The sequence below is a fragment of the Yersinia sp. 2553 StPb PI genome (assembly GCF_052217105.1).
Classification (GTDB): domain Bacteria; phylum Pseudomonadota; class Gammaproteobacteria; order Enterobacterales; family Enterobacteriaceae; genus Yersinia; species Yersinia enterocolitica_E.
In genome coordinates this window covers 4,088,228-4,145,898 of record NZ_JAZGPX010000002.1, presented here as the reverse complement: position 1 = coordinate 4,145,898, position 57,671 = coordinate 4,088,228, and the positions used below count along the sequence as shown (strand labels likewise).

The window sequence follows — 57,671 nt, the reverse complement described above, 5'->3', positions numbered from 1 at the left end:
CAGAAATTGCGGCACATTCTGTTTGGGTTCCCTCACCCCAATAACCAAAAAGGTCACATTTATGTTTTCGTTTACTGCCCAACAGCGGATGACCGCTTTGGTATGGCTGTCGCTATTCCATATTGTCATCATTACCTCCAGCAACTACCTGGTGCAATTACCGATCGCTATCTTCGGTTTTCATACCACTTGGGGCGCTTTTACTTTTCCGTTTATCTTCCTTGCCACTGACCTGACTGTACGGATTTTTGGTGCTCCTTTGGCGCGCCGGATCATTCTGTCGGTTATGGTGCCAGCGTTGCTGATTTCATATCTGATTTCAGCCCTGTTTTATCAGGGGAGTTGGCAGGGGTTACCGGCATTAACCAGCTTTAACTTGGTGGTAGCCCGTATCGCGATTGCCAGCTTTATGGCCTATGTACTCGGCCAGATTCTGGATGTTCAGGTATTTAACCGCCTGCGTCAGCGCAGTGCCTGGTGGGTTGCCCCTACTGCTGCCATGTTCTTTGGCAATATCAGTGACACCATGGCGTTCTTCTTTATTGCGTTCTATCGCAGTACTGACCCATTTATGGCCGCAAACTGGGTAGAAATCGCTTTGGTGGATTATAGCTTTAAGCTGCTGATCTGCATGTTGTTCTTCCTACCCGCCTATGGCGTGATGCTCAATGTATTGCTGAAATATTTTGCCCGACAGACCGAACAGCAAGCACTAAAGCAGGCTACTGCCACTGAACAATAGATTGCTTTTAGCGTCTGAATAAGGTGCGATAAGGCTATACCCAGATTAGTTGGCGTTGCAGGGGTGTCACTAACCCCCTGTAAGTTCAAGTAACAAGGGGATATTAATCATCAATAAAGGGATTCCCATGCATAAAATAACCAAATTTCTTGCTGTCGGTCTGTTGGTTGCAGGATTAAGTGCTTGTGATGGCAACAGCAATAGTAACGTGGGCCAACCGGTCAGCCTGCTGGAAGGCAAAGTGGCCTTCAGCTTGCCGGCAGACTTGTCTGATCAAAGCGGAAAGATGGGCAATCAAGCGAATAACATGCACGTTTACGCCAATAAAACCGGCGATAAAGCAGTTATCGTGATTTTAGGTGATAACACCAATGAAGAACTGGAAGTACTGACAACGCGTTTAGCAGACCAGCAACGCGCCCGTGATGCTAACCTGCAAGTCGTCACCAATAAAGCCATTAAAATTGACGGACAACCGTTCCAGCAGTTAGATAGCATTATTACCAGTGGCGGCCAGAAAGCCTATTCGTCTGTGTTGATGGGTAAAGTCGATAACCATTTGATGACAATACAAATTACGCTGCCCGCAGATAATCAGCAGCAAGCTCAGACTGAAGCCGAATCGATTATTAGCACGCTCAAGCTAAAATAGTATTCCTTAACAGAGCGCGGCTCATCAGCGCTCTGCCTGCATTATCCTTTTCCAAAATTAAGCTAAAGCCAGTGCCAATAAAGTGATGGGATGTTCGCATTTTTTGCTGGTCGACATTTCAATCTGCCACTTACAGGTTTCACAATCGGTAATCACCAAATCAACCCCACTCTCCTCGATTTGCTGGAACAGTGAGGCACCAATCCCTTGCGATGTTGCGTAGTTCTCTGATTTAAAACCGTAAGTTCCGGCAATCCCGCAACACTGCGAATCCAATACCACCAGCTCAATACCGGGGATACGCTGTAGCAAAGCTAGGGTATAGGCCGTCCAGCCCATTTTCTCCATATGGCAAGGTGTGTGATAGGCAATACGCAACGGCGTATTGTTTGCCGAGAACAGCGCTTTCAACGGTAAGTCGCGCCCCTGATCCAATAAGCGGTAGAGATAGCGTGTCGCCAACTCCACTTTGTCGCGCACGGGTGCAGTATCAACATCTAACAAGTGCGGATACTCATCACGCAAGGTAAAGGTGCAACTTGATGAAGTTGCTACTACCGGGATATCCCGCCCGATAACCGCATCAGTCAGGGATTCCAGATTCACCCGTGCCTGTTTTTCCGCCTGCTCAATAAATCCATTAGCAATCAGGGGTACGCCACAGCATTTTTCCCGTTTAAGTAATTGAACGCCAATGTTCATCGCATTGAATACACTGACTAAATCTTTACCTAACTGGGGATGATTGTAATTTACGAAGCAGCCATGGAAAAATGCCACCTGTTCGCTATATTGCTGCTGTTTTTCAGCTTGTTTACGATACCAGCGGCGAAAGGTACCAAACGAGTATTTTGGTAATTCACGCCGATGATCAATTTTCAGCGCTTTATCCAACAAGGCACGCACCGGTTTCAAACCGGTGACCGCATTCACTACCGGTGCAAACGGTGTTGAGAGGGTGCCCATGATATCGGTATGACTGAGGATCGCATCGCGCAGTTTGGGTTTATTGCTGCTGTAACTGGCTTTAGCACGTTGGATGATGTCGCCGATTTTAACATCGGACGGGCATGCCACTTCGCAACGTTTGCAGTTCGTGCAATATTTCAATGCATCGTCATACAGTGCCGGATCTTTCAAACGTAAGCGCTCACCATCAGGGCCAGCCTGCTTCGGCCCCGGATAAAGCGGGTTAACCTTGGCGACCGGGCAATAAGTGGTGCACACCGTACACTTAATACAACTTTCAAAACTGTTATCCCGTGCCAAGTGTTTATCCTGCGGCAAATGTTGATTCTGAGAAAAAGTGTTGCTGTCTCCGTTCTGCGGTAACCACGTCATAATGTCACCTCCATTGCGTTGACAATCTGCTCTGCAACAAACAGTGCGCTGGTTAGTGAAACCCCTGCGCCACAGCCTTGTTGCAACGGATCGTATCCCCCCAGTACCGCACCGATAACATGTAGATTATCCAGTGCAATACCCCCACGTAGCGCCCGTAACCGGTTATCAGTGTTAACCCCAAATTGCAGATAAGGCTGGGGCGCAAACATATTGCTGCGGCTCCAGTCGGCACGGTTCGGTAGCGATAAAATATCCAGATCCAGTATCGGTTCGTAAACATGCTCAAAAGTGGCCACTAACCCATTGCTAAAGAAGCTACCGCTGGCCAGCACCATCTGGGCGGCACGCAACGGAATATCGCCATGGTTACGGCTATAAAGCCCAGTAATCCGGTCCCCCACCAGCTCAGCACGTAATACCGCATCACCGGGCATGACAATGCCCCCCAATTGCTGGAAGCGATGGCGCAGAGCCTGATGTAATCGCATACCAAGTAACGACGGTGGTAGCGTCGGCAGCAGTTGAATGGGTTTCCCGACTGCGGCTCGCAATGCTTCCAGTGGCGCAGACACATCCAGCCCGATACAAGCTGGCAGCAAAATCATTTCTGCTGCTGATGACAGACGGGATAACTCATCCGCCAGCGGTTGCAGGTTTTCTGGTAAATCCAGCACACGAGCAATATTGACCGCACGAAATTCGCTAGGGTTATCCCGCAGACGATCAAGCGCCGGTAAATGCAGATAATCTGGCGTCGCATCAACACCTTGCTCTTGTAAGGCGCTGGCAACCATTTGTGGTTGGAAATCGAGGAAACCTTCAATACCAATTACCGCGACTTTTTGCCACGGCAGCGGGCCTTCCAATGGTGCAATCGGGATATCCGCCGGGCTGAGCCAGGTTGGCCGGCAACTGCCCAACGGCGTAAGCCGCAGGTGGTTCTTCGCCGCGCTGCCCACCAATTTCAGGCCGCACCGCTGTAAAAGAGATTCAGCTTCTTGTGCTAATTCACCCACTTGTGCCACTTGCCCCATCTTGCTATAGGGGTGTTCAGGCGCTAATTCAGCCAAGGTCGCGAGTGCGGATAACGGCTGGCTGACTGCCTGCCCATCCGGTAATTTTGCCAATAGATCCAAAGAGCCGGAGGAAAAGTGCAGCGCATTTTGCCCGGCGCTGACAATCGCACAATATTTGCCTTGCTCAGCCAGGCGGATACCGCACGCCAGACCAGCCAAGCCACCACCGATGATAATGACATCAAATTTCATCTGGTTTCTCCTGAACGTTGGCCGCAGACGGGGTGTCATCCAGACCACACAGCCCTTGATAGACCCAGTGCGTAAATTCACTCTCCCGCAAAGCATCGCCCCAAGCTATCGGGCGCACACCTTTCCAACGCTCATTAAGAAATTGCACCAGCTGTTCACGGGATTGCTGCGGCGTGGTCACTTTAAAGCGGCTGAGTAAACCCGCGGCCCGGCAGGCACAGAGTTCACCCTGACAGGTCCCCATGCCAACACGGGTACGACGACGTAAATCCAGTAGGTTATTGACCGATAGCGATTCAATCGCATAGCGCACTTCGCCGGCAGTCACTGCCTCGCATTCGCACACCAGGCTATTATCCAGCCGGTTTCCGGCCAATAGTTGTGTCGCGCGATCCCCATGGCGATAAACCGCTGAGCCACGAATACTGGCAGGCAGAGAAATGACTTTGCTGAGAGTTTGCTCCGCTGATTGCTGTGAACCGGGTAGTGGCGCTTGGGCGGTGGTACAGGCTGCGGTAATACCTAATTTTTCACACACTTTATCTGTTGCCCACTCCGCCATCAGACGGTAGGTCATCAGCTTGCCACCGGTAATGGTGATAAAACCTTCCAGACCATCGCGGTTAGCATGATCCAGTAACACAATGCCACGGCTGACATTGCGCCCCGACGGGTCATCATCACTGGCAACCAGCGGCCTGACACCGGCGTAAGCACGTAAGATGCGCGTTTGCGCCAACTGGGGTGAAAGTTTTGATCCTTCGCGGATTAAGGTATCCACCTCTTGTGCCGTTACTACCATATTATCGATTTGATCGTATTCAATATGGGTTGAGGTCGTCCCGATCAATGAGATGGTGTCGCCCGGAACCAAAATATCAGCATCAGCCGGTTTACGACAGCGGTTGATCACCATGTTGTTGATCCGATGACCCAAGATCAACAGAGCACCTTTTGCCGGAAACATGCGGATACGAAGATCAGCATATTCAGCAATATGTTGCCCCCAGATCCCCGCAGCGTTGACCACTATTTGTGCATGAATATCATACTGGCGCTGATTCTTATGATCGAAAACGCGCACGCCGCTCACCCTATCACCGTGGCGTAGCAAGCCAATAACTTCGTGATAAGTCAGTACATTCGCACCGTGCTCACGCGCATCCAGCATATTCGCGGCAGTTAAACGGAAGGGATCGACGGTACCATCTGGCACGCGGACGGCAGCAATCAATGTCGGATTAGCAGCAGGCTCCAGCCGTAAGGCCAGCTTTGGATCAATGGCTTCGGCCTCGATACCGGCGTCCTGGCAGCGCGCGATAAATTGCTGCTGATATTCCAGCGAGTCTTCCGGCAACGTGATAAACAGGCCATCCGTTTGCTCAATACAATGGCGTGCAATACGTTTCAGAATACGGTTTTCTTCAATACATTCGCGGGCAGATTCGCCATCAGTTACCGCATAGCGTGCGCCGCTGTGTAGCAAGCCATGGTTACGGCCAGTCGCACCAGTGGCAATGTCATGCCTCTCCAAGAGCGTACAGGCTAAACCACGGCGAGCGCAGTCACGGGCAATCCCGGCACCGGTCGCACCACCACCAATGATGATGACATCCGTTTCTGTGTAAGGAGAACTGTTCGTCATGAAGGACCCCACATTATCAGACAGCCGCCTGGCGGCTAATTATGCGTCTATTGAGCCACAATCTTTAAGGTTATTGTTTGATAAGGAACAAAAACGAACGAAAAACGAAAGCAATGTGGTGTTTAAAAACCATGATTGTGATCAAAGTCACAGGTAATTTGTCATTGTGGGTTTCAAAATGTTAACCAATCGCTCAAAATTGCCGCCGCTTTCATATAACTGTAACAAATGAGCCATCACTCACAGATAAGTTATGCGAATTTATCTAGCATGGCGCTCGTTATGGAACATAAACGACAGCAAGTTAGCCGTTTAACTACCGGGTAGATACCAGGCTATACCGGGGTCAAAAACTACAAAAAAGCCATCGGAGGCACTCATGTTGAGTATTTTTAAGCCCGCGCCGCATCAGGCCCGGCTTCCAGCAGAACAGATTGATCCCACCTACCGCCGCCTACGCTGGCAAATCTTTATGGGCATCTTTTTCGGTTACGCCGCCTACTATCTGGTGCGTAAAAACTTTACTCTCGCCATGCCGTATTTGATCGAACAAGGGTTCTCTCGCGGGGATCTGGGCTTCGCGTTATCGGGTATTTCTATTGCCTACGGTTTCTCAAAATTCATCATGGGTTCGGTTTCTGACCGGTCTAACCCACGGATATTCCTCTCTGCCGGTTTGATTCTCGCCGCCGCCGTGATGCTGTTTATGGGCTTTGTGCCTTGGGCAACATCTAGTATCGCCGTGATGTTCGTGCTGCTGTTCTTATGTGGCTGGTTCCAGGGTATGGGTTGGCCGCCATGTGGCCGTACTATGGTGCACTGGTGGTCGAAGAAGGAACGCGGCAGTATCGTGTCAGTCTGGAACTGCGCCCATAACGTCGGTGGTGGCTTACCACCATTACTGTTCCTGCTGGGGATGGCGTGGTTTAACGACTGGAAAGCCGCACTCTACATGCCTGCTTTTGGTGCCATTCTGGTGGCATTGATTGTCTTTGGTCTGATGCGTGATACCCCTCAATCCGTGGGCTTGCCGCCGATTGAAGAGTACAAAAACGACTATCCAGATGACTACAGTGAAGAAGCAGAAGAAGAACTGACAGCTAAACAGATCTTCATGCAATACATATTGCCCAACAAACTGTTGTGGTACATCGCGATTGCTAACGTTTTTGTTTATTTACTGCGTTACGGCATCCTCGACTGGTCACCGACCTACCTGAAAGAAGTGAAACACTTCGCACTGGATAAATCCTCATGGGCTTATTTCCTGTATGAATACGCTGGTATTCCAGGGACGCTGTTGTGCGGTTGGATGTCCGACAAAGTGTTTAGAGGTAACCGCGGGGCCACCGGTGTGTTCTTTATGACTCTGGTGACTATCGCTACCATCATTTACTGGCTGAACCCGGTCGGTAACCCAGGTATCGATATGGCCTGTATGATCACCATCGGCTTCCTGATCTATGGCCCGGTAATGTTGATTGGCTTACATGCGCTTGAATTAGCACCGAAAAAAGCAGCAGGGACCGCAGCGGGCTTCACCGGCTTGTTCGGTTATCTGGGCGGCTCGGTAGCAGCGAGTGCCATCGTCGGTTATACCGTGGACTACTTCGGTTGGGACGGCGGCTTTATGGTCATGATCGGCGGCAGTATCTTGGCTGTTCTGTTACTGATCGTTGTGATGTTTAGTGAGAAAAAGCATCACGCAGAGCTGGCTAGAAAACAGGGCTTATAAGTTCATCTAGTTACGTTTTTTCAGGCTGTGTCGTTATTGATGGATTTATAGCGACATAGCCTTTTTCATACCCTGAGATTGATAAATGGAGCACTATCAATGCAAACCCACATCAAAACCCTGTTGGCGAGTATTATTCTGGCATCCTCAGTTACCGGTATGGCTCAGGCCACCGAGCAGTCATCAGTAGTCACCAAACCGTCGGCAAGCAAAGTTGTCATCGCACATCGTGGTGCCAGTGGTTATCTGCCGGAGCATTCACTGCCCGCTAAAGCCATGGCCTACGCACAAGGTGCGGATTATCTTGAACAAGATTTGGTGATGACCAAAGATAATGAGTTGGTGGTTCTGCACGACCATTATCTGGATCGCGTGACCGATGTGGCTGAGCGCTTCCCCGATCGCGCACGCAAAGATGGCCGCTATTACGCCATTGATTTTACGCTACCAGAAATTAAATCACTGAAATTTACCGAAGGCTTTGATATTGATAAAGACGGTAAGAAAGTGCAGAGCTATCCGGGCCGTTTCCCGATGGGCAAATCTGACTTCCGTGTACATACCTTCCAGGAAGAGATTGAATTTGTTCAAGGTTTGAATCATTCGACCGGTAAAAACGTTGGGATTTACCCAGAAATAAAAGCACCGTGGTTCCATAAACAAGAAGGGAAAGACATCTCAACCAAGGTGTTGGAAGTACTGAAACAGTACGGTTACACCACCAAGGGCGATAAAGTTTATCTGCAATGCTTTGATGCCAATGAATTAAAACGCATCAAAAACGAGCTGGAACCGAAGATGGGTATGGACCTGAAACTGGTCCAACTGGTGGCTTATACCGACTGGAATGAAACCTACGAACAGAAACCTGATGGCAAATGGGTCAATTACAGTTACGACTGGATGTTCAAGCCAGGAGCGATGAAGCAAGTAGCACAGTATGCCGATGGCATCGGCCCTGACTACCATATGCTGGTGGTTGAAACCTCTACGCCGGATAACATCAAGCTGACCAATATGGTCAAAGATGCGCATGCCAACAATATGATGGTTCACCCGTACACCATCCGTGCGGATAAGCTGCCGAAATACGCGACTAACGTCAATCAGCTATTCGATATTATCTACAATCAAGCGCAGGTTGACGGGGTGTTTACTGACTTCCCGGATCAAGGTGTGCAGTTCCTGCAAAAACAGGGGCAACACCAGTAAGTTGATGCTCTGAGATAACGGAATAAACCAGTGGCGCAATTATGTTTAATGCGCCACTTTTTCGTTTACGAAAAGTTTAATTTACTTCGTTAAATCAGTTAGTTATCTGTTCCTAAAAACATCTTACGCAAATAGTGTGGTACTGCATCATCGGCGTTTGAACCTATCACTTCCAGATTCGGTAACATGTCTTTTAGCCGTTGATGCGCATCACGCATGATGCAGCCTTTGCCAGACATCGACAGCATTTCCAGGTCATTCATACCATCACCAAAAGCGATACATTCTTTCAGTGAATAACCGATAATTTTGGCAACTTGATCAAGCGCATGCCCCTTAGAGACACCGCCGCCCATCACTTCCAGACAGGTTGGGAAAGAAAAACTGACATTAACTCGATCGCCCCAACGTGCATTGATGGCTTCTTCTAAAATCAACAACTTGTCATGATCTTCACAGGTGAAGTAAACCTTACACACACCATCGGTTGGCAGTAATGCAGGTTCAAATACCTGATAATTAAATACCGACTCACGGAAAAATTCTTTCTGTGCCGGGCTTTCACGGTTCATAAACCATTCGTCGTTCAGGTAGACGTTGGTCAGGATATCCGGGTTATTGTGCTCAATATTGTACAAATCACGCGCAATATCTGCATCAAGGTTATGACTAAAAATCAGCTCTCCCGCCGTGTTGTGCACCCGTGCGCCGTTGGAGGTAATCATGAAGGCACTGATTTCCAAGCTATCGCGGATTTGTGCCACATCGATATGATGGCGACCAGTGGCAAACACAAAATGCACGTCGCGCTGCGTCAGCAACTTGAGTGTTTCTTTAGTATATGGCGTTAAAAGATGATCAGGTGATAGCAGGGTGCCATCTAAATCGGAAGCAACAACATGATACATAGCGGTATGTTCTAACCTCTGGTGGCGTCGGAGCCATAATGGCCGACTGATGATTGATGTTGCGCGAAAAAGCGCAATATGGCGCTCAGCGCCTCGGCACGAAGCTGGTCCCGCTCGAACAGGATCTCATGGCGTGCACCTTGAACTCTCTTAGGTTGTCCCCCTTCGCAAGGGTGTCCTGCCAAAGTCATTGCCTGAGAAAAAGCATCATGAGCCGGGTTATGTACTACCCGATCCTCACTGGCTTGTAATAATAGAACCGGCGTGGTTATCTTTTCTGCTTGCGCGATAATTTGCTCGCCCACCAGCAGACTTTCTCGGATCCAATGATAGGTTGGCCCACCAAGACGTATTTCCGGTGTATCCGCATATTGGCGTAAATAGCGGCGATATCGCTCACGGCTATGGGTTAACACATTGACCAGATAGGGCAGTGGCCGCCACTGGCCGGTACCAATAGCATAATAGTCGCGCAGCGTTTGATGCCTTTCGGCCCAGTCGACAATGCGGTGAGCCAGCCAGCCGGGCATCGGTAAGTGGATACCAAACATCGGAGCACATAATGCTACCGCATTAAACACATCCGGTTCTCTGGCCAGAAAACGCGTTAGAATTGCACCCCCCATTGAATGAGCCAGGGCAAATCGCTGCTGATAATGGCTATCAGTTATTTCGCGCTGCACTAACTGCGCAAAATCCTCAATATAATCATCAAACTTAATCACATGACCACGGTTACCATCCTCAAGCAAGCGACCCGACCGCCCTTGCCCACGATGATCCAGCACTATCACATCATAGCCTTGCTGAAACAGATCATAAGCCACTTCAGGATATTTAACGTAACTTTCAATGCGACCGGGCACCACCACCACCACTCGAGTGTGTTGTGGTGCACGAAAGCGGACATAGCGAATCGGAATATCATCGACGCCGATAAACTCATCCTCATCTCGCTGTTGCCAAAAATCTAACAGCGGCCCGTTAACAAAAGCAGCAAACTGCTCTTCACGCGTTAACCAGCTATTGTCTAACGGCATAGCGTGGCTCGATATAGCATGACCTTGTAAATCATGACTGATGACATCCTTTGACCGGAATTGCTCAATGTTCAATACACCTGATATTCTGGTAAACCCAGTCGTTCTGTGAGCCATAGCACAACTATTAGCAATAGAGTATTGTGGCATAAATTTATGCATTCAGGGAGCTTTGCCGATGACCTTAGACTGGTGGTTAACCTATCTACTGACCACATTGATCCTCAGCCTGTCCCCTGGTTCTGGGGCCATTAACACCATGAGCACCGCCATCAGCCACGGTACGCGCGGGGTTGTGGCCTCAATTTGCGGGCTGCAATTGGGATTAGCCGTGCACATTGTATTAGTTGGCGTGGGGTTGGGTGCACTGATTTCACAATCCTTGCTGGCATTTGAAATACTAAAATGGCTTGGTGCGGCTTACTTAATCTGGCTTGGGATTCAGCAATGGCGCGCTGCCGGTGCGCTGGATCTGCATGCGCTAGCCAACAGTATGCCGCGGCGAAAACTGTTTAAACGCGCGGTGTTTGTTAACCTTACCAACCCAAAAAGCATCGTTTTTCTAGCGGCATTATTCCCACAATTTGTGCTGCCACACCAACCGCAAGTGGCGCAATATCTGATTCTCGGCACCACCAGCGTGGTGGTTGATATTATTGTGATGATTGGTTACGCCACCCTCGCTACCCGAATTGCTGGCTGGATTAAATCACCACAACAAATGAAATTACTGAACCGGATATTTGGTGGCTTATTTATGCTGGTAGGCGCGTTATTGGCAACCGCCAGAAAAGTGTAATGCTAATTCAAACAAATGATTACCCAACCGGCATCATCTGCCAGTTGGGGCATTAATTAGCGCGATAAGATCAAATGGATACCAAAACCGGCAAACAGTACCCCCGCCAGTCCATCAATCCATTTTGATAAACGCTGATAGCCACGGCGCATCACCGGCAAGGCAAATACGCAGGCGACAATAGTGAACCAAACGAAGGTTTCACCAACAATCAGCACAAACAAGCCCCAGCGCGCACCCGCACTGACGTCATCGCCAACAAATAGTGAGAACACACTGCCGAAATAGATAACGGCTTTCGGGTTCGACAGATTAGTCAGGAAGCCGCGCAGGAAGGTCCGACCACGGGCGGGTAATGCAACTTGAACCACCCCCTCGCTACCATGACGTTTGGCTCGGGCAGATTTCAGCAGTTGCCACCCCATCCAGCACAGATATAGCCCACCACCGACCATAATAATCTGATGTAACCACGCCATTTTCTGCAAGATAAGGTTCAACCCCATCAGCGCCACACCAGCCCAGATAACAATTCCCAGCGAGATCCCGACCACCCCCATCATCGCCTCACGGCGCGAACGGCTGGCTGCAGTTTGCGAGACAAAAAAGAAATCCGGCCCTGGGCTCATTAATGCAACCAGATGGACCAGCGCAACGGTAAGGAATAGCATCAACATGATAGATTCTCATATACCCTGCGAACCGAAAATCGCAGCGGCGTTAGCGAAAGGCGACCGGTTAGTCGTCGTTGTTGTCTACATGGTCGCGGATCATCGCCATAAACGGCGCGCCAAAACGCTCCAGTTTGCGTTGCCCAACACCATTGACGCTCAACAGCTCGCTGGCAGTAATCGGCATCTGTTCCGCCATCTCCAGCAAGGTAGCATCGTTAAACACCACATAAGGCGGAATATTGCCTTCGTCAGCGATAGATTTACGCAACTTGCGCAATTTGGCGAACAACTTGCGATCATAATTGCCGCCATAAGATTTTTGATTAGCGCTACTGCGCACTTTCAGGCTCTGAATACGCGGCACTGCCAATTGTAACGGCAATTCAGCACGCAGAATCGGGCGAGCGGCCTCAGTCAGTTGTAACGCTGAAAACATTGCGATATTTTGGCTCAGCAACCCGAGATGGATAAGCTGGCGCAATATACTGACCCAGTGTTCGTGGCTTTGTTCGCGGCCAATCCCATACACTGATAACTTGTCATGACCCATTTCACGGATACGCTGGTTATTCGCCCCGCGCAGCACCTCGACAATATACCCCAGACCAAACCGCTGTCCGACACGATAAACACACGAGAGGGCTTTTTGTGCATCAGCCAGCCCATCGTAGCGCTTCGGCGGATCGAGGCAAATATCACAGTTACCACACGACTGCTGTTTACCCTCACCAAAATAGTTGAGCAGCACCAGACGACGACAAGTCTGCGCCTCCGCAAAAGCGCCCATAGCATTTAATTTATGCCGTTCAATATCTTGCTGTGCCCCTGCTGGTTTCTCTTCCAGACAGCGACGCAACCACGCCATATCCGCCGGATCGTACAGCAACATGGCTTCAGCAGGCAGGCCATCACGCCCGGCACGGCCGGTTTCCTGATAATAAGACTCGATAGTGCGCGGGATATCAAAATGCACCACAAAGCGGACGTTGGGTTTGTTAATCCCCATACCAAAGGCCACGGTCGCGACCACCACTTGCAGATCATCGCGCTGGAATGCTTCCTGCACCTGTCCCCGACGCTCGTTATCCAGCCCGGCATGGTAGGCCGCCACACTTAAGCCACGGCTCTGCAAACGGGCGGTGGTGTCTTCCACTTTTGCCCGGCTGTTACAATAGATAATGCCACTTTTGCCGCGTTGGTCTTGCACAAAACGCCATAATTGATCGAGCGGTTTGAACTTCTCTACCAAGGTGTAACGGATATTGGGGCGGTCAAAACTGCTGACTTGAATCAGTGGCTGATCCAGATTAAGCAGACGAACAATATCCCCCCGCGTCGCGTCATCCGCCGTGGCAGTGAGCGCAATAACCGGTAAATCAGGGAAACGTTGCTTTAACTGGCCTAGAGCACGATATTCCGGGCGGAAATCATGACCCCATTGAGAAATACAGTGCGCCTCATCCACCGCCAATAAAGCTGGCCGCCACTGATACAATTGATCGAGGAAACTCTCCATGACCAAGCGTTCTGGAGCAATATACAGCAGCTTAATCTGACCGCTACGGCAACCGTCCATCACGGCTAACTGTTGTTCACGCGTTTGCGACGAGTTTAAGCACCCCGCACCAACGCCGTAGGCCAGCAGTTGGTCGACCTGATCCTTCATGAGCGAGATCAACGGAGAGACTACCAGCGTCAACCCATCCGTCACCAGTGCCGGAATCTGATAACACAAGGACTTACCACCACCGGTAGGCATCACTACCAGACAGTCTTGCCCTGATAGGGTGGCGTTGATAATTTCCTGTTGTCCGGGCCGGAATTGCTGATAGCCGAAAGTATCTCGCAATACCTGCACTGCCAGTAATTCCCTATTTATCACTGCTGCGGTCGACACACTCTTCCCCAACTATAAGATCTGCACAGGCCGGTTAACCGGCCTGTGTCTGAAACTTTTCTAACGCCGGATGACGTTAAAGGACATCGTTTAACATGATACCCACACCCACCCGTGTTTGCCTAAAGTTATAGTCAATCATTGACTCACCATAGCCACTGAACACTTGGGTATAGAAACGAACATGCTTGGTGATAGGATAGCTCCAGCCCATTTCTGCGCCGCCGTAACCGGTATTCCAGTTATAATGGCCATCCACGCTGAATACACTGTCACCCAAGGCATAACCGACTTTCAGACGATAATAACCCATGTATTTATTGATATCCGGGTTGTCATCTTTCTCGTCGCTTTCTGGCAGACGATACCAAGGCTTCAAGTCAATTTCTAAATTGCCACGCTGTGCCATCACACGGGTGTATACACGATCCCAGCTACGTGAGGTTGGATCCGCTTTACCGTTAGACTGGTGGTTATAACCAAACTCTACTTCACGGAAAGTCCAGCCCGCCAACTCGTAATCAGTTGCCCATGCCAGGAACAGTTGCGGTTCATAGTTTGTTTCGCGGAATGGCGAGGACTCATCACTATTGGATGCCTGCCACCAAGAACGTTGCGTATAAGAAGCACCCAGTAATGAGTTATCACCGGCAATACCACGCCAAATAGGGAAACCTAAACTCAGTTGGAATTTAACTTCATCCCTCTTGGCATTTTCAGCCCAATCATAAGAGCTGATAGCATCTTTATTGATATTACTGGTATAGGTATATAACAGATAGTTTGTTTCATATGGATAAAGCAGAAACGGATTATCGTGATCCTGCAACATTGCCGCAATAATACTACCACGCACCTCAGGTGCATCATGAATCTTCTCAACCGTTGCAGCTTCTGCCTGTGCCAACGTTGGCACCAGTAACAGCGCTATCAGTATCCGCCAAAATCTTCCCATTATTCCCCCATCACCTTACGGATTATTTCTATTTGTAATGAAAACAGCTCATTCTACACACAAATGTTATCTGATATTAGTGTTGTTTATATTTATGGCTTAACGGCTGGAAAACAACAAAACAGAAGCATAAAATAAACAATTCGTTAACTTACACTATGATTGCTTATCGGCAACCAAGAAGAGAATAGGGAAAAATGCCAGTAACAACTTTAACGTTAGAGGATGCTCGCCGCATGATTGGCGAAGTATTTGTGTATCACATGCCATTTAACCGTGAGCTTGGTCTGCGATTAACCCGTTTCGAGCAAGATTACGCCGAGATTGCTTTCGATAATAATGACAAGTTAGTTGGCAATATTGCACAACGAATTTTGCATGGTGGCGTTATTGCCGCAGTGCTGGATGTTGCTGCCGGACTGGTGTGCGTTGGGAATAGCCTGGTACGCCATGAACCGCTCATTAAAGAACAATTGCAAATGAAGCTGGCTAAAATGGGCACTATCGATCTGCGTGTTGACTATCTACGCCCCGGCCGAGGCGAGCATTTTATTGCCAGCAGCAGTATTTTACGCAGTGGCAATAAAGTGTCGGTTGCCCGGGTTGAGCTGCATAATGAAAGCCAAATGCATATCGCTAGCGCAACGGCAACTTATCTGGTTGGCTGATTTGCCCGTCAGCGGTGATGATTCGTAACGCGAAGTTAAGTACACTCACCGCATCTCCTTTCTTGTCCCGAGCTACACCATGGATAAACAACGAACCCGTCAGGGCATTTTATTTGCTCTGGCAGCCTATTTTATTTGGGGTATTGCCCCAGCTTATTTCAAGCTCATCCAGCAGGTGCCGGCTGATGAAATTTTGACTCATCGGATTATCTGGTCATTTTTCTTTATGTTGATTCTGCTAACTGTTAGCCGCAATTGGCCACAGGTACGCAGTGCCTGTAGAAACGGCAAACGCCTGTTATTGCTAGCAGTTACTGCTGTGTTGATTGCCAGTAACTGGCTGTTGTTTATCTGGGCGGTAAACCACAATCATATGCTGGAAGCCAGTTTGGGCTATTTCATTAACCCGCTAGTAAATGTGTTATTCGGCATGTTGTTTCTGGGTGAGCGCTTTCGTCGCATGCAGTGGGTTGCGGTGGCATTAGCGTTCGGCGGGGTATTGATTCAATTATGGCAGTTTGGCTCGCTACCGATAATCGCCCTGGGACTCGCGATAAGCTTTGCTTTATACGGTCTGATTCGTAAAAAACTCGGGATAGATGCCCAAACCGGCATGCTGGTGGAAACTATGTGGCTATTGCCGATAGCAGCGGTGTATCTGTTCTTTATTGCCGATAGCCCAACCAGCCACATGAGCACCAATGCGTGGTCGCTTAACCTGTTATTGGCAGCAGCCGGGGTGATTACCACTATCCCGCTACTGTTCTTCACCGCCGCCGCCACTCGCTTAAAACTATCGACATTGGGCTTTTTCCAATACCTCGGGCCAACGTTGATGTTTATTCTGGCGGTAACCTTCTACGGCGAAACCATTGGCAACGATAAAATGGTGACTTTCGCCTTTATCTGGGCGGCACTGTTGCTGTTCACATTGGATGCGCTCTACACCCAACGTAAGCGCCGCGCCTAGATAGCAAGCCGACAAAAATGCCCGGTTACTCATCGAGTTATGATATTGGTAACCAAAGAACTTGAAGTTGCAGGTAGGCTGCCAGTGAACTCATCCCGATGAGCTTACACAGTCCAAGTGATTCGGGTGCGTGAACGCAGCTAACATCCCTGCAGCTTCAAGGGCGAAGGTTAGGTTAGAGCCAGTTCTTGCGTTTGAAATACAAGTACGGTGCTAAACCCGCGATAATCATCAAACTGATCGCGCCCGGATAGCCAAATGACCAGCGCAATTCCGGCATAAACTCAAAGTTCATCCCGTAGCTGGATGCCACCAGTGTTGGCGGCAGGAACACCACCGATACCACCGAGAAGATCTTTATAATCCGGTTCTGCTCGATATTGATAAAGCCCATTGCTGCCTGCATCAGGAAGTTAACCTTCTGGAACAGGGATTCATTGTGTGGCAATAGGGATTCAATATCGCGCAATACCTCACGGGCTTGCTCCAGTTGACCACTCGGCAAGCGGGCTTTACGTACTAAGAAATTCAGTGCTCGCTGGGTATCCATCAGACACAAGCGCACTTTCCAGCCGATATCTTCCTGTTCCGCTAAGGTAGACAACGCGGCGTCATATTCATCACCTTGCTGCCCTTCCATAATGACGCGACTTAAGGCTTCCAAATCGCTATAAATGTTTTCGATTTCATCGGCTAGCTGCTCAATTTTGGTTTCGAACAGATCCAACAACAGCTCATAGGCATTGCCATCAACCAGTGTTTGGTTACGCGCCCGCATCCGATATAAACGAAAAGCCGGTAACTCGCGCTCACGCAGGGTATACAGGCGACCATCACGGATGGTAAATGCCACGGTTGAGTTACCCGCATGGTCTTCAGCATCTTCATAATAGAAGAAGGAGTGGATATGTAGGCCATCCTCATCTTCAAAGAAGCGGGCGGAAGCCTCGATGTCGTCCAACTCTGGCCGGGTCGCCAGGCTTTGCCCTAACTCAGACTGGACGCGTTCGCGCTCCCCTTCTTCCGGTTCAACTAAGTCGACCCAAATTGATGAGGTCAGATCATCTGACTCATCTGATTCATCCAGCTCCAAACGGGATAAGCGATTGTTACTTAATTTAAATGCGCTCAGCATGTGCCAAAACTCCCTTGCGGTGATGGATAGGGATAACGCATTGAAGCACAGAAACAGCGAGGTATTGATAAATACTCTATGTTTCAGACCATAAGGAGATCTGACTCACAGCGACGGCTTAGCGGGGCCGCTGACAACCACGAAGGCTATCAGCAAATATGAGGATAGCCTTAGAAGTTGCACCATATGAACAGGTTATTGAGCCAGTATCTACTGGGTGTGTCCAAGGCGAATGTCCTCATCAAGAATAGTGCGCGCATGTTACGCCGAGAAGAAAAAGACTGTCAACCGGTTAAAAGTAGTTAATAGGTGAGCTTTATTTTTAGTTGTTACGGACACAACAGGCGATAACACATCTTGGCGGCAGCTATCTGGCATGAACTGGCTAAAAAGCAAAAAAAAACCGAAGCCAACATCGACTTCGGTTTTGTGTATCCTGCATCTTCATTTAGCCAAAAACCGGCAAAATTCACAAAACAGGCTTTCCCTTTGGTATTGGCAAAATATCAACGCTTTATATTTTTAAACTGTTTGGTGGTGTCCGTTAGTGCAATTTCAGTCGGCAGACGTTCCATCGAACTGGCACCATAAAAACCGTCACATTGCGGGCAGTTATCCATAATGTATTGGGCATCTTCTGGTGAGGAAATTGGCCCACCGTGACACAGCACAATGATACCTTCACGTACCGCTTTTGCCGCCGCAGCCCAGTCATTAATTAGAGGCACACAGTCCGCCAGTTTCAGTGCCGTGTCCGCACCGATGTTACCGCCAGTCGTCAGCCCCATATGTGGCACAATAATGTCAGCACCCGCTTGTGTCATGGCAACCGCATCGGCGGCACTGAAAACATATGGGGTGGTCAGTAAATCTTTTTCGTGAGCCAGGCGGATCATATCCACTTCCAAGCCATACCCCATGCCAGTCTCTTCCAGATTGGCACGGAAGTTACCGTCAATTAACCCAACGGTTGGGAAGTTCTGCACGCCAGAAAAACCCAATGCTTTCAATTGGTCCAAAAAGTGATCGAACTGACAGAATGGGTCAGTACCATTCACTCCCGCCAGCACTGGCGTATTTTTGACTACCGGCAGCACTTCTTTGGCCATATCGACCACGATTTCATTGGCATTCCCGTAGGCCAGCAAACCTGCCAGCGACCCACGCCCCGCCATACGATAGCGGCCTGAGTTATAGATAACGATAAGATCAATTCCACCAGCCTCTTCACATTTAGCTGACAGCCCTGTGCCCGCACCGCCACCGATAATCGGCTCACGGCGGGCAATCATTTCCCGAAATTTGGCTAAAATGGCCTGGCGTTGAAATTTTGGCATATATCTCTCCACGAATAAAATGGCCCTAATGGGATGGGCTCTTTGTTATTTCTTTAAAGTTTTCTACTGCGGCCTGGGCAAATTCTGGGTCATTGATGTTGAACGGATAGTGCACTAAGCGGCGTTTATCAGTTTGAATGACGGTCTCTTCCAGCGTATCAATAAAGGCTTTCAACGCTTTTTCATCCCAGAATGGCTGGCCCGGCGCATCCAATGCTGAGAATCCGCCGGCTGGAATTAAGAAGCGCACTTCACCCTGACAACGATTGAGCTTTTCACCAATCCAGCGTGCCATTTGAATATTCTCTTGCTCGGTGGTGCGCATCAGTGTCACTTGGGCGTTATGTTTATAGAACAAGCGATCGGCATATTTAGCCGGAATAGTTGCCGGGCTGCCGAAGTTGACCATATCCAATGCACCGCAAGAGCCGACATACGGGATGTTGCTGTGAGCAATAGCATCGAAGCGTTCCGGCCCACAGGCCAATACCCCGTCAAATAACAGGTCGCAGACCTCGGTGGTGGTCAGATCAAGTGCCCCCGCCAGCAAGCCACTTTCGGCCAGTTTTTCCATAGCTTTGCCGCCGCTACCTGTGGCGTGGAACACCAAACAGTCATATTCGTCTGATAATGCGGCACTGACGGCCTGAATACAGGGAGTTGTCACACCAAACATGGTCAAGCCCAGCGCCGGTTTATCATCAACCAGTAACTCTTCTTTGGCGAAATAGACTGCTCCGGCAATCTGGTGAGCGGCATTACTCAGTACACGACGAGAAATGCGGTTAAGCCCGGCAATATCGGTGACGGAATACATCATGGCGATATCACTGGCACCGATGTAACCTGAAACATCACCAGAAGCCATGGTAGATACCATCAGTTTAGGAATACCAATCGGTAAGCTTTGCATCGCCGGTGTAATCAGCGCGGTGCCGCCGGAACCTCCCAGACCTAATAACGCGGCCACATCATCACGGCTGGCAATAAAACGCTCAAAAGCGACGGCCATTGCACTTATCGCCCGCCCCCTATCACCACAGAACACCGCCTGACGCCCATCGGGGTGATGGCCCGCTACTGTCTCGGCAGAGATATCTGCGCCACTGGCTCGTTGGCCTTCTTTAGTCGATAAATCCACCGTGACCGTTGTTAGCCCGGTTGCTTTAATCAATTCACTGACATATGTCAGCTCTTCGCCTTTGGTATCTGTGGTAGTCGCGATAAAAATATGACGAGGCATCTGAACATCCTTCTATGAATGCGCGTGTAGCTCACTTCTTTTTATTGGAAGTTTATTTTCTACTTACAGCCGAACAACGAAGCGAGTTGGTTAAGATAGAATCATATTGAGACTAGAGTATCATTTTCGCAAAGGATACTACTGATTTTTGAGACTAGAGTCTCAAAATTAGTTTGCAGGTGAAATGCATTCATGGCGATTTGTGCGGTCGGTTTGTTATAGTGAGCGCAGATACTCGTTATTGACCATGGAGTGACCGTGCATAATCAGGATAAACAGGAGCGCGTCTCTCCATCACTGACCACCATCAAAGCCAGAACCCGACGGTTACTGATCGATACGGCGATGTCGATGTATGAACAAGGGACATTTCCGTCGATAACAGACGTAGCAAATGCGGCGCAACTCTCGCGCGCTACGGCTTATCGTTATTTCCCGACGCAAAGTGCGTTGGTTTCTGCCATGGTCGATGAAAGCCTTGGGCCGATATTGGCATGGCAGCCTACCCAACCAGATGCCCGGCAACGCATTGCAGAACTGCTCTCTTTTGCTTATCCACGCATGTTGCAACACGAAGGTGTACTTCGTGCCGCGCTGCATCTGTCATTGCAACAATGGGCGGCTGACCGCAGCAATCCTAACAGTGAAGAAAAGTTGGTGCGTGGTAACCGTAAGCGGTTATTGAAGCTGGCTGTCGAGCCGCTGGAAGGGAAGTTGTCACCGGAGGCCTTGCAACGGGTGATCTATGCTTTCTCGTTAATCTATGGCTCAGAAGTGTTTATGGTGCTGAAAGATATTTGGCATTTGGATGATGCGGGTATTCAGGATGTGACGCAGTGGATGGGGAAAGCGATTTTGTTGCAGGCTGAAACCGATGCCAAGCAAGCGCCTCAGGATGAGAGCCGCTAATGCCGCGGCTACATTAATTACCCAAAGTTATTGGCGTTGCAGCAAGACAGCAAATGAACGCATCCCGATGAGCTTACACAGTCAAGTGAGAGCCGCTAACACCCCTGCGGCGTCAAGACCGCAGGGTAAATTTATACGGCTTCTAATCGGGCGTAAGCCGCGACCAACCACTTAATCCCCTCTCCGGGGAAAGCAATTTGCAACCGGCTGTGTTCGCCGCTACCTTCCAGATTAACCACGGTACCTTCACCAAATTTAGGATGACGCACCCGCTGACCCAGTGAGAAACCACTGTCATTTTCATTCATCGGCGTCCCCATATTGCGGTGGTTAACCGGGCGAGAAACCGTTGCACGTAGCCGTACTTCTTCGACGCATTCCTGCGGCAGTTCGCCGATAAAGCGGGATGGCCGATGATTCACTTCTTTGCCGTACAGACGGCGGCTCTCAGCATAGCAAAGTGTCAGTTTCTGCATCGCGCGGGTGACCCCGACATAGGCCAGTCGGCGCTCTTCTTCCAAGCGGCCACCTTCATCCAGTGACATCTGGCTCGGGAACATCCCCTCTTCCATACCCACAATGAACACCTGTGGGAACTCTAAGCCTTTCGCGGAATGGAGAGTCATTAATTGCACTGCATCCTGATAAGCATCGGCCTGCCCCTCTCCCGCTTCCAGCGCTGCATGAGACAAAAATGCTTGTAGTGGCATCAGGTCCTGATCTTCATCCTGATAACTGTATTGGCGGGTCGCATTGACCAGCTCTTCAAGATTCTCAACGCGCGCCTGACCTTTTTCACCTTTTTCCTGTTCGTACATCGACCACAAACCGGAATCACGAATTACTCGGTCACTTTGGACATGCAACGGCATATCCGCCGTTTCATGAGCCAGGGAGTCGACCAGCTCAACAAACCGTTGCAGCGCAGAGGCTGCACGGCCTGCCAGCACTTTTTCCTGCAACATGGCACGGGTTGATTGCCACAGCGTTAGCTGACGGTCACGGGCGGTTTGGCGCACCACATCTAAGGTGCGATCGCCAATACCGCGAGTAGGTGTATTGACCACTCGCTCAAAAGCCGCATCATCATTGCGGTTGGAAATTAGCCGCAGATAAGCCAGTGCATCTTTAATCTCTTGACGTTCGAAGAAGCGCTGACCGCCATAAATACGGTACGGCATCGCGGTCTGCAATAGTGCTTCTTCCAAAACACGCGATTGGGCGTTGCTACGATACAAGATGGCACAATCATTCAGAGCACCACCGTTGTCCTGCCAGGCTTTGATGCGGTTAACCACAAAGCGCGCTTCATCCAGCTCGTTAAAGGCGCAATAGAGTGAGATCGGTTCGCCTTCGGCACCGTCCGTCCACAGGTTTTTCCCCATGCGGCCATCATTATTGGCAATCAGAGTATTTGCTGCCGTCAAAATATTGCTGGTAGAACGGTAATTCTGCTCCAACCGGATGGTTTCAGCGCCGGGGAAATCTTTCAAGAAGCGCTGGATATTTTCCACCTGCGCCCCACGCCAGCCATAGATTGATTGGTCATCGTCACCGACAATCATCACATTAGAACGGTCACCTGCCAGCAGACGGATCCAGGCGTATTGGATATTGTTGGTATCCTGAAACTCATCCACCAAAATGTTGGTGAAGCGTTCACGATAATGATTAAGAATATGGGGTTTGTTTAGCCACAATTCGTGTGCTCGCAGCAACAGCTCGGCAAAATCTACCAGACCGGCGCGGTCACAAGCTTCCTGATACGCCTGATAGATACGCAGCCAGGTGGCTTCAACCGGATTGCCATAGCTCTCAATATGCTGTGGCCGTAATCCTTCGTCTTTTTTGCCGTTGATGTACCACATCGCCTGACGCGGTGGCCATTGTTTATCATCTAAATTCAGTGTTTTAACCAAACGTTTTAATAACCGTAGCTGGTCGTCGCTGTCGAGAATCTGAAAATCCTGCGGCAAGTTAGCATCCATATGGTGAGCGCGCAGCAAGCGGTGCGCCAACCCATGGAAAGTCCCAATCCACATTCCGCCCTGACTGGTGCCAATCAAGTGTTCAATACGGTGGCGCATTTCGGCCGCCGCTTTATTGGTGAACGTCACTGCGATAATTGAGTACGGAGACGCATTTTCTACTGATAACAACCAGGCAATGCGATGAACCAGCACCCGGGTTTTGCCACTGCCTGCACCGGCCAGGACCAACAGGTTGCAGCGTGGCGCAGCCACGGCTTCGCGTTGTTTTTCATTCAGGCTGTCGAGCAGATCAGAAACGTCCATAGGCACCGTTTATCGGGTAAGGGAAAATAGCTAAATCGCCGAGTATGCGGGTATTTTGCCACCATTCCACTGTGAATTTATACAGATTTATTGCAGGGGATTATAGCAATGCTGTCAGGGAAGCCAACTGAGAAATCTCAATATGTGGCAATAAGCGGCTATCACTGGCCGTCATCAGGTTCTGTTGACGGTCATTAATCCAGCAAGCCTGCATACCGCAACGTAGCGCACCAGCGACATCGGTGGTCAAATCATCACCCACATGCAGAATCTGTTTGAGTGGGATATCCAGATGGTTTGCCGCTTTATGGTACATATCGCGGAAAGGCTTGGCACGGCCATGGGGGCCGGAGCGCAGCACAAACTGGAAGTATCGATCCAGACCACAGGCTTTAGGGTCGGCATTACCATTGGTGATAGCCACCAGCGGATAATGCTCCGCCAGCGCGCTCAAAGTGTCATGGGTGGCCGCTGGCACATAAATACGGCTACGCCATAGGGCAAAGTTCTCCATGGCTGCATCAGCGCCACATTGCGCCTCAGACTTACTTAAGCCATGACGTATCAAGCCCAGTTCAATCGCATGCCAACGCCACTGGGTAACATCGTGATAGATGCCCGGGTCCTGCGCCAGCAATTCAGCGCGAAAACGGTGAAAATCAGCAGCCTGTAACTGCGCCAGATTGGGATGATACTGCTGTAAGAATGCCACCGACTCTTGTTCAGTGCGGGTAATCACTGGCCGATTATCATACAGGGTGTCATCCAAATCGAAGCTAATGGCGGAAATACTCTCGAGTGGGCGATAAAAATGCATCAGGATTTGCCTCGTTTGGCGCGTGGATGAGCAGCATCATACACTGTCGCCAGATGTTGAAAGTCGAGATGAGTATAAATTTGTGTGGTCGTCAGATTGGCGTGGCCCAGTAGCTCCTGCACCGCACGCAAATCACCACTGGATTCCAACATGTGAGTGGCGAAAGAGTGGCGCAATTTGTGTGGGTGAATATGGCTGCTGACACCTTGCTTTACACCCCATTCGGCAAAGCGTTTTTGCACATTGCGCGCTGAAATTCGCTTACCGGTATTGGCTAAAAAGATAGCATCGTCACCAGGTTCAAATAACTCGCGCAGTTCCAGCCAATGCTCTAACCAGGTCACTGCGGTCCTGCCAATCGGCACTTTACGCTCTTTACTGCCTTTCCCCATCACCCAGACTTCACCGCTGGCTAAATCTACGTGTTTGCAGTTCATGCCAACCAGTTCGGATAGACGCAAACCCGCGCCATACATCACTTCCAGCATCGCCCGATCACGGACTGCCAAGGGATCATTGAGGTCGATATCCAACAGTTTATCGACCTCATCGACATCAATATTTTTTGGCAGATGGCGGCCTGAACGTGGTGTACTCACCCCTTTTGCGGGGTTGGCCTGCAATACGCCCTGACTCACCAGCCAATCAAGAAAGCTGCGCAAAGCTGAGAGGCGCAGCGCAAGGCTTGAGGAATGTAAACCGGCACGTTTACTGCGAGAAACCAGTGACCGCACCTGAGCCGCGTCAAGCTGCTGCCAGTGCACCAGGCCCATTTGCTCGCCCATTTCCATCAGTGCCTGTAGCTGGCGTCGATAACTGGTAATAGTCAATGGACTGAGCTGACGCTCAACTTTGAGATAACGCAAGAAAGCCTCTACCTGCTGGGCAAGTGAGGCACTGAATTCGGTCATACCGGCTCTATCCAACGCTCCAGCAGGCTCGGCAATAACGTTGATAACTGATTCAGCATCACGGTACCCATGCCCTGCTGATAATGTTGCGTATCACGGCTGCTGAAGATAATGACACCTAGATCGCCATCTTTGCCCAGTAACGAGAGTGCGACCGACCCTACCTGCTTGGCCTGAGGCAATAACAACAGCAGTTCCGGCCCGTTCAAACCGCCCAGATAATGGTTATCGCTCCCCAAACGCTGAATGCGTAGTGGCTCGAAGGCGTGACGGGCAAGTGCCAAATGGGTGAAATCAGACGGCGCACCAATATGCCAGCGGTCACTGAATAAGCGCACATTAGCACCTGCCAAGCCGAAGTCGCGTGCCCAGCGCTGCAAGCGATTAAGCATATCTTGCAAGCTGCTGGCCGCAGCCAAATTGCTTTGTAGTTGCAGCAAGCGATTAAACAACACTTCATTCAAGCCCGCCTGCTCCATTAGCAAGGTGATCTCTTCTTCCAACTGACCAATCTGATTACGTTGTCGCCCTAGCTGCCACTCCACCAGCGAGACACTGCCGCGAACAGGATGAGGAATATGCATCTGTTCGACCAGACGGGCATTGCGGATAAAAAAGTCAGGGTTTTGCAATAAGTACTGCATGACAGCATCGTCGTCCAACTCGATGCCAGCTAACGCCTGCTCCTCATAACTTTTCATTTAACACCCGTTCCTATAGCCAACGTAATTGGAATTGCAGGTAGGCAGCCAGCAAGCGAATCCCGATGAACTTACTTAAGTAAGTGATTCGGGTGAGTGCGCGCAGCGAACAACCCTGCAGTTTCAAGTACGCAGGATATTATAAATGAATGAAGCCATCATATACATGTGTTGCCGGCCCGGTCATATACAGTGGGTGGCCCGGCCCTTTCCAACTGATATGCAAACTGCCGCCTGGCAGTTCAACATGAACCTCTTCAGCCAACAACTCTTGCTGGATCCCCACCGCCACTGCTGCACAAGCACCGCTACCACAGGCTTGCGTTTCGCCAGCACTACGCTCATACACCCGTAAGCGAATATGCTCGCGGCTAACCACCTGCATAAAACCAATATTAGCCCGTTCGGGGAAGCGTTCATGGCTTTCCAATACTGGACCCAGCAAGGCAACATTAGCAACCGAAACATCATCAACCTGCATCACACAGTGAGGATTGCCCATTGATACCACGCCGCACAACACCGTATGTTCCGCCGCGCGTAAAATGTAGGTTTTCTCTGCTTTAGTTGCTCTGAAAGGCACCGTTTGCGGGTCAAAATTGGGCTCGCCCATATTGACACAAACCAGCTCGTCTTCAGTAACACTCAATATCATGCGGCCAGTTTGGGTACTCACACTGATATCACGTTTATTGGTCAACCCTTTCAACCGAACAAACCGAGCAAAACAACGTGCACCATTGCCACACTGAGAAACTTCGCTGCCATCGGCATTAAAAATACGGTAGTGAAAATCCAGCTCAGGATCATAAGGCGGTTCAACCACCAGCATCTGATCAAAGCCCACGCCAGTGTGCCGGTCTGCTAATCGACGAATTAACTCCGGCGAAAAGTAAACATTTTGGGTAACTGCATCGACAACCATAAAGTCGTTGCCAAGACCGTGCATTTTGGAGAACTGCATTTCATACTCCGCTGACTTTCATTTACCGGCTAAATTTGGCACGGGCAAATTAAATACTGACTCAATCTGGCTGCGATAAAAATAATTACTGCGGCCCGGCAATAGATTTTGTCTGGTTGGTACCTGACAGGTCCTGCTGGTTTCGCTCTACCTGACCACTATCCGGTTGCGCGGTTTCTACTTTTGGTTTGTCAGCGGGTGGAAAATATAACGGGCCTTTCAAGCCACAACCCGCCAGTGCGAATACCATCATCGCCGCCAGCGGCCAACATAATTCTTTTTTCATTTTTAACGCCTGTAAATTGTTTTAGCACCTATTATACCCAAAGAATCTGGCGTTGCAGGTTGGCCGCAAACGAATCCCAATGCACTTACATCGGTAATTGATTCGGGTGAGTGCACACTGCTAACCCCTGCGGCTTCAAGTATGAAGGGTATAATCGCATTAATACTTGTGATTCATGCGTCCATGCTCTCTATAATCGCAGGTGGATCATGAAAAGCAATAGGAATTGAATATGAACGATAGCGAGTTTCATCAGTTAGCCGATCAATTGATGCTTTACATTGAAGAGACACTGGATGGTTTTAGCGGCGATAGTGATGTCGATTATGAAACTAATGGCGGAGTGATGACCCTGACATTCGAAAATGGCAGTAAGATTGTTATCAACCGCCAAGAGCCACTGCATCAGGTATGGTTGGCGACTAAAGCGGGTGGTTACCATTTCAATTATCGTGAAGGCCACTGGTATTGCTCACGCAGCGGCGAAGAATTCTTCGCCAAATTATCGCAAGCGGCTAGTGCGCAGGCGGGTGAAGAGGTGAGTTTTATCTAGGCGCATGCGGCTTCAAGGACACAGGTCATTCCCCAAAGTCATTGGAGTTGCAGGTAGGCAGCCAGCAAACGCATCCCGATGAGCTGACTCAAGTCAGTGCTTCGGGGGACAAATCTGTCGGGAGCAGATTTGAACGCTGCTTGCAGCGGCCTCAACGAGGCGAGGACCACGGATGGGCCGAGTAACTAGCGCAGCTAACACCCCTGCGGCTTCAAGGACACAGGGGAAATTAATGTAACTGCAACTGCTGCGCAGGCTGGCTTGGCTCTTTGTCGACGATATATAGATGGGATAACGTGTTGCTGCGAAAAGGGATCACTTGGGTACGGCCATCTAATTGCACAATTTGGTAGAACTGCGGCAGGTTGAAGTTAATAAAGCTGGAGCCGTAGGTAAAACGGTCGTGAGACGATGAATAAAAACGGCTGACATCTCGCACCAACTCCTCTTTACTGCCCTCACAGTGGTGATAAACCTCAACGCGGTTTGATTCATCCAAAATATAAATGTTAAAGCCTTTTTCATCTGCGGTGCCTTCGAAGAAGAACTGAATGATCCCTTCGCTGGCAAAACCGTCCACCACTGGCGGCAGATGAATTTGATCGGTTTCTACCTGAATCGATAACCCATGCAGTTTGTTATTAGAAATCGCACCGTAAAATTCGACCGCATTTTCCAATTTTTGAACGGAAACACTCAGGCGTTCAAAGAACAAACCCCAGGTCTGGCCGGAAACTCGTACCGCTTTAAAACGGCCCGGTTCCTGACGGGTACTGGATAAGCGCAACTCAATACACTCGGAAACCAACTGCTGAATGCGGGTACGAATCAAACCACGCAAATGCTGGCTGTAACAGAACACATCCACTGACTCCGGCGGAGCCGCATCCTGATGCATTTTGCCTAAAATGGTTTTCAATGCTTCCAACACTGCCTGCTCACCACTGAAATGCAAGGTTCGAACTTCATTCCAGGAGTTGCGATACAGCAAATCGATACTGCCCACTAGACACTGCTGCTGCTCGCCAAAACTGAATACATCCAGTTTACGGAAATCAAAATGCACCACCTGATTGCGGAAAGCCGCTGTCGGGTCATGCTCTAAATTGACGATAATCGCCAAATGGCGAATCTCACACGGGCTATAGAGTGCTTTAGGTGTCGGTGCAGGCAAGCGCAACGGGAAGTGGTGAGAGATATCCGTCACCAATTCTTGCAATTTCACCGTATCGCACAGATTGGCGCTTTTAATATGTAGCCGTGTCTTGCTGGTCAACAGGCCGTTGAAATAGGCCCAGGACACCAGTTTGTTCAGGTAACGGTTATATTCCAGCGGCTGGTGACTCACAATCGCATCCATAGAGGGCGCTTGATTATATAAGTACCAACCCGCGCGGTTAGCACGACCTGCCGGAACATGAATGAAAGTCAGATGTTCTTCCGATAAATCCGGTGAAATTTGCGGGTTAACCAGCGTCACTTTGCCAGGTAAAGCTTCAAATGCCGCGTACAGTTTACGGGTCAAAACGCCGATATCCTGCGGACTGGCACTGACACTCAGATTGTTGCGCCGCGCGAAACGGATCAAATTGCGATAACTCTGCATCATCGCATCCAACAGCTCGTTATGCGCTTCACGTACCCGCTCAATCTTCCAGTTAGCACGGTTATCCAGCACCGCCAAACTCTCGTCACTCCAACCCCATTCACTGACCAGTTGGCTGAGGATTTCACGCCGCCAGCCGACACTCGCCGGGCTACGGGACAGTTTTTCGCACACTTTCAGATAGAAACAACGCCGCACCAAATTCAGACGGGTAGTGTCATTGATTTGGGTCAGATAGCGAGTGACGCGATCAAGCATCATGCAATAAGCATCAAGACCGAAGGCCACAATTTCACCGGCATGCAGGCGCTGTTTGATCTCCATCGCCAGCAATTGAGAATTGGGGTATTCCCACGAATACGCTTCCAGCAATAAGGTTTTTAGCACCGCCTTATAGGGCGAATCGATACTTTTATACAATTGCCACAAACTGGCACCGAAATACTCTTCGGCTGACAGGGTGCTCAAACCGCCCAAATCCAGCCACTCATTCGGTGTTAATACGCCCTGCGCATAGAGCGACAGTACGTAATCGTCATAATTATTTTCTTCTTCAACCGGAACCATATTCCACAGAATACGTTTCCCTGCCAGACGAACCGCGCTGCGGTAAAACTCATCCAGCAATAATATGTGTTGGGTTGAACCGCAATCTTCGCCCCCCAAGCTGCCACTGGCATTATGGCGGAAACGGTTTTCATCTATCAGGAAGAAGCTGACTTCAACACCCATTGATGCAGCCCATTTTTCCAGCAAACTGCATTTTTGTTGCAAGCGGTTACGCTCTTCAGAATCGAGCCAGGCCTGATGGCACACCCAAACATCAAGATCTGAAGTATGGCATTGCCCAATAGAGGAAGTGCTACCCATAGAATAGACGCCGGTAATCGGCAGTTCGCCGCCGACACTCTGTTGCAAAGGTTCGCCCCACTTGGCTTCAACCTCAGACAGATAATCCTGTTGCGTTTCATTGGACGTAAAAAGGCAGACGCCATGGGGAACGTTACCATCAAGGTAACCCGGCATCAGTGGATGATGATGATGTAGTAGGGTCGGTAGCAGACTGTAGACCTTTTGGAAGGCTGGCCCCATAGCCGCCAAGGCGCGATCGACTCGTAATTGGTTGATCGCATCCAGTCGCTGTTTCAGTGTCTCGATGTAGAGGTACAAGACGTCTCGCCTGGTTATTCCGGTGCTTAGAATTGTTCCGGTGCTTAGAAAAAAACCCGCGTCCCAGATTCGTTTATTACTTTTTTTGACTTTCAGCGAAAAATGTACTTTTTGTTGTACTGACCAAAAAACATTTTGTTTGAAGACATTTTGTTTGAATAACAATTAACGAATTATTGCTGGAAACGTGATCAATCTAACACCTTGCCGATTGACCGTAAAGCTATCCCTACAATTGTAATGTCTATCTATCCCTTTCTTAGCTGACATTCACAGGTAGCTTGGCTGATAACGACGCCGTGGTATTAAGGAAGAAGTTATCCCGCCATGTATTTGTTACAATAGCTGCTTTCTTGTGCTCTTATCCGTCGTCTTTATGTGGCTATCGCACTGACAGCATTCACTGGTCAATGATAGGATGGGCCGCAAAATATAAAACGGTAACAAGCAATGTTAGACAAAATTATTCGAATTGCCACGCGACAAAGCCCGCTCGCCTTATGGCAAGCACATTATGTTCAACATTTACTGCAAGCCAATCACCCCGGCTTGCAGGTTGAGTTGGTCCCAATGGTTACCCGTGGGGACATCATTCTGGATACCCCACTGGCAAAAGTCGGTGGTAAAGGCTTGTTCGTCAAAGAGTTAGAGCTGGCCCTACTGGAAGACCGTGCGGATATCGCCGTCCACTCCATGAAAGATGTGCCTATCGCCTTCCCTGAGGGCTTGGGTCTGGTCACCATTTGTGAACGCGATGATCCGCGTGATGCTTTTGTATCGCCACATTTTGCTCATCTCGATGATTTACCTGCGGGCAGCATCGTCGGCACCTCCAGCTTGCGTCGCCAGTGCCAATTGCGCGAGCGTCGCCCGGACCTGATTATCCGCGACCTGCGGGGTAATGTAGGCACTCGCCTTGCCAAGCTTGATAACGGCGATTACCACGCGATTATACTGGCGGTTGCGGGCCTCAATCGCCTGGGATTGGCATCGCGGATTCGCTACGCCATGCCCGCCGAGGAGTCGTTACCGGCTGTCGGTCAGGGTGCAGTCGGCATTGAATGCCGCCTGGATGACGATTTTACCCGCCAACTGCTGGCACCACTCAATCATCGTGCAACCGAGCTGCGAGTGTGTGCCGAGCGAGCCATGAACACCCGTCTCGAAGGAGGCTGTCAGGTGCCGATCGGCAGCTATGCTGAGTTAGAAGGCAACACGCTGTGGCTCCGTGGATTAGTCGGTGCGCCGGATGGTAGTGAGATCATTCGCGGTGAGCGCCGTGGCCCTGCTGAGAATGCAGAGCAAATGGGGATTGAGCTGGCCGATGAGTTACTATCACGTGGTGCGCGCGCAATATTGGCCGATGTTTATCAGGATAACCCCCCACTATGACCATTTTGGTAACCCGTCCATCTCCTGCTGGAGAGCAGTTAGTCAGTCGCCTGCGTGCGCTGGGCCGGGTTGCCTATCATGCGCCATTGATTGATTTCTCTCCGGGGATAGACCTGCCTAAACTACCGGCATTGCTCCAAGATATGCAAGCTGGCGATCTGGTATTTGCGTTATCACAGAATGCTATCCGCTACGCTAACCCACTGTTAAAAAGAAATAACCTGTTATGGCCAGCACAGTTATCTTATTATGCTATTGGCCGTACCACCGCATTGGCATTGCATACTGCCAGCCGTTTGCATGTCACCTTCCCCCCGATGGGGGAGACCAGCGAGATGCTGTTATCATTACCAGACCTGCAAACACTGTCCGGTAAAAAGGTGCTGTTACTGCGCGGTAACGGCGGGCGGGAACTGCTAGGCGAAAGCCTGGCACAGCGAGGAGCGGCAATTACCTACTGTGAATGTTATCAACGCAGCCCCATCTTTTATGATGGCAGTGAGCAAAGTGCGCATTGGCAACGTGCGGGGGTCAATATTCTGGTAGTGACTAGCGGCGAAATGTTACAACAGATCTATACTTTAGTTCCTGATTACTATCGTTCTTCGTGGCTGCTACGCTGCCGCCTGGTTGTAGTGAGTGAGCGTTTGGCTGCCCTGGCCGCCCAAATGGGCTGGCGTGATACCCGGGTGGCAGAAAATGCGGATAATGACGCGCTGATCCGCGCGCTACAAGACTTTCAATAAACCTGAAACCTGACTATGGGATGCCCAATATGACGGAACAAAATACCCCATCCGCACCAGTGGAAGAGACAACCACTGCGGTTGAGAGGCACCAACAGCCAGAACCTGAAGGCCGCCGGGAGAAACGAACCGGCCCAATTCTGGGTGCCATTGCTATTGCATTGGCTATCGCGCTGGGTGCCGGGCTTTATTATCACGGACAGCAGCAGGCTCAGTTACAAGATGTGGCGAATATCGCGCTACAAGAACAGTTGGCTGAACTAAAACAGAGCCAATTGCAGGAAAAACAGCAGCTTGAGTCATTACTACAACAGCAAGGCAAAGCGCTGGAAGCAGCAGATCGTCAGCAAACCTCGCTGATCCGCCAACTTAATGAATTACAGGAAAAAGTCGCTACTATTTCGGGTAGCGATGCCAAAACATGGCTACTGGCCCAGGCGGATTTTCTGGTGAAAATGGCGGGGCGCAAACTGTGGAGTGATCAGGATGTCGCCACCGCAGCGACTTTACTGAAAAGTGCCGATGCCAGTCTGGCTGACATGAATGACCCAAGTCTTATCGACGTACGCCGCGCACTCACCGAGGACATCAGTACCCTTTCGGCGGTAAGCCAGGTGGATTTTGACGGCATTATCCTCAAACTGAATCAGCTGTCGAATCAGGTGGATAATCTACGTTTGGCTGATAATAATACCGATGATTCGCCGATGGATGCCGATAGCGATGAGCTGTCCAGTTCATTAGCCGAATGGCGTCAGAATCTGACCAAAAGCTGGCACAGTTTTATGTCTGATTTTATTACTATCCGCCGCCGTGATAGTAGCGCAGAGCCACTGCTGGCACCGAATCAGGATGTTTATTTACGCGAGAATATTCGCTCCCGCTTGCTGGTCGCGGCTCAGGCAGTCCCTCGCCATCAAGACGAAGTGTACAAACAGTCACTGGAGACTATCTCCACTTGGGTTCGCGCTTATTTCGATGTGAATGACCCGAGCACCAAAGCTTTTCTGGATGAGTTAGAGAGCCTGAGTCAACAGTCAATCTCAATGGACGTACCTGATCAATTGAAGAGCCAGCCAATGCTGGAAAAATTGATGCAAACCCGGGTTCGTAACTTACTGGCACAACCGCCAGTTGCCGCTCAGGGGGAATAAGTATGCTGCGAGTTTTACTGTTATTCCTTATCCTGACCGCTGGCATCGTCCTCGGCCCCATGTTGGCTGGGCACCAAGGCTATGTATTGATTCAAACTGACAACTATAACGTTGAGACCAGCGTGACCGGTCTGGTGATTATATTGGTGCTGGTATTGGTCGCGTTCCTTATCATTGAATGGATACTGCGCCGTATTTTCCGCACCGGTGCCCGTACCCGTGGTTGGTTTATGGGCCGCAAACGCACCCGCGCTCGTAAGCAAACCAAAGCTGCATTGATCAAACTAGCCGAAGGGGATTTCAAGCAGGTTGAAAAGTTGCTCACTCGTAATGCCGATCATGCTGAACAACCGATGGTAAACTACCTGCTGGCTGCGGAAGCTGCCCAACAGCGTGGCGATGAATTCCGTACCAATCAATATCTGGAACGAGCAGCAGAAGTTGCTGATACAGATCAGTTGCCGGTAGATATCACCCGAGTGCGCATTCAACTGGCGCAAGGCCACGTTCATGCGGCCCGCCATGGGGTGGATCGTTTATTGGATCAAGCTCCACGTCACCCAGAAGTGCTGCGTCTGGCTGAACAGGCTTTCCTGCGTACCGGTGCTTACAGTTCATTGCTGGAAATTTTACCCGCGATGAGCAAAGTGCAGGTCCATACGCCAGAAGAAATCGCCGCATTGGAGCAGCAAGCTTATATTGGCATGATGAATCAATGTATGGCGGAAGAAGGCAGTGATGGTCTGAAACGCTGGTGGAAAGATCAAAGCCGTAAAGTCCGCAATGAGATCCCGCTGCAAGTCGCACTGGCAGAACATCTAATTGAGTGTGACGATCATGATGTCGCCCAGCAAATCATTCTGGATGGCCTGAAGCGTCAGTATGATGAGCGCTTAGTACTCCTGATCCCACGCTTAAAATCAGGTAACCCAGAGCCGCTGGAGAAAGCATTGCGCCAGCACATCAAGCAGCATGGCGCGACCCCGCTACTTAATAGCACCTTGGGCCAACTCATGCTAAAACACGGTGAATGGGAGAAGGCCCACGAAGCCTTTAAAGCAGCGCTTGAGCAGCGTCCAGACGGTTATGACTATGCATGGCTAGCTGATGCCCTGGATAAACTGCATCGCCCTGAAGATGCAGCGCAGGCGCGTCGTGAGGGGTTACTGTTGACCTTGCGGCAGAATGGTGAATCGCTCTGACCATTAGCAAAACAGCAATCTAAAGGCTCCTACGGGGCCTTTTTTCTGCTCCTGATTCGGGGGAAAAATCTGTCGGGAGTAGATTTGAACGCTGCTTGCAGCGGCCTCAACGAGGCGAGGCCCACGGATGGGCCGAGTAACTAGCGCAGCTAACAACCCCGCGGCTTCAAGTAGCAAAGAATACCCAAAGTAATTGGAGTTGCAGGTAGGCAGCCAGCAAACGCATCCCGATGAGCTTACTCAGGTAAGTGATTCGGGTAAGTATGCGCAGCTAACAACCCTGCAGCTTCAAGTACGAAGGGTATGCAAAAAAAAACGCTTGCCGGAAAGGCAAGCGTCTAAAATTTTCAGGTCTACAGACAACAATGTCGGCGCCTCACTCAACGTTATGCCCGGTATGTGATGAAGATATTCGACATCGTTTACATGGACAATAGGCACCCTAAAATCGGCTCTGCATCATCTCTGGGTTTATGAAGCTAATTTGGCTATAAACACCACGCTATCATAATAAGTGAGATGAGCATCTACAGGGTAGATATTGCACTTAGCGTGCCAACTCCATCTAACCGAGAGCAATTTCATCTAATTACCCGCAAGTAAGCGTTTAATTGACTGATAAATAATAAATTTATTTTCATCCTAATAGATGATGCGATACAACGCACCAGCCATCGCGCGACCAATACTGTCTAAGTGATCTGTCGCTACAAAACGACGTTATAACTCATCATTGTTTTTCTTTATGTTTATCATAATCTTATATGTCTCTGTTTGGAGACAAAGCCTCTGCCTTTTGTCGCAAAAAACCAACACCTATTCTTTTACCTGATAAATCACCAGTCTGGTCACCCTATAGGACTAATTTGATCAAAGGGTGCCAACAAAGGTTCTAATACAAGGAGGACAGACTGTGAGGTCGGATTAGCGACCGTCAATACAACAGGATGAAAAGAGAGGGCTATGATGGGGAATCGATATTATACCGACGAAAAAAAACCCCGCATTGCGGGGTTTCTTCTGAAATTGGTCGGCGAGAGAGGATTCGAACCTCCGACCCACTGGTCCCAAACCAGTTGCGCTACCAAGCTGCGCTACTCGCCGATTTCTTACTGTTGACTCTACATGGTCTTTCGACCTATGTCCATGTAAATATTAATGAATATCTACATGTTTGTGTGGTGCGAAGGGAGGGACTTGAACCCTCACGTCCGTAAGGACACTAACACCTGAAGCTAGCGCGTCTACCAATTCCGCCACCATCGCATGTTCCACAAAATTTGGGGTGGCTAATGGGGCTCGAACCCACGACAACTGGAATCACAATCCAGGGCTCTACCAACTGAGCTATAGCCACCATAACTTCTTTACAGCTTACTTCGTCGTACGCGGCAATCTTACCACCGCAGCTCTTGCACACAAAATTAATGGTGCGCCCGACAGGATTCGAACCTGAGACCTCTGCCTCCGGAGGGCAGCGCTCTATCCAGCTGAGCTACGGGCGCTTAGCGCCGTTGCGGGTGAGGATACTACGGTTTTAATACTTGGCTGTCTAGTGCTTTTTTAGAAGAAATGGTGTGTTTGCTTACGCTTTGCACACTCTGCCGCAAAAGTTAGCCATTAATAGCCCCCCCTTGCCTTGTTCGCTGGTTTTATAGACGTTTTATCCCCTTCATACTTGAAGCCGCAAGGATGTTCACTGCTCTCGGTACCCGACCCTTCCATGGACCGGGCCTCTACAAGACTACTTACTGCAAACAGCATTCAAATCGGTTCCCAGCAGATTCGTCATTCGCTTGCGGCCTACCTACAACGCCAATTACTTTGGAGATGTTTCAGCAACGTTGTGTTTATGCATTCTCAGTCCGAAATAACATGCCGACACCAATCCAAGGAAAATCACCCCGACTAACAAAGATAAACGGGTATCAGGGTTAATCCCCATCCCGACCAGTACACATATCAAGAAAGCGATAGTTAGATAGTTTACATACGGGAACATGATGGATTTAAACGGATGCTGCTTTAACGCTTCTTTATGTACCTGGCGGAAACGCAGCTGGCTAACGAGGACCACAAACCACGGCACCATGCCCGGTAATACACTGGCACTGTAAACATAGACAAACACCTGCTGTGGATTTGGAATAATGTAATTAAGGCTTGACCCCACCAGCAGACACAGAATCGTCACCGCAATACAGTAAACTGGCACACCGCTGGCCGACAGCTTAGTCAGGCAGGCCGGTAACTGGCGGTTTTTCGCCAGTGCATACAACATACGCCCGCCGCTATACATACCACTGTTACAGCCTGACAGTGCCGCAGTCAGCACCACGAAGTTAATAATACCCGCAGCTGAAACTATCCCAATCTTGGCAAATGTCAGGACAAACGGGCTGCCTTCCGTGCCGATACCATTCCACGGGAAGATAGTGACAATGACAAATATCGCGCCAACATAGAAAATCAGGATGCGCCATAAAATATTATTAATGGCTCGCTTTAATGTCACTTGCGGGTTTTTAGCCTCACCGGCGGTGATACCCACCAGCTCAACCCCCTGATAGGACGCCACCACAATACACAAAGCAAACATGAATCCTTTCCACCCGCCGGCAAAAAAGCCGCCATGGGCTGTCAGGTTATCAAAACCAATCGCTTGTCCGTGATTACCAAAACCGAAGAAGATAACCCCCAACCCCACCAGAATCATCACAATGATGGTGGTAACCTTGATCATCGCGAACCAGAACTCCAGCTCACCATATAATCTGACCGCCGCCAGATTAGCCAGCGCCACTATGGCCACCCCGGCAATCGCAGGTAGCCATTGTGGAATTTCTGGGAACCAAAACTGAACGTATACCCCAATCGCGGTAATTTCTGATATCCCTACCGCTATCCACATAAACCAATAACCCCAAGCCGTTAGATAGCCGAAATAGGGGCTAAGATACTTATGGGCATAGACGGCAAAGGAGCCGGCAACCGGCTCCAGATAAAGCATTTCGCCCATGGCCCGCATAATAAAGAATACAAATAAGCCAGCAATGATATAAGCCAGCAATACCGAAGGCCCGGCCCATTTTAGGGTGCTGGCGGACCCCATAAACAACCCGACGCCAATTGTCCCACCTAACGCTATCAGTTCGATATGCCGGGCTTCCAACCCACGGTGTAATCCTTTTTTCTCTTCGTTATCTGCCATATATCCTCTGTGAACTGATGATGTGTCTGCTCCGGCTTTCCCGGTTGTTTTTATTAATTAATCTATTGTTTTTATTAAAAATAGACGTTTTTCACACAAAAAAATCTAACGACTGCACCAACGTGTTCAGCCTAATGATGACTACTTTAATTTATGCAAGTTAACGAATAGGGAAACCACCCACAATAAAAGGCGATTATGAGCACATAACCCTAACCGGCCGGTATCCTTCCGTATCTGGGTCAGATTAGCAAACAGGAAACTAAAACTTTATGGAATAAAAATTAAAGAATCGATTCCAAAATGGAATTAAGGCGTGATGATATTGGTAGAAGGAATAAATGCGAGAGGTTTTATAACAGCAGGGTTGGTGAAACCCTGCCCAAAAGACAATATTACAGACGGCCGCTGTAATAATAACCAACAAACTTAAGCAACTTGAACTGACGCCGGATACGACTTGGTTGCGCCAGCAGGCGATAAAGCCACTCCAGCCCCATGTTCTGCCATATCTTAGGTGCACGTTTGACATGACCGGTAAAGACGTCATAGGTGCCACCAACGCCCATATACAGTGCATCGGGATAGAACTTACGGCAGTCACGCATAAACATTTCCTGTTTAGGCGATCCCATGGCGACAGTCACTATCGCCGCGCCACTAGCCGCTATTCTCGCAAACAGGGCTTCGCGCTGCTCTGGTGTAAAATAGCCATCCTGGCTACCCACCAGATTCACATTCCATTGCGCGCGTAATTTAGCTTCAGTTTCTGCCAACACGTCAGGTTTACCGCCCACCAAAAAGACCGGCGTCCCTTGCTGCCCGGCACGCTGCATGAGTGCTTCCCACAAATCTGCACCCGCTACCCGTGACAGCTTCGCCTGTGGGTATTTACGACGAATCGCACGCACCATACTGATACCGTCGGCATACAGATATTCAGCCTCGGTGATCAACTCACGCAACGCCGCATCATCCTCAGCTTTGAGCAGTTTCTCTGCGTTCATTGCCACCAGCGTTCCGGTCTTCACCGGGCCGCTGCTTAGCAAATGATCCAGCGTTTGAGCCATATCACGAAAGCCCCAAATCTCGAAACCACGGACATTATATTTTGGAATAACAGTATTCGGTTCCATTACGATCCTTACAGTTGGCGGCCCGTTTCAGGAGTGGATGAACGCTTCGGCTTGTTAACCCGACGCTGTAACTGTTGCGTTATCAAACCCGCGGTATCGAACAACCAATACAACAATTTTGCCAGTACCAGACAGGCACCAAAAATCACGCAGAAAAACACCACGCGTGACACAAACGAATCTAATCCTTCCCGTGCCAATACAATGATGTTAAATACCGCACCAAAACAGAAACTTTGCAGAATTGCCGCTTTATAACGGTTGTTTTCTGCTTTGCCTTGTTCGTAGAGCCAATCGAACCATTTAATGATTAATCCTACGACAATAGCACCCAGTGGAATAAACAGCACCCCGCCCATTACCACCAAAGAACCGATCAGGGTTGGAGAGATAGCCAGCCCGGAGTGATTATCCAGCACATCCCAAGTAAAGTAATTGGCGGTATTAAGTACCAAGTCTGGACGCTCCGGCCAAAGCGAACTGGGAATAAAGACATAAAAATCACGAATAATCGGTGCCAGCCCTTGGAAATCTATTTTGTCGTAGTTTTGTAGCAGCAGCCCTAGGTTTTCCCACGGCGAGAAGGTATCCCGTGTCAGGTAGAGGAAAGTGTAAAACGCCTCTGCGCCGTTCACATCCAAACCATAGCGTTTCAGGGCCAGCCAGAACATACCAACAATCCCAAAGACACCTGCCGCAGCCAACATCCACAAGGTTATCCAACCGCGAACGATACCGATAAACAGGAATAATGAGAACGCGATAATGATATTAGCGCGGGTACCGCCGACGATAACATAGGTCAGGATGCCAAACGCCACCGTGCTTGCCAGGAAGAAAAACCAGGCGCGCATATCTTGTTTCAAGAAATAGACCACCAACATCGCCGGGATAAAGAAGTAGAAAAAGCGCTTCAGTGCCACACCCGAAACATCACTGGAGAAGATTTTGCTGTAGGAATCGAGCTTAAACAACAGGAAACCATTTTGCATAAAGAAGATGCCGACAGTGCCAATAGCCACCAGTGCCAACAGTATCCAGGTCAGATTAGTTTCCACCCGATTCATGGTGAATACCGGCGCCCGTGGCTGGCTGCGCGGCTTAGTCAGGCGAGTTTTGTAACTCACATAATAAATGCCATAAAAGGCCGTGGCCGACAGCATTGCATACAATAAGTACTCAACCGGCACCACCGCGACCCCGAACTGAAACACCAGCATACAAGTCAATGGGAAGCCAAAATAGAAAGTCAGCAGGTAAAGCATTGAAAACAGCACATTGAAGTTAAAACGAACCCGCCGAAACTCCTGATAGGTTAATGTCAGGATAAAAATAACTGCCATCAGATAGACGCAGAAAAGACCACCAAATTGCCCCAGCGTCATGGGTGTTCTCCTGCGGCCAACGCCAGCGCCTGCTGCCAACCTTCGATATAATTTGGATTAAAGAAAGCGATAGATTGCTTATCCAGCCCGGCTAATTGGCGTTGTGCCTCACGGATCAACGGCTCATCCAATGAGTCACCATAGAAAAGTACCGGAATATGCTGCTCAGCCAAGTCTTGCCAGAAAGGGTTTTTGCGACTCAAGACAAAAGGCACACCAAATTGCGTTAATAAACATAAGGTGCCGATACCTTGCTGCCGATTAAAAATAAAATAGCCCAAATCGCATTCACGCAGGATATTCAGATAATCATCGAACGGGATCTGTTCTGTCAGGAGACGCAGATTTTCTGCGGCAAACAGCGCCAGCCCAGCTTGCCTGACCTGCTCGATATACAGCTCATTATTAGCCGGATACCCCATCGGCAGAATAACCCGGGCATCAGGGCCAAATTGCTGATGAATGGCCTGCAACGCCTCGATATGACGATTGGTGGTATCACCAGAGTTCCCCACCAGAATAGTCATCGGGCCAGCTAACGACTTTTCGATGTTAACCCCCGTCAATGCCGGATCCATACGGGTTGGGAAATAGAGCAACGATGCGGGCACCCGAGGATGACGCTGCTGAAAATGGATTAAGTCGCCACGGGTCGCAAAAACATGACCAACCCGCCCTTGAGCAATACGGCGCAACAGGTAAAACAGGCGAAACTTCCAGCTTTTGGCATCTTCATATAAATCAGCGCCCCAAATATGCCAGTAAACCTGGCGTGGCTTGATTTTGCCACTCAGTAGGGCCAGCCACAGGGTGGCATTAAACTGACCATGCCAGAAGAAGCGCGTGCTGCGATCAGCTTGTGCACGGGCGATAACCGCCTCAGCCAAAGCTTTCTTGCTGCTGTGCGTTTCGATATCCAACTGAGGGAATGACGAAAAAGGTGCTGTCTCTTTTGCCGCGACCATAAAATGCCGCACCTGTTCTATCGGCGCACGCGTTGCCAGCACGTCATTAAAGAAGCGCAGCACAGTCAGATTATGGTGCGGGATATCAGATCCCAGTACATGAATCAGGGTTGTCATTTTTTTCTACTGTAAAGAGTGTCTACGGTGATGAATGTCTACGATACATAATGAATACGCAGCTACAGAGCGCAAAATAGACGATATAAGTTGCCATATAGGCCTGTGCTGCACCTAAAGAGCCATTCATTGGAATTAACCAATGGGCAAACCCGGTCAACAGTAAGAACTGACTCACTTCCGTCAGAATGTAAAAGCGCAAAGAGGCTTTGGCAATCACCAGATAGCCAAACACATACGACCCGACTTTCAACACATCGCCCACCAACTGCCAGGCAAAAAGGTCACGCATGGCGGTAAACTGGTGCGAAAACAGCAGCCAGATAGCAAAATCACGTAACAGCCACACCATCAAACTGGCGGTCGCCACTGCCGGTAAGACAAACTTCAGTGAGCGCAGGATTTCACGAGAGATATCCGCTTTAGCTTTGAGCCTTGAGAGTGTGGGTAGCAAATAGACCGTAAATGACGCCGTAATAAATTGTAGATAAGCATCTGAAATACTGCTTACCCCCTGCCAGATCCCGACGGCATCCCAACCATACTGATCTGCCAGCAAGTTACGCATCATCACATAGGCGACTGGCAAGGTCACTGAGGTAATCAGTGCCATGATGGTAAACTTACCTAAATGGCTGGCTAATGCCTTGTCCCAGCTAAGTTTAAGATAACTTAGGGGGATAGTCTTGCGGCGAATCAGCATGGCTGCCGCAGGTATCACCACCAGCGCGGGGACTAATGCCAACCCCACTAATGCGCCGGGATAACCGCCGATACGAAAGCAAAGATAATACGCCACGACACCAATCAGACTGCCGCCTATCACCGCCAGCGCATTACCCATGGCGTCGCGATAGCCTTTGAGGATCGCCAGAAACAGGTTGGCGTAGGCAATACCCATCTGGATAAGCACCACTGCGCGCACCACATTCTGGTAATCCCCATGGCCGAATAACGCAAAACTAACAGGTTTAGCTGCCAGCAAAAAAATTAACGCCAGCAGAGTGGAGAACCCCAACACTATCGCTGAAGAGGTACCCAGCACCGCACGTAAACGTTCAGGTTGTTGATGATATTCAGCAACATACTTAGTAATACCGTTAAAGATACCCGCGCCGGAGAGCACGCCTAATACCGTAATTAGCTGGCGAAAATTACCTGCCTGCCCAACGCCGCTGGGACCAAAGGTCACCGCCAGCAGCTTAACCACTAACAACCCTACGCCGATTTTAATCAGCGTAGAGCCAGCAGTCCAAATCGATGCTTTTGCCAGAGACATATCAGGCGAAGAAACTCAGAACAGTATTAATGACCGTTTTCTGATTCACATCAGTCAGGTTAAAGAAGATAGGCAAGCGAACCAGACGCTCACTCTCCTTAGTGGTAAAGCGGTCTTCACCCGCCATACGGCCAAATGCCTCACCTGCCGGGCAACCATGCAACGGAATATAATGGAATACCGCCATAATCTCAGCTTCTTTTAAGTAGCTGATAAAATCAGAACGATCGTCAATATCGCGTAGTTTGATATAAAACATATGCGCATTTTGCGCCACATCACCGGGGATCACTGGCAAATCAATGCGCCCAGCATCAGCCAACGGTTTGAAAGCATCATAATAGGTTTGCCACAGCGCCAAACGGCGTTGGTTAATCTGTTCTGCGGCTTCCAACTGGCCCCACAGATACGCGGCCTGTAAGTCAGACATCAGATAGCTAGAGCCGATATCACGCCAGGTATATTTATCGACCTGCCCACGGAAGAACTGGCTACGGTTGGTACCTTTTTCGCGAATGATTTCAGCGCGATCTATCAGTAACGGGTCATTAATGAGCGTCGCGCCACCTTCACCGCCAGCCGTGTAATTCTTGGTTTCATGGAAACTAAAGCAGCCGATATGGCCAATAGTCCCCAACGCTTTGCCTTTGTAGGTGGACATCACGCCCTGAGCGGCATCTTCTACCACAAACAAATTATACTTTTTCGCCAACGCCATAATGGTATCCATCTCACAGGCAACACCGGCATAATGGACTGGCACGATAACCTTGGTTTTATCGGTAATCGCTGCTTCAATCTTGGTTTCATCGATATTCATGGTATCTGGGCGGATATCGACAAACACCATTTTTGCCCCACGCAGCACAAAGGCATTCGCGGTGGAAACAAAGGTGAAACTCGGCATGATCACTTCGTCGCCGGGTTTGATATCCAGTAACAACGCAGCCATTTCCAGTGAGGCGGTGCAAGAAGGTGTCAGTAAAACTTTCGGACAACCGAAACGCTGCTCCATCCACTGCTGACAGCGACGGGTAAACCCACCATCACCGCATAATTTACCGCTAGCCATCGCGGCCTGCATATAACCAAGTTCGGTGCCTACTACCGGTGGAGCGTTAAATGGAATCATCTCATCCCCTGCATAACCAATACGCGGTGCTCTCAATAGCAGCACCACTGCGAATATAAAGACGTAAAGCAGCAATATTGCTCATCTGTGTGGCTACCCGTAATCGCTGTAACCCATGACTCTGGCACCACTGCTTTGCCGCCGACATTAACGATGAACCAACACCTTTACCCTGTGCCTCGGGGAATACCGCCAACAAGCCAATACGCGCACTGCCATCTTGCAAGTCTCGTAGCGTCACAAACCCCGCTGGCTGGCCCAACGTATCAGTCACCAATAAACATTGATGGTCGAACGTGCCCAATACGGCTTTTTCTGCCCACAATGCATAAAATCGGCCACTGTCCTGCGGGTCATACCACGGCGCACGGAAACGACTTAATGCAAAGGCATTGGTGGCGACGCTGCGCAATTGCGGGATATCCGCCGCCGTTGCAACTCGGTGTCTGGATACAGTGACATCTGCCTCAGATAAAGCATTTTCCGTGCCAATTACATTTTTTACATCAATGGCTAACGAGAGATCGACTTCTCCTTCAACCAGATGGAAATCAAGTTGACCAAGAGAGTCAATGAGATCAAGGCGATGGGTAGGTACTTTAGCTTGGGTAAGCGTAAAAGTGTCCAACTCAGCCGGATTAAGCTGCGGGGCTGAGTCGGAGAAAATCAGTTTTGCACTGTGGCGCTGGAAAAATTCACTTTCCCAGTCCAAGGGCTCAATACTGGCGTGGACGGGCATGTAACAGATCCAATAGATATTTGCCGTAACCGGTTTTGGCTAGTGCAGTCGCCGCACGCCTGACACCGTCATCATCCAACCAGCCATTACGCCAGGAGATCTCTTCCAGACAGGCAATTTTGAAACCTTGACGTTTTTCAACGGTTTGTACAAAGGTACTGGCCTCAATCAGGCTGTCATGCGTTCCTGTGTCCAGCCAGGCAAAACCACGGCCTAAGAGCTCAACGGTTAATTCATCACGTTCCAGATACATCTGGTTGATACTGGTAATTTCCAGTTCACCACGCGACGATGGTTTAACTTTTTTGGCAAAATCAACAACTTGGTTATCATAAAAATAAAGCCCGGTCACCGCCCATTTGGATTTAGGCTGACTTGGTTTCTCTTCGATAGACAACGCGCGGAAATTGTCATCAAACTCCACCACACCAAAACGCTCGGGATCCATCACCTGATAACCGAAAACGGTTGCCCCTTTGGTCCTTTCCGCCACATGTTTCAGTTTCGGGCTAAAACCTTGACCAAAGAAGATATTATCGCCAAGAACCAAGCAGCAAGGTTCATTGCCGATAAATTCTTCCCCGATAATAAATGCCTGTGCCAATCCGTCGGGACTCGGTTGTGCGGCATAACTCAGATGAATACCAAACTCATCACCATTACCCAGCAAGCGCTGAAACGACGGCAAATCTTCTGGGGTGGAAATAATCAAGACGTCACGGATCCCTGCCAGCATCAGCACTGACAGCGGATAGTAAATCATCGGTTTATCATAGACGGGAAGCAGTTGCTTAGAAACGCCACGGGTGATGGGGTGCAAACGGGTACCAGAACCACCAGCCAGAATTATGCCTTTCATACGATCTCCTGAAACATACAATCTCCTGAAACCATCAGGCAGACGTTATACACAGGCAAAACATCATGCAAACTACTGGATGACGTCATCCCAGTGATTAATAGACTACGAACCTATCGTCAGTCACTTAAGCCCAAACGCTCACCCGCGTAAGAACCATCCTGAACCCGCCGCCACCACGATTCATTATTCAAATACCACAATACGGTTTTGCGGATGCCACTTTCGAAGGTTTCCTGTGGCCGCCAGCCTAATTCCCGCTCAATTTTGCCGGCATCGATGGCATAGCGCATATCATGGCCTGGACGGTCTTTGACATAAGTAATCAGGTCACGGTAATGCACAATTCCGGCCGGTTTGGCGGGGATAAGTTCATCCAGAAGTGTACAAATGGTCTCAACCACCTCAATATTTTTGCGCTCATTATGGCCGCCAATATTGTATGTTTCGCCCACCACACCTTCGGTAACCACCTGATACAAGGCCCGCGCGTGGTCTTCGACATACAACCAGTCGCGTACCTGTGCGCCATTGCCATACACCGGCAACGGTTTACCCGCCAGTGCATTCAGAATAACCAGTGGTATCAACTTCTCAGGGAAATGATATGGACCATAGTTATTTGAGCAATTAGTTACCAGCGTCGGTAGGCCATAAGTCCGCAACCAGGCACGAACTAAATGGTCACTGGACGCCTTAGACGCTGAATAAGGGCTGCTTGGCGCATAAGGTGTGGTTTCAGTAAACAGATCATCAGTACCGTGCAGATCGCCATATACCTCATCGGTCGAGATATGGTGGAAGCGAAACGCCTGCTTCGCCTCAGCACTCAGTTGCTGCCAGTAATGACGCGCCGCCTCTAACAGGGTGTAAGTGCCCACCACGTTAGTTTCGATAAAGGCCGCAGGGCCATCAATCGAGCGGTCCACATGGCTTTCTGCCGCCAGATGCATCACCACATCCGGCTGATAGTGCGCAAAAACCCGATCCAATTCGGCGCGATCGCAGATATCTACCTGCTCAAAAGCATAACGTTCGTTCTGGGCGACAACAGCTAGTGACTCCAGATTACCGGCGTAAGTGAGCTTATCCACCACCACTACGCTGTCTGAAGTGCCATCGATAATATGTCTTACCACCGCAGAGCCGATAAAACCGGCCCCGCCTGTGACTAGAATACGTCTCAACGCCATACTCCTTTGGTGTCAACAATCCACGATTGCTTCACATCTTCAGGTTTAATTGCTTTGAATTGGCGGTGATCGACCAACATCACCAGCACATCCGCTTGCTGCAACGCAGTCGCGGTGTCTTTCAGTGTCACGTGACCTGCCAGTGATTTTGGCAGTTGCTCAACATTAGGTTCAACTACCAATGTTTCGCCGATATGCCATTCGGCGATCAAATGGGCAATTTCGACTGCCGGGCTTTCACGCAGGTCATCAATATTGGGTTTAAATGCCAAGCCAAAGCAGGCAATTTTTACTTCAGAGGCGCGCTTATTGGTGGCAGCCAAACAATCAGCAACGGCGGCTTTAACCCGATCCACCACCCACAATGGTTTGCCGTCATTCACCAAACGTGCCGTGTGGATCAAGCGTGCCAATTGTGGATTCTGTGAAACGATAAACCATGGATCAACCGCGATACAGTGACCGCCCACACCTGGACCTGGCTGCAAAATATTTACGCGTGGGTGACGGTTCGCCAGGCGAATCAGTTCCCACACATTGATGCCCTGCTCATCACAAATCAGTGACAACTCATTGGCAAAAGCAATGTTAACGTCGCGGAAGCTGTTTTCCGTCAGCTTACACATCTCAGCGGTGCGGGAGTTAGTCACCACACATTCGCCTTCGAGGAAGATTTTATACAACTCACTGGCACGGGCGGAGCATTTCGGCGTCATACCACCGATAACGCGGTCATTCTGAATCAGTTCAACCATGACCTGACCGGGTAACACACGTTCAGGGCAGTAGGCGATGTTGATATCAGCATCTTCACCGGCTTGCTGTGGGAAGCTCAGATCCGGGCGCACTTCAGCCAGCCATTGGGCCATTTGTTCAGTCGCACCAACTGGAGAGGTGGATTCCAGAATGACCAGATCACCTTTTTTCAATACTGGGGCGATAGATTTAGCGGCTGATTCAACATAAACCATATCCGGTTCGTGATCGCCTTTAAACGGTGTCGGTACGGCAATAAGAAACGCATCAGCTGCCAGCGGTTTGGTCACCGCTTGCAGGTAACCGCCTTCAACAGCAATCTTCACCACTTTATCTAAATCCGGCTCCACGATATGGATAGCACCGCGATTAATGGTTTCAACAGCATGGGCGTTGACATCAACCCCAATCACTTTCTTCTTGCGCGACGCGAAAGCAGCAGCAGTTGGCAGACCAATGTACCCAAGACCGATAACAGAAATAGTTTCAAAACTCATAACGTCACCTGATGATTCTTTAAAGCTTCAAGGATGCGTTGACAGGCATGCCCGTCACCGTAAGGATTATGCGCCCGTGTCATTTGATGATAGGCAGTTTCATCAGTGAGCAAGCGGGTCACTGCATCGACAATTTTATTAATATTAGTGCCAACCAACAGAACCGTACCGGAATCGACTGCTTCCGGGCGTTCGGTGGTATCACGCATCACCAGCACCGGCTTACCTAATGAAGGCGCTTCTTCCTGAATACCGCCAGAATCGGTCAGGATCAGGTAAGCGTGGTTCATCAGATAAACGAATGGCAAGTAATCTTGCGGGTCAATCAGAATGATATTATCAATACCCTTCAAGATACGATTGACCGGCTCACTGACATTCGGGTTGAGATGCACCGGATAAACCACCTGCACCTCGGGGTGCTTAAGGGCAATTTCAGCTAACGCACTGCAAATCCGCTCAAAACCACCACCAAAGCTCTCACGACGGTGACCCGTGACCAAAATCATCTTCTTACTGGTATCAAGGAACGGGTAGCGTTGCGCCAGGCTGGAGCGTAACTCCGGGTTATTCATCACCCGATCCCGCACCCAGAACAGCGCATCGATCACCGTATTGCCGGTGACAAAAATGCGGTTCGCCGGCACCATCTCACGGAGCAGGTTTTGGCGGGAATTCTCGGTCGGCGCGAAATGGTACATAGCAAGATGCCCCGTCAGTTGACGGTTGGCCTCTTCCGGCCACGGAGAATAGAGATTCCCTGTGCGCAATCCAGCCTCGACGTGGCCGACAGGAATACGGTGATAAAATGCTGCCAGGCTGGTTGATAGTGTCGTGGTCGTATCGCCATGAACCAAAATAACGTCTGGCTTAAATTCTGCTAGAACAGGCTTTAACCCTTCCAAAATACGGCAGGTTATTTCCGTCAATCCCTGTCCCGGTTTCATGATATTTAAATCATAGTCCGGTTGAATCTCAAATAAGCGTAACACTTGATCCAGCATCTCGCGATGCTGGGCCGTCACGCAGACTCTCGATTCAAAGGCTTCATCCTGAGCCAAGGCATGCACCAGAGGAGCCATCTTAATGGCTTCAGGCCGGGTGCCAAAAACAGTCAACACTTTCACAGTGAATCTCTTTAAGGTCAGTTAGCCGCAGACAACGCCTGCAAGTTGGGCGCACAATGCGCCCATTAACGATTTATACTCTTTTTACCTGGCGCTGCTACATGGCCGTTTTACCCGACGGCAACGCCAATGAATTACGCTGGTATACTGGTACGACGAACCAACACCACCCCAGCCCCAACCAGTGCACCAATCGCACCCCACATAATCAGCAGGAAAATACGGCGCGGACTATCACGGGTAACTGGATCTTCCGGTGTACGTAAGTAGCGATATGTCTGGAACGTTTTATCCAACGTTGGACCGACGTTCAATGTTGCCAGCATGGCACGGTTCTGATCGTAATCAATATCAAAACTTGGTCCGGTAGCCTGTAATGTTTCCAAACGGGCTTCAAGCATCGGTTTACCCAGCATAAACATCTTGGAATCTGGTAACTGCTCTGCCGGAGTATCTGTTTGGTTTCGGTTAATTCCTTGCTGACCTGCGACTTTCAATGCTTGCTTAACTGCCGTCACTTCACGATCAAACACCGCTTGAGCGACCGCTTCTTGCCGTTTAACTTGTGCTTTCATCGATTGAGTACGAGCCGCCCATGCCCCTTGAATCTCATCATTCAAATGGCTAGCTGCACGCTGACTGGCAAAATCAATATAACCACGGAGTAATTTATTGGAATCACTGGCCGTTTCTGCCGTCAATTTAATGCTGTCATTCAGCATTTTCTTGTCATCGCGTGGGGTGAAAACAATATTGTTTATCAGCTCATCCAGTAATGCGGCATCAGCCTTGGCATCACCTTCCAGACGCTGTTTGTAGTAATCACTTTGCAGCCAGAAATCACGACGGGTATCGTAAGCCGCAAGTTGGGTAATAAACTCACCATAAGCTTCGTCAGAGATACCGGGTTGCTCACTGGCAACTCCGCTATTGATGCGAGTATCCAGATTACGTAAAAACTGCTGCTGAGAATAAAAACCACCCAAATTATTGACTGTTGGCCGGTCAGTAATGGCTGTTGCACTCCACTGTTGTTTCACCAGATAGGAAACACCCAGCGCGATTGCAGCAAAAAGAATTGCCATACCGATAATCCACACCTTACCGCGCCAAAGAGTACGGAACAGGCTGCGGATATCTAATTCGTTATCCACAGTAGGCTCATTATGGGTAGACCCTGTTTTATCAGTCGACATCGATTCTGGTTTCATCACTGCCTAAAAGCCTCAGGTTAAGATTCATGCTTATTTTGCGATGCACGACGCATCCGACGCTTCATCCGTTTGATAAAACGTGCCACACGCCATGCTCGTTTAATGCAGTAGCCATACAACAGAAATGCAAGCAAGAATAATGCCAACATCACCCATTCAGGGACAAATGTCAGCCTTTCGCCAATAACACCAATCGCCGCTAACAACGCTGCCGCCAGTGTAATTAAGACAAATGCCTGCCGTGAGGTAAAACCGGCACGCATAATCAAGTGGTGGATATGTTGACGGTCTGGTGAGAAAGGACTCATTCCTTTACGTAAACGTCGGTACATGATGGCAATCATATCCATCAATGGAATTGCAATAATCCATAATGCAGTCACCGGGTTAATCGGATGGGAATTCCCTTGTGTGGTTTGCAGCAACATCCAAATAGCGGTGAAGCCAATTAGCGTACTGCCCGCATCACCCATAAAGACTTTATAGCGACGCCCTAATAACCCAAGGTTTAACAGAATATAAGGCAAGATAGCGGCTATCATGGCAAAGCACCATAATGCCAATGCCATCAGCCCGCTTTGATACAATAGAATACCCATGGCACCGAAGGAGACACAAGACAACCCCCCCAGTAAACCATCAATACCATCCACCATATTGAAAGCATTTATCGCTGCCCACACCGCGAACAGTGTGACGACATAGCCAAATGGCCCTAATGACATCTCCCACGGACCAAAAGCATGTCCCAGGCTCCGCAAATAGAGCCCTGCGACTACCATCATGGCGATACCCACCAATGCCTGAACAAAGGCACGGATTTTTACACTGATATCAAAGCGATCATCTAAAGCACCAATGAACACCAATAAACCGGCGCAACCGAGATAGAGTCGGAAATGAGGGATCTGCTGATTGGTTATCAGAAAGGTAAAACAAATACCCGCAAACACGGATATTCCGCCCACTAATGGAATCAACCCTTGGTGACGTTTGCGATAATTAGGTTTATCAACAAGTCCGATTTTCTTGGCAACTTTGCGAGCAACAAATAAAAATGCCAGAGAAAACAGGAATATAACAAATATCTCAGTACTCATAGTGAGTAAGTTCACGTTTAACCGCTCTCTGCAAAAATGATACGACAGCTTAGCATGCGGCTTGGCACATACCATGCCTTCCCCACGCTTTCAGTTATTTCCGAATATGATGACAGCCTTGCTTGTTATTCCCAACTCTATTTTTTGCTATTTTCTCATTGGTAATGAGAATAACTACCAAAATAGCCATAAATTATGGAATGCCCATCACTTAATGGATAACAAACCCAACTATCGTATATTCCAAAAGCAAAAAACGCCACGACTGTGCGTGGCGTTTTGACTGATTTTACTCGACTTACGAACGTCTCATATTATCGAAGAACTGATCGTTAGTTTTCGCTGTTGCCAGTTTACTGATGAGGAACTCCATCGCATCGATTTCACCCATTGGATGAAGAATACGGCGCAAGATCCACATTTTTTGCAGCTCTTCAGTGGTGGTCAGCAGCTCTTCTTTACGTGTACCAGAGCGGTTGAAATCGATGGCTGGGAACACACGTTTTTCGGCAATTTTGCGCGATAAATGCAGTTCCATGTTGCCGGTACCTTTAAATTCTTCATAGATAACTTCATCCATTTTAGAACCGGTATCAACCAATGCCGTGGCAATGATGGTCAGGCTACCGCCCTCTTCAACATTACGTGCAGCACCAAAGAAACGCTTAGGACGATGCAAGGCGTTAGCATCCACACCACCTGTCAGCACTTTGCCTGAAGCAGGAACTACGGTGTTGTATGCTCGGGCCAGACGAGTAATGGAGTCCAGCAAGATGATAACGTCTTTTTTGTGCTCAACCAGACGTTTCGCTTTCTCGATAACCATTTCAGCTACCTGAACGTGACGGGATGCTGGCTCATCAAAAGTGGAAGCAATAACTTCACCCTTAACCAGACGTTGCATCTCAGTCACTTCTTCAGGACGTTCGTCAATCAGCAATACCATCAAGACGCAATCAGGGTGATTGTAAGCAATGCTGGTAGCGATGTTCTGCAACAGCATAGTTTTACCCGCTTTAGGCGGTGCCACAATCAGACCACGTTGACCGCGACCGATTGGCGAGGCCAAATCAAGTACACGGGCAGTTAAATCTTCCGTCGAACCATTACCACGTTCCATGCGCAGACGAGAGTTGGCATGTAATGGGGTTAAGTTTTCGAACAGGATTTTGTTACGGGCGTTTTCCGGTTTGTCGTAGTTAACTTCGTTAACTTTTAACAATGCAAAATAACGCTCACCCTCTTTCGGCGGACGAATCTTACCGGCAACGGTATCACCAGTGCGAAGGTTGAAACGGCGAATTTGGCTTGGGGATACATAGATGTCGTCGGGACCGGCGAGGTAGGAGCTGTCTGCAGAGCGGAGGAAACCAAATCCATCCTGCAATATCTCCAATACACCGTCACCGAAGATATCTTCTCCACTTTTCGCGTGCTGCTTAAGAATAGAGAAAATAATATCTTGTTTACGCATCCGGGCCAGGTTTTCCAGCCCCATATTTTCGCCAAGTGTTATCAGATCAGAAACCGGCGTGTTCTTTAATTCGGTAAGATTCATAATGGTGGGTTCTTAAACTCGGGGTATGTCTCGAACTATGGTCGTGAATGGTATGGCAGCGTCATCCGTGCCTGTTTAATGGGACATTCAATCACCGGCCTTGAACAAACTACGCAAGTAATGACTTACGCGGGATTTGCGCGACACAACGGTCAAAAGATTGAAGGTACCTTAGACTGATTTGTAAAACCGTTAGACTGTCAAAAAACTGATTGAGTTCATAATCATTCTCAACACACATTATTTCGACATAGAGTAAAGCTTTAGATTCAAACTATTTAGGTGCTACAGACTATTTATTAGATGCTAAAGAGTAAATTAGATACTAAAGAATAAGCTAGATGCTATAAACCCGGACTCGATACACAGGAATGTTCTATATGCAGTAGAGTAAACTTAACACGCTTCTTTGCAGGCGTCTAGCGGTCAGTGTGAGAAATCACAACTGCCGCTAAACATACCCTACAGCCTTGCAGCCACAGCCGTGTTAGCCGCTATTACAACTCAGCCCATCCATGAACCTCACCTCGTTGAGCCCGCTGCAAACAGTGCTCAAATCTGCTTCTGACAGATTTGTCGCCCGAATCACTAACCTTAGTCAGATCATCGAAGTTCACTTGCTGCAACGCCAACGACTTTGGGTATTGACGGCTAATACCGCTTACAGATTTGCATCCAAGAAGGCTTTAAGCTGGCCTTTAGACAAGGCACCCACTTTGGTGGCCACTACTTCACCGTCACGGAATAACAACAGTGTAGGGATACCACGGATACCGTATTTCGGTGCCGTGCCCTGATTATCATCAATATTCAATTTAGTGATGGTCAGTCTGCCTTCATACTCTTCAGCAATTTCATCCAAAATCGGAGCAATCATCTTGCACGGACCACACCATTCAGCCCAGAAATCGACCAGAACCAGGCCGCTGGCTTTCAGCACGTCAGTGTCGAAGCTGTCGTCACTCAGGTGAATAATTTTATCGCTCATGTTCTACTCCAAAGGATTGTGTCTACCTCGTTGGTGTAGCATTAACCAACAATAGGATGACTTTATTTCACCGGATACGCTTTCGTAAAGCAATAGTTAGCTGATATTCTACCACACTATGAGCAAAACACACTTGACCGAACTGAAGTTTTCCGACTTCGCCCTGCACCCGCTAGTTATAGAAGCTCTTGAAAACAAAGGGTTTCATAACTGTACGCCGATCCAGGCGTTAGCATTGCCACTCACCCTCTCTGGGCGTGATGTAGCGGGTCAGGCGCAAACAGGTACCGGCAAGACGCTGGCATTCTTAGCGTCTACTTTCCATTATTTGCTTTCTCACCCGGCTGAAGAGGGTCGCCAGACTAATCAACCACGCGCATTGATTATGGCACCAACGCGTGAATTAGCAGTACAAATTCACTCCGATGCGGAATCACTTTCCCAGATGACTGGCCTGAAATTAGGCTTGGCTTATGGTGGTGACGGCTACGATAAACAGCTTAAAGTGCTGGAAAGTGGCGTTGACATTCTGATCGGTACTACTGGCCGTTTAATCGACTACGCGAAACAAAATTATATTAACCTCGGTGCGATTCAGGTTGTGGTTCTGGATGAAGCTGATCGGATGTACGATCTGGGCTTTATTAAAGATATCCGCTGGCTGTTCCGCCGTATGCCTTCCGTTGATAAACGTTTAAACATGTTGTTCTCTGCCACACTCTCGTACCGGGTACGTGAATTGGCATTCGAACAAATGAATAACGCTGAATATGTTGAAGTGGAACCGTTACAAAAAACCGGCCACCGCATTCAGGAAGAGCTGTTCTACCCTTCAAATGAAGAAAAAATGCGTCTGCTTCAGACGTTGATAGAAGAAGAGTGGCCAGACCGCTGTATTATTTTTGCCAATACCAAACATCGTTGTGAAGAGATCTGGGGTCACCTGGCTGCTGATGGTCATCGTGTTGGTTTACTGACCGGTGATGTGGCACAGAAAAAACGCCTTCGTATTTTGGAAGATTTTACCAAAGGTGATTTGGATATTCTGGTTGCTACCGATGTTGCCGCCCGTGGCTTGCACATTCCACTGGTCACCCATGTGTTCAACTATGACCTACCTGACGACTGTGAAGACTATGTTCACCGCATTGGCCGTACCGGTCGTGCTGGCGAAAGTGGTCATTCTATCAGCCTGGCATGTGAAGAGTACGCGTTAAACTTACCGGCTATCGAGACCTACACCGGTCATAGCATTCCGGTAAGCAAATATAATAGCGATGCGCTATTAACTGATTTGCCGGCGCCAAAACGTCTGGCCCGTACCCGTACCGGGAATGGTCCACGCCGTAACTCTGCCCCACGTCGCAGTGGTGCACCACGGAATAACCGTAAGCGACCGAGCTGATAAATGATGCTAAGTTCCACCTCACTTTATGCTGCCATCGATCTTGGCTCCAACAGTTTCCATATGTTGGTAGTACGTGAGGTGGCAGGCAGTATCCAGACGTTGGCCCGAATCAAGCGGAAAGTCCGTCTGGCTGCGGGTCTGGATAGTCAAAACCATTTATCACAAGAAGCGATGGAACGCGGCTGGCAATGTCTGAAGCTCTTTTCAGAACGTTTGCAGGACATTCCTTTGGACCAGATCCGGGTGGTTGCAACTGCAACCCTGCGTCTTGCCTCAAATGCTGAAGAGTTCCTGCAAACTGCAATCGACATTCTTGGTTGTCCGATTCAGGTCATCAGTGGCGAAGAAGAAGCTCGTCTGATTTATCATGGTGTGGCACATACCACCGGTGGGCCGGAGCAGCGGCTGGTGGTGGATATCGGCGGTGGTAGCACCGAACTGGTCACCGGCAATGGTGCTCAAGCGAACATTCTCGTCAGTTTATCAATGGGTTGCGTCACCTGGCTGGAACGTTATTTTAGCGATCGCAATCTGGCAAAAGACAATTTTGAGCGTGCGGAACTGGCTGCTCGTGAGATGATCAAACCGGTCGCGAAACGTTTTCGTGACCATGGCTGGCAAATTTGTGTTGGAGCATCGGGTACGGTTCAGGCCCTACAAGAAATTATGGTTGCTCAGGGCATGGATGAACTGATCACGCTGGCCAAATTACAACAGCTCAAGCAGAGAGCCATTCAGTGCGGCAAGTTGGAAGAACTGGAGATTCCCGGTTTAACACTAGAGCGAGCGCTGGTTTTCCCCAGTGGTTTGTCTATCTTGATTGCGATATTTCAGGAACTGGCAATTGACAGTATGACACTGGCTGGCGGCGCGCTGCGCGAAGGGCTAGTCTACGGCATGCTTCATTTACCGGTCGAGCAAGATATTCGTAGCCGGACAGTGCGCAATTTGCAGCGCCGTTATTTACTCGATATCGAACAAGCCAAGCGCGTGAGCAAGTTGGCCGATAATTTTTTGCTACAGGTAGAAAAAGAGTGGCAACTCGATAGTCGATGTCGGGAGTTATTGCAAAATGCCTGTTTGATTCATGAAATTGGTCTAAGTGTCGATTTTAAACATGCTCCCCAACATGCTGCTTATCTGATCCGCAATCTAGACCTACCCGGTTTTACCCCCGCGCAAAAGCTATTACTGTCCGCATTGTTGCAAAACCAGAGTGATACTCTCGATTTGTCCCTGTTGAATCAGCAGAATGCATTGCCGGTGAATATGGCACAGCATCTGTGTCGAATCCTGCGTCTGTCGATTATTTTCTCCAGCCGTCGGCGGGATGATACCTTACCAGCCGTCAGGCTTCGGGCCACGGGCGAGGCTCTTTATGTGCTGCTACCCCATGGCTGGTTACAACAGCACCCTTATCGAGCAGAGGCGCTGGAACAGGAAAGCCATTGGCAAAGCTATGTCCAATGGCCACTGTCATTAGAAGAACTTAATTAAATTCTTTGCTGTTGGGCGGCCTGGGTCGCCCTATCCCCTTATCCTTCACACTGAAATCTCTACAAAACCATCAGATTGTGATCATCCTCAGCTTAAAAAAGAAACATTGTGTGTATTTTTATAAAACGACGTTTCTTTTTTGGAAGAGGTAACAATGCGAGCACAGCTTCAACGTCCACATAGCTTGGCTATGTTGGTAATGATGTCCAGTCTGATAGCCAGCACCCCAACGGCAATTGCAGCTAAAACAAGTGCCCACGATGCCCCCCAACAGCTTCAGGTTCCTACTCTCGCTTATGATGAGAGCACTATTGTATTAGTGTGGAAAGCACCAGAAGACACAGGTAAAATTGTCGATTATCAAATTTATTCTGCTGGAAAGCTGCTGGGTAAAGCCAGTGATAACAATAATAAATTCTCTCCCGCCAAGCCCTATATCGATCACTTTTATGCCAATGATAAAGATAATTTCCAGCATAAGATTGTGCTACAAAACTTCACCGTTGATGGCCTGAAACCCGATACCCGCTATCAATTCACGGTAAAAGCCCAATATGCTGATGGCTCGTTATCCGCTGCCA

49 protein-coding genes and 4 tRNA genes (1 of these 53 cut by a window edge) are annotated in these 57,671 nt (G+C 49.3%); 16 read left to right on the top strand and 37 right to left on the bottom strand.

Features of this window, described 5'->3' with window-relative positions; translation table 11 throughout:
- Window positions 1–61: 61 nt before the first annotated feature.
- Window positions 62–742 carry a 7-cyano-7-deazaguanine/7-aminomethyl-7-deazaguanine transporter gene (locus V2A84_RS20355; RefSeq protein ID WP_372560056.1) on the top strand — a complete coding sequence of 227 codons (681 nt, stop codon included), beginning with the start codon at window positions 62–64 and terminating at the stop codon, window positions 740–742.
- Window positions 743–869: 127 nt separating this feature from the next.
- Window positions 870–1,394, top strand: a complete 525-nt coding sequence (locus V2A84_RS20350; protein WP_083161941.1) for a DcrB family lipoprotein — start codon at window positions 870–872, stop codon at window positions 1,392–1,394.
- Between the two features lie 57 nt (window positions 1,395–1,451).
- Here the strand turns inward: V2A84_RS20350 and glpC are convergent, their stop codons facing one another.
- The 3 genes from glpC to glpA are packed head-to-tail and all read right to left on the bottom strand — an operon-like array spanning window position 1,452 to window position 5,651.
- Window positions 1,452–2,735 (bottom strand): anaerobic glycerol-3-phosphate dehydrogenase subunit GlpC, encoded by a 1,284-nt coding sequence (gene glpC / locus V2A84_RS20345; protein ID WP_442849034.1) that lies wholly within the window; start codon window positions 2,733–2,735, stop codon window positions 1,452–1,454.
- A complete protein-coding gene (gene glpB / locus V2A84_RS20340; protein WP_442849033.1) occupies window positions 2,732–4,006 on the bottom strand; it encodes a glycerol-3-phosphate dehydrogenase subunit GlpB in 1,275 nt (424 codons plus the stop codon). The genes glpC and glpB overlap by 4 nt, the downstream gene beginning before the upstream one ends.
- Complete coding sequence (glpA, locus tag V2A84_RS20335) at window positions 3,996–5,651, bottom strand: anaerobic glycerol-3-phosphate dehydrogenase subunit A (RefSeq protein WP_083161937.1); 1,656 nt, start codon at window positions 5,649–5,651, stop codon at window positions 3,996–3,998. The genes glpB and glpA overlap by 11 nt, the downstream gene beginning before the upstream one ends.
- A 379-nt stretch (window positions 5,652–6,030) precedes the next feature.
- Here glpA and glpT point away from each other — a divergent pair, with 379 nt between their 5' ends.
- Both glpT and glpQ read left to right on the top strand, forming a co-directional pair.
- Complete coding sequence (glpT, locus tag V2A84_RS20330; protein WP_083161935.1) at window positions 6,031–7,386, top strand: glycerol-3-phosphate transporter; 1,356 nt, start codon at window positions 6,031–6,033, stop codon at window positions 7,384–7,386.
- Window positions 7,387–7,485: 99 nt separating this feature from the next.
- On the top strand, window positions 7,486–8,598 hold the full coding sequence (glpQ, locus tag V2A84_RS20325) for a glycerophosphodiester phosphodiesterase (protein WP_372569754.1): 1,113 nt from the start codon (window positions 7,486–7,488) through the stop codon (window positions 8,596–8,598).
- A 98-nt stretch (window positions 8,599–8,696) separates the two neighbouring features.
- Here the strand turns inward: glpQ and yigL are convergent, their stop codons facing one another.
- Window positions 8,697–9,506 carry a sugar/pyridoxal phosphate phosphatase YigL gene (gene yigL, locus V2A84_RS20320; protein WP_083161931.1) on the bottom strand — a complete coding sequence of 270 codons (810 nt, stop codon included), beginning with the start codon at window positions 9,504–9,506 and terminating at the stop codon, window positions 8,697–8,699.
- Between the two features lie 11 nt (window positions 9,507–9,517).
- Window positions 9,518–10,546, bottom strand: a complete 1,029-nt coding sequence (gene pldB / locus V2A84_RS20315; RefSeq protein WP_083164008.1) for a lysophospholipase L2 — start codon at window positions 10,544–10,546, stop codon at window positions 9,518–9,520.
- Window positions 10,547–10,724: 178 nt separating this feature from the next.
- Here pldB and rhtB point away from each other — a divergent pair, with 178 nt between their 5' ends.
- Window positions 10,725–11,345 (top strand): homoserine/homoserine lactone efflux protein, encoded by a 621-nt coding sequence (gene rhtB / locus V2A84_RS20310; RefSeq protein ID WP_005188003.1) that lies wholly within the window; start codon window positions 10,725–10,727, stop codon window positions 11,343–11,345.
- A gap of 56 nt (window positions 11,346–11,401) precedes the next feature.
- Here the strand turns inward: rhtB and rhtC are convergent, their stop codons facing one another.
- The 3 genes from rhtC to pldA all read right to left on the bottom strand — a co-directional run bounded on the left by rhtC (window position 11,402) and on the right by pldA (window position 14,871).
- Window positions 11,402–12,022 (bottom strand): threonine export protein RhtC, encoded by a 621-nt coding sequence (gene rhtC / locus V2A84_RS20305; RefSeq protein WP_083161929.1) that lies wholly within the window; start codon window positions 12,020–12,022, stop codon window positions 11,402–11,404.
- Between the two features lie 61 nt (window positions 12,023–12,083).
- Window positions 12,084–13,916, bottom strand: coding sequence for an ATP-dependent DNA helicase RecQ (gene recQ / locus V2A84_RS20300; RefSeq protein ID WP_083161926.1), 1,833 nt, complete (start codon window positions 13,914–13,916; stop codon window positions 12,084–12,086).
- Between the two features lie 76 nt (window positions 13,917–13,992).
- Window positions 13,993–14,871: a phospholipase A gene (pldA, locus tag V2A84_RS20295; protein WP_083161924.1), complete on the bottom strand. Its 879-nt coding sequence runs from the start codon at window positions 14,869–14,871 to the stop codon at window positions 13,993–13,995.
- Between the two features lie 197 nt (window positions 14,872–15,068).
- Here pldA and V2A84_RS20290 point away from each other — a divergent pair, with 197 nt between their 5' ends.
- Window positions 15,069–15,539 (top strand): thioesterase family protein, encoded by a 471-nt coding sequence (locus V2A84_RS20290; RefSeq protein WP_083161922.1) that lies wholly within the window; start codon window positions 15,069–15,071, stop codon window positions 15,537–15,539.
- 79 nt (window positions 15,540–15,618) lie between these two features.
- On the top strand, window positions 15,619–16,509 hold the full coding sequence (gene rarD / locus V2A84_RS20285) for an EamA family transporter RarD (RefSeq protein ID WP_083161919.1): 891 nt from the start codon (window positions 15,619–15,621) through the stop codon (window positions 16,507–16,509).
- 175 nt (window positions 16,510–16,684) lie between these two features.
- On the opposite strand, the gene corA is transcribed toward rarD, so the two are convergent.
- From corA to V2A84_RS20270, 3 genes are all read right to left on the bottom strand, one after another.
- Entirely contained in the window at window positions 16,685–17,644 is a 960-nt protein-coding gene (gene corA, locus V2A84_RS20280) for a magnesium/cobalt transporter CorA (RefSeq protein ID WP_005188027.1), read from the bottom strand.
- Window positions 17,645–18,150: 506 nt separating this feature from the next.
- Window positions 18,151–18,981 carry a phosphoenolpyruvate hydrolase family protein gene (locus tag V2A84_RS20275; protein WP_442821367.1) on the bottom strand — a complete coding sequence of 277 codons (831 nt, stop codon included), beginning with the start codon at window positions 18,979–18,981 and terminating at the stop codon, window positions 18,151–18,153.
- Between the two features lie 25 nt (window positions 18,982–19,006).
- The gene (locus tag V2A84_RS20270) at window positions 19,007–20,224 is read right to left on the bottom strand and encodes a Tm-1-like ATP-binding domain-containing protein (RefSeq protein WP_083161915.1); all 1,218 of its coding nucleotides are present in this window, start codon (window positions 20,222–20,224) and stop codon (window positions 19,007–19,009) included.
- A 258-nt stretch (window positions 20,225–20,482) separates the two neighbouring features.
- Between V2A84_RS20270 and V2A84_RS20265 the strand changes: the two genes are divergently transcribed.
- Complete coding sequence (locus V2A84_RS20265; protein WP_102970516.1) at window positions 20,483–21,133, top strand: TetR/AcrR family transcriptional regulator; 651 nt, start codon at window positions 20,483–20,485, stop codon at window positions 21,131–21,133.
- Between the two features lie 131 nt (window positions 21,134–21,264).
- Here the strand turns inward: V2A84_RS20265 and uvrD are convergent, their stop codons facing one another.
- The 6 genes from uvrD to lptM form a co-directional block, all read right to left on the bottom strand.
- Window positions 21,265–23,427, bottom strand: coding sequence for a DNA helicase II (gene uvrD / locus V2A84_RS20260; protein WP_442849032.1), 2,163 nt, complete (start codon window positions 23,425–23,427; stop codon window positions 21,265–21,267).
- A gap of 100 nt (window positions 23,428–23,527) precedes the next feature.
- Complete coding sequence (yigB, locus tag V2A84_RS20255; RefSeq protein ID WP_083161913.1) at window positions 23,528–24,244, bottom strand: 5-amino-6-(5-phospho-D-ribitylamino)uracil phosphatase YigB; 717 nt, start codon at window positions 24,242–24,244, stop codon at window positions 23,528–23,530.
- Window positions 24,244–25,155 (bottom strand): tyrosine recombinase XerC, encoded by a 912-nt coding sequence (gene xerC, locus V2A84_RS20250; RefSeq protein WP_083161911.1) that lies wholly within the window; start codon window positions 25,153–25,155, stop codon window positions 24,244–24,246. Before xerC ends, yigB begins: the two co-directional genes overlap by 1 nt.
- Window positions 25,152–25,856 (bottom strand): DUF484 domain-containing protein, encoded by a 705-nt coding sequence (locus V2A84_RS20245; protein ID WP_083161909.1) that lies wholly within the window; start codon window positions 25,854–25,856, stop codon window positions 25,152–25,154. Before V2A84_RS20245 ends, xerC begins: the two co-directional genes overlap by 4 nt.
- Before the next feature lie 139 nt (window positions 25,857–25,995).
- Window positions 25,996–26,820 (bottom strand): diaminopimelate epimerase, encoded by an 825-nt coding sequence (gene dapF / locus V2A84_RS20240; RefSeq protein WP_083161907.1) that lies wholly within the window; start codon window positions 26,818–26,820, stop codon window positions 25,996–25,998.
- An 85-nt stretch (window positions 26,821–26,905) separates the two neighbouring features.
- On the bottom strand, window positions 26,906–27,106 hold the full coding sequence (gene lptM / locus V2A84_RS20235) for an LPS translocon maturation chaperone LptM (RefSeq protein WP_083161905.1): 201 nt from the start codon (window positions 27,104–27,106) through the stop codon (window positions 26,906–26,908).
- Window positions 27,107–27,338: 232 nt separating this feature from the next.
- Between lptM and cyaY the strand changes: the two genes are divergently transcribed.
- Window positions 27,339–27,659: an iron donor protein CyaY gene (cyaY, locus tag V2A84_RS20230; protein ID WP_083161903.1), complete on the top strand. Its 321-nt coding sequence runs from the start codon at window positions 27,339–27,341 to the stop codon at window positions 27,657–27,659.
- A gap of 229 nt (window positions 27,660–27,888) precedes the next feature.
- Here cyaY and V2A84_RS20225 read toward each other — a convergent pair whose 3' ends face one another.
- A complete protein-coding gene (locus V2A84_RS20225; protein ID WP_083161901.1) occupies window positions 27,889–30,435 on the bottom strand; it encodes a class I adenylate cyclase in 2,547 nt (848 codons plus the stop codon).
- A gap of 450 nt (window positions 30,436–30,885) precedes the next feature.
- Between V2A84_RS20225 and hemC the strand changes: the two genes are divergently transcribed.
- From hemC to hemY, 4 genes are read left to right on the top strand one after another with little or no spacing between them, the layout of a single operon-like run.
- Entirely contained in the window at window positions 30,886–31,827 is a 942-nt protein-coding gene (gene hemC, locus V2A84_RS20220) for a hydroxymethylbilane synthase (protein WP_083161898.1), read from the top strand.
- A complete protein-coding gene (hemD, locus tag V2A84_RS20215) occupies window positions 31,824–32,573 on the top strand; it encodes a uroporphyrinogen-III synthase (protein WP_083161896.1) in 750 nt (249 codons plus the stop codon). Before hemC ends, hemD begins: the two co-directional genes overlap by 4 nt.
- Window positions 32,574–32,602: 29 nt before the next feature.
- Window positions 32,603–33,727 (top strand): uroporphyrinogen-III C-methyltransferase, encoded by a 1,125-nt coding sequence (gene hemX / locus V2A84_RS20210; protein WP_083161894.1) that lies wholly within the window; start codon window positions 32,603–32,605, stop codon window positions 33,725–33,727.
- Window positions 33,728–33,729: 2 nt separating this feature from the next.
- Entirely contained in the window at window positions 33,730–34,929 is a 1,200-nt protein-coding gene (hemY, locus tag V2A84_RS20205; protein WP_083161892.1) for a protoheme IX biogenesis protein HemY, read from the top strand.
- A gap of 1,027 nt (window positions 34,930–35,956) precedes the next feature.
- On the opposite strand, the gene V2A84_RS20200 is transcribed toward hemY, so the two are convergent.
- From V2A84_RS20200 to trxA, 19 genes are all read right to left on the bottom strand, one after another.
- Window positions 35,957–36,033, bottom strand: a tRNA-Pro gene (locus tag V2A84_RS20200).
- A 75-nt stretch (window positions 36,034–36,108) separates the two neighbouring features.
- Window positions 36,109–36,195 (bottom strand) — tRNA-Leu (locus V2A84_RS20195).
- Window positions 36,196–36,210: 15 nt separating this feature from the next.
- Window positions 36,211–36,286 (bottom strand) — tRNA-His (locus V2A84_RS20190).
- 71 nt (window positions 36,287–36,357) lie between these two features.
- Window positions 36,358–36,434: transfer RNA gene (locus V2A84_RS20185), tRNA-Arg, on the bottom strand.
- A 314-nt stretch (window positions 36,435–36,748) separates the two neighbouring features.
- On the bottom strand, window positions 36,749–38,140 hold the full coding sequence (gene thrP / locus V2A84_RS20180; RefSeq protein ID WP_083161890.1) for a bifunctional threonine/serine APC transporter ThrP: 1,392 nt from the start codon (window positions 38,138–38,140) through the stop codon (window positions 36,749–36,751).
- Between the two features lie 395 nt (window positions 38,141–38,535).
- A complete protein-coding gene (gene wecG / locus V2A84_RS20175) occupies window positions 38,536–39,276 on the bottom strand; it encodes a lipopolysaccharide N-acetylmannosaminouronosyltransferase (protein WP_083161888.1) in 741 nt (246 codons plus the stop codon).
- A gap of 8 nt (window positions 39,277–39,284) precedes the next feature.
- Window positions 39,285–40,661 (bottom strand): ECA oligosaccharide polymerase, encoded by a 1,377-nt coding sequence (wzyE, locus tag V2A84_RS20170; RefSeq protein WP_083161886.1) that lies wholly within the window; start codon window positions 40,659–40,661, stop codon window positions 39,285–39,287.
- Window positions 40,658–41,743 (bottom strand): TDP-N-acetylfucosamine:lipid II N-acetylfucosaminyltransferase, encoded by a 1,086-nt coding sequence (locus V2A84_RS20165; RefSeq protein WP_083161884.1) that lies wholly within the window; start codon window positions 41,741–41,743, stop codon window positions 40,658–40,660. The genes wzyE and V2A84_RS20165 overlap by 4 nt, the downstream gene beginning before the upstream one ends.
- A 22-nt stretch (window positions 41,744–41,765) precedes the next feature.
- Window positions 41,766–43,022 carry a lipid III flippase WzxE gene (gene wzxE, locus V2A84_RS20160; RefSeq protein WP_442849031.1) on the bottom strand — a complete coding sequence of 419 codons (1,257 nt, stop codon included), beginning with the start codon at window positions 43,020–43,022 and terminating at the stop codon, window positions 41,766–41,768.
- Window position 43,023: 1 nt separating this feature from the next.
- A complete protein-coding gene (gene rffA / locus V2A84_RS20155; protein ID WP_083161880.1) occupies window positions 43,024–44,154 on the bottom strand; it encodes a dTDP-4-amino-4,6-dideoxygalactose transaminase in 1,131 nt (376 codons plus the stop codon).
- A 1-nt stretch (window position 44,155) separates the two neighbouring features.
- Window positions 44,156–44,893, bottom strand: a complete 738-nt coding sequence (gene rffC, locus V2A84_RS20150; protein WP_083161878.1) for a dTDP-4-amino-4,6-dideoxy-D-galactose acyltransferase — start codon at window positions 44,891–44,893, stop codon at window positions 44,156–44,158.
- Window positions 44,871–45,752, bottom strand: a complete 882-nt coding sequence (gene rfbA, locus V2A84_RS20145; protein WP_420073276.1) for a glucose-1-phosphate thymidylyltransferase RfbA — start codon at window positions 45,750–45,752, stop codon at window positions 44,871–44,873. The genes rffC and rfbA overlap by 23 nt, the downstream gene beginning before the upstream one ends.
- Before the next feature lie 119 nt (window positions 45,753–45,871).
- Window positions 45,872–46,945, bottom strand: a complete 1,074-nt coding sequence (gene rffG / locus V2A84_RS20140; protein WP_193784762.1) for a dTDP-glucose 4,6-dehydratase — start codon at window positions 46,943–46,945, stop codon at window positions 45,872–45,874.
- Complete coding sequence (gene wecC, locus V2A84_RS20135; RefSeq protein ID WP_083161874.1) at window positions 46,936–48,198, bottom strand: UDP-N-acetyl-D-mannosamine dehydrogenase; 1,263 nt, start codon at window positions 48,196–48,198, stop codon at window positions 46,936–46,938. Before wecC ends, rffG begins: the two co-directional genes overlap by 10 nt.
- Window positions 48,195–49,325, bottom strand: a complete 1,131-nt coding sequence (wecB, locus tag V2A84_RS20130; protein WP_083161872.1) for a non-hydrolyzing UDP-N-acetylglucosamine 2-epimerase — start codon at window positions 49,323–49,325, stop codon at window positions 48,195–48,197. Before wecB ends, wecC begins: the two co-directional genes overlap by 4 nt.
- 134 nt (window positions 49,326–49,459) lie before the next feature.
- A complete protein-coding gene (gene wzzE, locus V2A84_RS20125) occupies window positions 49,460–50,536 on the bottom strand; it encodes an ECA polysaccharide chain length modulation protein (protein WP_193784859.1) in 1,077 nt (358 codons plus the stop codon).
- A 20-nt stretch (window positions 50,537–50,556) separates the two neighbouring features.
- Complete coding sequence (gene wecA, locus V2A84_RS20120) at window positions 50,557–51,654, bottom strand: UDP-N-acetylglucosamine--undecaprenyl-phosphate N-acetylglucosaminephosphotransferase (RefSeq protein WP_083164000.1); 1,098 nt, start codon at window positions 51,652–51,654, stop codon at window positions 50,557–50,559.
- Window positions 51,655–51,937: 283 nt separating this feature from the next.
- Window positions 51,938–53,197, bottom strand: a complete 1,260-nt coding sequence (rho, locus tag V2A84_RS20115; protein WP_004704159.1) for a transcription termination factor Rho — start codon at window positions 53,195–53,197, stop codon at window positions 51,938–51,940.
- Window positions 53,198–53,858: 661 nt separating this feature from the next.
- Window positions 53,859–54,185 (bottom strand): thioredoxin TrxA, encoded by a 327-nt coding sequence (trxA, locus tag V2A84_RS20110; protein ID WP_004714235.1) that lies wholly within the window; start codon window positions 54,183–54,185, stop codon window positions 53,859–53,861.
- Between the two features lie 118 nt (window positions 54,186–54,303).
- Here trxA and rhlB point away from each other — a divergent pair, with 118 nt between their 5' ends.
- The 3 genes from rhlB to V2A84_RS20095 all read left to right on the top strand — a co-directional run.
- Window positions 54,304–55,590, top strand: coding sequence for an ATP-dependent RNA helicase RhlB (rhlB, locus tag V2A84_RS20105; protein WP_005190253.1), 1,287 nt, complete (start codon window positions 54,304–54,306; stop codon window positions 55,588–55,590).
- A 6-nt stretch (window positions 55,591–55,596) separates the two neighbouring features.
- Window positions 55,597–57,090, top strand: a complete 1,494-nt coding sequence (ppx, locus tag V2A84_RS20100; protein WP_193784858.1) for an exopolyphosphatase — start codon at window positions 55,597–55,599, stop codon at window positions 57,088–57,090.
- Between the two features lie 154 nt (window positions 57,091–57,244).
- Window positions 57,245–57,671, top strand: partial view of a glycosyl hydrolase family 28 protein gene (locus V2A84_RS20095; RefSeq protein WP_083161868.1) — the start only. The gene runs 1,400 nt beyond the window's last position; only the first 427 of its 1,827 coding nucleotides appear in the window; the start codon lies at window positions 57,245–57,247; the stop codon falls past the right edge of the window.

Excerpts from the sequence above, each read along its gene's own strand:
- V2A84_RS20290 (WP_083161922.1), top strand. The coding sequence starts at position 15,069 with ATGCCAGTAACAACTTTAACGTTAGAGGATGCTCGCCGCATGATTGGC.
- glpC (WP_442849034.1), bottom strand. The coding sequence starts at position 2,735 with ATGACGTGGTTACCGCAGAACGGAGACAGCAACACTTTTTCTCAGAAT.
- wecG (WP_083161888.1), bottom strand. The coding sequence starts at position 39,276 with ATGGAACCGAATACTGTTATTCCAAAATATAATGTCCGTGGTTTCGAG.
- trxA (WP_004714235.1), bottom strand. The coding sequence starts at position 54,185 with ATGAGCGATAAAATTATTCACCTGAGTGACGACAGCTTCGACACTGAC.
- xerC (WP_083161911.1), bottom strand. The coding sequence starts at position 25,155 with ATGACCGAATTCAGTGCCTCACTTGCCCAGCAGGTAGAGGCTTTCTTG.
- rhlB (WP_005190253.1), top strand. The coding sequence starts at position 54,304 with ATGAGCAAAACACACTTGACCGAACTGAAGTTTTCCGACTTCGCCCTG.
- V2A84_RS20165 (WP_083161884.1), bottom strand. The coding sequence starts at position 41,743 with ATGACAACCCTGATTCATGTACTGGGATCTGATATCCCGCACCATAAT.
- glpQ (WP_372569754.1), top strand. The coding sequence starts at position 7,486 with ATGCAAACCCACATCAAAACCCTGTTGGCGAGTATTATTCTGGCATCC.
- rhtB (WP_005188003.1), top strand. The coding sequence starts at position 10,725 with ATGACCTTAGACTGGTGGTTAACCTATCTACTGACCACATTGATCCTC.
- rho (WP_004704159.1), bottom strand. The coding sequence starts at position 53,197 with ATGAATCTTACCGAATTAAAGAACACGCCGGTTTCTGATCTGATAACA.
- hemD (WP_083161896.1), top strand. The coding sequence starts at position 31,824 with ATGACCATTTTGGTAACCCGTCCATCTCCTGCTGGAGAGCAGTTAGTC.
- yigB (WP_083161913.1), bottom strand. The coding sequence starts at position 24,244 with ATGCATTTTTATCGCCCACTCGAGAGTATTTCCGCCATTAGCTTCGAT.
- corA (WP_005188027.1), bottom strand. The coding sequence starts at position 17,644 with ATGCTGAGCGCATTTAAATTAAGTAACAATCGCTTATCCCGTTTGGAG.
- glpA (WP_083161937.1), bottom strand. The coding sequence starts at position 5,651 with ATGACGAACAGTTCTCCTTACACAGAAACGGATGTCATCATCATTGGT.
- hemX (WP_083161894.1), top strand. The coding sequence starts at position 32,603 with ATGACGGAACAAAATACCCCATCCGCACCAGTGGAAGAGACAACCACT.
- cyaY (WP_083161903.1), top strand. The coding sequence starts at position 27,339 with ATGAACGATAGCGAGTTTCATCAGTTAGCCGATCAATTGATGCTTTAC.
- lptM (WP_083161905.1), bottom strand. The coding sequence starts at position 27,106 with ATGAAAAAAGAATTATGTTGGCCGCTGGCGGCGATGATGGTATTCGCA.
- rarD (WP_083161919.1), top strand. The coding sequence starts at position 15,619 with ATGGATAAACAACGAACCCGTCAGGGCATTTTATTTGCTCTGGCAGCC.
- pldB (WP_083164008.1), bottom strand. The coding sequence starts at position 10,546 with ATGCCGTTAGACAATAGCTGGTTAACGCGTGAAGAGCAGTTTGCTGCT.
- rhtC (WP_083161929.1), bottom strand. The coding sequence starts at position 12,022 with ATGTTGATGCTATTCCTTACCGTTGCGCTGGTCCATCTGGTTGCATTA.
- pldA (WP_083161924.1), bottom strand. The coding sequence starts at position 14,871 with ATGGGAAGATTTTGGCGGATACTGATAGCGCTGTTACTGGTGCCAACG.
- V2A84_RS20245 (WP_083161909.1), bottom strand. The coding sequence starts at position 25,856 with ATGAAAAGTTATGAGGAGCAGGCGTTAGCTGGCATCGAGTTGGACGAC.
- V2A84_RS20270 (WP_083161915.1), bottom strand. The coding sequence starts at position 20,224 with ATGCCTCGTCATATTTTTATCGCGACTACCACAGATACCAAAGGCGAA.
- wzxE (WP_442849031.1), bottom strand. The coding sequence starts at position 43,022 with ATGTCTCTGGCAAAAGCATCGATTTGGACTGCTGGCTCTACGCTGATT.
- rffG (WP_193784762.1), bottom strand. The coding sequence starts at position 46,945 with ATGGCGTTGAGACGTATTCTAGTCACAGGCGGGGCCGGTTTTATCGGC.
- thrP (WP_083161890.1), bottom strand. The coding sequence starts at position 38,140 with ATGGCAGATAACGAAGAGAAAAAAGGATTACACCGTGGGTTGGAAGCC.
- glpT (WP_083161935.1), top strand. The coding sequence starts at position 6,031 with ATGTTGAGTATTTTTAAGCCCGCGCCGCATCAGGCCCGGCTTCCAGCA.
- wzyE (WP_083161886.1), bottom strand. The coding sequence starts at position 40,661 with ATGACGCTGGGGCAATTTGGTGGTCTTTTCTGCGTCTATCTGATGGCA.
- rfbA (WP_420073276.1), bottom strand. The coding sequence starts at position 45,752 with ATGAAAGGCATAATTCTGGCTGGTGGTTCTGGTACCCGTTTGCACCCC.
- V2A84_RS20355 (WP_372560056.1), top strand. The coding sequence starts at position 62 with ATGTTTTCGTTTACTGCCCAACAGCGGATGACCGCTTTGGTATGGCTG.
- wecC (WP_083161874.1), bottom strand. The coding sequence starts at position 48,198 with ATGAGTTTTGAAACTATTTCTGTTATCGGTCTTGGGTACATTGGTCTG.
- glpB (WP_442849033.1), bottom strand. The coding sequence starts at position 4,006 with ATGAAATTTGATGTCATTATCATCGGTGGTGGCTTGGCTGGTCTGGCG.
- rffC (WP_083161878.1), bottom strand. The coding sequence starts at position 44,893 with ATGCCCGTCCACGCCAGTATTGAGCCCTTGGACTGGGAAAGTGAATTT.
- V2A84_RS20350 (WP_083161941.1), top strand. The coding sequence starts at position 870 with ATGCATAAAATAACCAAATTTCTTGCTGTCGGTCTGTTGGTTGCAGGA.
- hemC (WP_083161898.1), top strand. The coding sequence starts at position 30,886 with ATGTTAGACAAAATTATTCGAATTGCCACGCGACAAAGCCCGCTCGCC.
- yigL (WP_083161931.1), bottom strand. The coding sequence starts at position 9,506 with ATGTATCATGTTGTTGCTTCCGATTTAGATGGCACCCTGCTATCACCT.
- uvrD (WP_442849032.1), bottom strand. The coding sequence starts at position 23,427 with ATGGACGTTTCTGATCTGCTCGACAGCCTGAATGAAAAACAACGCGAA.
- V2A84_RS20275 (WP_442821367.1), bottom strand. The coding sequence starts at position 18,981 with ATGCCAAAATTTCAACGCCAGGCCATTTTAGCCAAATTTCGGGAAATG.
- rffA (WP_083161880.1), bottom strand. The coding sequence starts at position 44,154 with ATGATTCCATTTAACGCTCCACCGGTAGTAGGCACCGAACTTGGTTAT.
- hemY (WP_083161892.1), top strand. The coding sequence starts at position 33,730 with ATGCTGCGAGTTTTACTGTTATTCCTTATCCTGACCGCTGGCATCGTC.
- ppx (WP_193784858.1), top strand. The coding sequence starts at position 55,597 with ATGCTAAGTTCCACCTCACTTTATGCTGCCATCGATCTTGGCTCCAAC.
- dapF (WP_083161907.1), bottom strand. The coding sequence starts at position 26,820 with ATGCAGTTCTCCAAAATGCACGGTCTTGGCAACGACTTTATGGTTGTC.
- wzzE (WP_193784859.1), bottom strand. The coding sequence starts at position 50,536 with ATGAAACCAGAATCGATGTCGACTGATAAAACAGGGTCTACCCATAAT.